The 44,988-nt window shown below is 60.6% G+C and carries 43 protein-coding genes (1 of these 43 only partly in view); 26 read left to right on the top strand and 17 right to left on the bottom strand.

The window, feature by feature from the left end:
- Nucleotides 1–235: 235 nt before the first annotated feature.
- The 7 genes from FBY02_RS28155 to FBY02_RS20360 form a co-directional block, all read right to left on the bottom strand.
- Nucleotides 236–415: a hypothetical protein gene (locus FBY02_RS28155; protein WP_178115774.1), complete on the bottom strand. Its 180-nt coding sequence runs from the start codon at nt 413–415 to the stop codon at nt 236–238.
- Between the two features lie 72 nt (nt 416–487).
- Nucleotides 488–1,108: a protein-methionine-sulfoxide reductase heme-binding subunit MsrQ gene (msrQ, locus tag FBY02_RS20385; protein WP_144929987.1), complete on the bottom strand. Its 621-nt coding sequence runs from the start codon at nt 1,106–1,108 to the stop codon at nt 488–490.
- Entirely contained in the window at nt 1,108–2,121 is a 1,014-nt protein-coding gene (gene msrP, locus FBY02_RS20380) for a protein-methionine-sulfoxide reductase catalytic subunit MsrP (protein ID WP_144929986.1), read from the bottom strand. Before msrP ends, msrQ begins: the two co-directional genes overlap by 1 nt.
- A gap of 63 nt (nt 2,122–2,184) precedes the next feature.
- On the bottom strand, nt 2,185–3,042 hold the full coding sequence (pssA, locus tag FBY02_RS20375) for a CDP-diacylglycerol--serine O-phosphatidyltransferase (RefSeq protein WP_041020669.1): 858 nt from the start codon (nt 3,040–3,042) through the stop codon (nt 2,185–2,187).
- Nucleotides 3,043–3,186: 144 nt separating this feature from the next.
- A complete protein-coding gene (gene ilvC, locus FBY02_RS20370) occupies nt 3,187–4,203 on the bottom strand; it encodes a ketol-acid reductoisomerase (RefSeq protein ID WP_024779611.1) in 1,017 nt (338 codons plus the stop codon).
- Between the two features lie 45 nt (nt 4,204–4,248).
- Nucleotides 4,249–4,740 carry an acetolactate synthase small subunit gene (ilvN, locus tag FBY02_RS20365; RefSeq protein WP_003205610.1) on the bottom strand — a complete coding sequence of 164 codons (492 nt, stop codon included), beginning with the start codon at nt 4,738–4,740 and terminating at the stop codon, nt 4,249–4,251.
- Between the two features lie 2 nt (nt 4,741–4,742).
- Nucleotides 4,743–6,467, bottom strand: coding sequence for an acetolactate synthase 3 large subunit (locus FBY02_RS20360; RefSeq protein ID WP_144929985.1), 1,725 nt, complete (start codon nt 6,465–6,467; stop codon nt 4,743–4,745).
- A 400-nt stretch (nt 6,468–6,867) separates the two neighbouring features.
- Between FBY02_RS20360 and FBY02_RS20355 the strand changes: the two genes are divergently transcribed.
- On the top strand, nt 6,868–7,290 hold the full coding sequence (locus FBY02_RS20355; RefSeq protein ID WP_178115385.1) for a DUF4124 domain-containing protein: 423 nt from the start codon (nt 6,868–6,870) through the stop codon (nt 7,288–7,290).
- 6 nt (nt 7,291–7,296) lie between these two features.
- On the opposite strand, the gene FBY02_RS20350 is transcribed toward FBY02_RS20355, so the two are convergent.
- Genes FBY02_RS20350 through mrcB form a run of 3 tightly spaced genes read right to left on the bottom strand, consistent with a single transcriptional unit; the run spans nt 7,297 to nt 10,680 of the window.
- Nucleotides 7,297–7,626, bottom strand: a complete 330-nt coding sequence (locus tag FBY02_RS20350) for a YqcC family protein (RefSeq protein ID WP_144929984.1) — start codon at nt 7,624–7,626, stop codon at nt 7,297–7,299.
- On the bottom strand, nt 7,626–8,345 hold the full coding sequence (locus FBY02_RS20345; protein ID WP_144929983.1) for a M48 family metallopeptidase: 720 nt from the start codon (nt 8,343–8,345) through the stop codon (nt 7,626–7,628). Before FBY02_RS20345 ends, FBY02_RS20350 begins: the two co-directional genes overlap by 1 nt.
- A 16-nt stretch (nt 8,346–8,361) precedes the next feature.
- Nucleotides 8,362–10,680, bottom strand: a complete 2,319-nt coding sequence (gene mrcB, locus FBY02_RS20340) for a penicillin-binding protein 1B (protein WP_041020673.1) — start codon at nt 10,678–10,680, stop codon at nt 8,362–8,364.
- A gap of 139 nt (nt 10,681–10,819) precedes the next feature.
- Here mrcB and FBY02_RS20335 point away from each other — a divergent pair, with 139 nt between their 5' ends.
- The 3 genes from FBY02_RS20335 to FBY02_RS20325 all read left to right on the top strand — a co-directional run bounded on the left by FBY02_RS20335 (nt 10,820) and on the right by FBY02_RS20325 (nt 13,285).
- Nucleotides 10,820–12,376 (top strand): bifunctional aminoglycoside phosphotransferase/ATP-binding protein, encoded by a 1,557-nt coding sequence (locus FBY02_RS20335; protein ID WP_144929982.1) that lies wholly within the window; start codon nt 10,820–10,822, stop codon nt 12,374–12,376.
- Between the two features lie 91 nt (nt 12,377–12,467).
- Entirely contained in the window at nt 12,468–12,809 is a 342-nt protein-coding gene (locus FBY02_RS20330) for a pentapeptide repeat-containing protein (protein WP_047698266.1), read from the top strand.
- A gap of 203 nt (nt 12,810–13,012) precedes the next feature.
- Complete coding sequence (locus tag FBY02_RS20325) at nt 13,013–13,285, top strand: TfoX/Sxy family protein (RefSeq protein ID WP_039593847.1); 273 nt, start codon at nt 13,013–13,015, stop codon at nt 13,283–13,285.
- Nucleotides 13,286–13,501: 216 nt separating this feature from the next.
- On the opposite strand, the gene FBY02_RS20320 is transcribed toward FBY02_RS20325, so the two are convergent.
- Entirely contained in the window at nt 13,502–14,344 is an 843-nt protein-coding gene (locus tag FBY02_RS20320) for a ChaN family lipoprotein (protein WP_144929990.1), read from the bottom strand.
- A 150-nt stretch (nt 14,345–14,494) separates the two neighbouring features.
- Between FBY02_RS20320 and FBY02_RS20315 the strand changes: the two genes are divergently transcribed.
- Nucleotides 14,495–14,812 carry a Rieske (2Fe-2S) protein gene (locus FBY02_RS20315; RefSeq protein WP_144929981.1) on the top strand — a complete coding sequence of 106 codons (318 nt, stop codon included), beginning with the start codon at nt 14,495–14,497 and terminating at the stop codon, nt 14,810–14,812.
- On the opposite strand, the gene sfsA is transcribed toward FBY02_RS20315, so the two are convergent.
- On the bottom strand, nt 14,768–15,523 hold the full coding sequence (sfsA, locus tag FBY02_RS20310; RefSeq protein ID WP_144929980.1) for a DNA/RNA nuclease SfsA: 756 nt from the start codon (nt 15,521–15,523) through the stop codon (nt 14,768–14,770). The two genes, FBY02_RS20315 and sfsA, sit on opposite strands and share 45 nt — an antisense overlap.
- Entirely contained in the window at nt 15,523–16,695 is a 1,173-nt protein-coding gene (locus FBY02_RS20305; RefSeq protein WP_144929979.1) for a pyridoxal phosphate-dependent aminotransferase, read from the bottom strand. Before FBY02_RS20305 ends, sfsA begins: the two co-directional genes overlap by 1 nt.
- 351 nt (nt 16,696–17,046) lie before the next feature.
- Here FBY02_RS20305 and dksA point away from each other — a divergent pair, with 351 nt between their 5' ends.
- The 15 genes from dksA (at nt 17,047) to FBY02_RS20230 (ending at nt 37,118) form a co-directional block, all read left to right on the top strand.
- The gene (dksA, locus tag FBY02_RS20300) at nt 17,047–17,490 is read left to right on the top strand and encodes an RNA polymerase-binding protein DksA (protein ID WP_047698275.1); all 444 of its coding nucleotides are present in this window, start codon (nt 17,047–17,049) and stop codon (nt 17,488–17,490) included.
- A gap of 124 nt (nt 17,491–17,614) precedes the next feature.
- Nucleotides 17,615–18,505, top strand: a complete 891-nt coding sequence (gene gluQRS / locus FBY02_RS20295; RefSeq protein WP_144929978.1) for a tRNA glutamyl-Q(34) synthetase GluQRS — start codon at nt 17,615–17,617, stop codon at nt 18,503–18,505.
- A 76-nt stretch (nt 18,506–18,581) separates the two neighbouring features.
- Nucleotides 18,582–18,758: a hypothetical protein gene (locus FBY02_RS20290; protein ID WP_003176118.1), complete on the top strand. Its 177-nt coding sequence runs from the start codon at nt 18,582–18,584 to the stop codon at nt 18,756–18,758.
- Complete coding sequence (locus tag FBY02_RS20285) at nt 18,742–21,696, top strand: sensor histidine kinase (protein ID WP_177329297.1); 2,955 nt, start codon at nt 18,742–18,744, stop codon at nt 21,694–21,696. The genes FBY02_RS20290 and FBY02_RS20285 overlap by 17 nt, the downstream gene beginning before the upstream one ends.
- Nucleotides 21,697–21,718: 22 nt before the next feature.
- Nucleotides 21,719–23,152, top strand: coding sequence for a sigma-54 dependent transcriptional regulator (locus FBY02_RS20280; RefSeq protein WP_144929977.1), 1,434 nt, complete (start codon nt 21,719–21,721; stop codon nt 23,150–23,152).
- An 813-nt stretch (nt 23,153–23,965) separates the two neighbouring features.
- Nucleotides 23,966–25,363 carry a polynucleotide adenylyltransferase PcnB gene (locus tag FBY02_RS20275; protein ID WP_139649759.1) on the top strand — a complete coding sequence of 466 codons (1,398 nt, stop codon included), beginning with the start codon at nt 23,966–23,968 and terminating at the stop codon, nt 25,361–25,363.
- 3 nt (nt 25,364–25,366) lie between these two features.
- Nucleotides 25,367–25,852 carry a 2-amino-4-hydroxy-6-hydroxymethyldihydropteridine diphosphokinase gene (folK, locus tag FBY02_RS20270; protein ID WP_144929976.1) on the top strand — a complete coding sequence of 162 codons (486 nt, stop codon included), beginning with the start codon at nt 25,367–25,369 and terminating at the stop codon, nt 25,850–25,852.
- Between the two features lie 365 nt (nt 25,853–26,217).
- Nucleotides 26,218–27,018 carry a 3-methyl-2-oxobutanoate hydroxymethyltransferase gene (panB, locus tag FBY02_RS20265; protein WP_144929975.1) on the top strand — a complete coding sequence of 267 codons (801 nt, stop codon included), beginning with the start codon at nt 26,218–26,220 and terminating at the stop codon, nt 27,016–27,018.
- Nucleotides 27,015–27,875: a pantoate--beta-alanine ligase gene (gene panC / locus FBY02_RS20260; RefSeq protein ID WP_144929974.1), complete on the top strand. Its 861-nt coding sequence runs from the start codon at nt 27,015–27,017 to the stop codon at nt 27,873–27,875. Before panB ends, panC begins: the two co-directional genes overlap by 4 nt.
- Nucleotides 27,876–28,057: 182 nt before the next feature.
- Nucleotides 28,058–28,438, top strand: coding sequence for an aspartate 1-decarboxylase (panD, locus tag FBY02_RS20255; protein ID WP_007963888.1), 381 nt, complete (start codon nt 28,058–28,060; stop codon nt 28,436–28,438).
- Nucleotides 28,439–28,786: 348 nt separating this feature from the next.
- Nucleotides 28,787–30,451 carry a glucose-6-phosphate isomerase gene (gene pgi, locus FBY02_RS20250; protein ID WP_144929973.1) on the top strand — a complete coding sequence of 555 codons (1,665 nt, stop codon included), beginning with the start codon at nt 28,787–28,789 and terminating at the stop codon, nt 30,449–30,451.
- A 188-nt stretch (nt 30,452–30,639) separates the two neighbouring features.
- Nucleotides 30,640–32,577: an acetate--CoA ligase gene (acs, locus tag FBY02_RS20245; RefSeq protein ID WP_144929972.1), complete on the top strand. Its 1,938-nt coding sequence runs from the start codon at nt 30,640–30,642 to the stop codon at nt 32,575–32,577.
- 175 nt (nt 32,578–32,752) lie between these two features.
- Nucleotides 32,753–33,769 (top strand): class I SAM-dependent rRNA methyltransferase, encoded by a 1,017-nt coding sequence (locus FBY02_RS20240; protein WP_144929971.1) that lies wholly within the window; start codon nt 32,753–32,755, stop codon nt 33,767–33,769.
- Nucleotides 33,770–33,886: 117 nt separating this feature from the next.
- Nucleotides 33,887–36,820, top strand: a complete 2,934-nt coding sequence (locus FBY02_RS20235; protein ID WP_144929970.1) for a DUF748 domain-containing protein — start codon at nt 33,887–33,889, stop codon at nt 36,818–36,820.
- A gap of 1 nt (nt 36,821) precedes the next feature.
- Nucleotides 36,822–37,118 carry a DUF2845 domain-containing protein gene (locus tag FBY02_RS20230; protein ID WP_144929969.1) on the top strand — a complete coding sequence of 99 codons (297 nt, stop codon included), beginning with the start codon at nt 36,822–36,824 and terminating at the stop codon, nt 37,116–37,118.
- Nucleotides 37,119–37,418: 300 nt separating this feature from the next.
- On the opposite strand, the gene FBY02_RS20225 is transcribed toward FBY02_RS20230, so the two are convergent.
- Both FBY02_RS20225 and FBY02_RS20220 read right to left on the bottom strand, forming a co-directional pair.
- Nucleotides 37,419–37,772 carry a BON domain-containing protein gene (locus FBY02_RS20225; RefSeq protein WP_144929968.1) on the bottom strand — a complete coding sequence of 118 codons (354 nt, stop codon included), beginning with the start codon at nt 37,770–37,772 and terminating at the stop codon, nt 37,419–37,421.
- Nucleotides 37,773–38,065: 293 nt separating this feature from the next.
- Nucleotides 38,066–38,488: a pilin gene (locus FBY02_RS20220; protein ID WP_144929967.1), complete on the bottom strand. Its 423-nt coding sequence runs from the start codon at nt 38,486–38,488 to the stop codon at nt 38,066–38,068.
- A gap of 223 nt (nt 38,489–38,711) precedes the next feature.
- On the opposite strand from FBY02_RS20220, the gene pilB reads away from it, so the two are divergent.
- The 5 genes from pilB to yacG are packed head-to-tail and all read left to right on the top strand — an operon-like array spanning nt 38,712 to nt 43,340.
- Nucleotides 38,712–40,412 (top strand): type IV-A pilus assembly ATPase PilB, encoded by a 1,701-nt coding sequence (pilB, locus tag FBY02_RS20215; protein ID WP_144929966.1) that lies wholly within the window; start codon nt 38,712–38,714, stop codon nt 40,410–40,412.
- A gap of 2 nt (nt 40,413–40,414) precedes the next feature.
- Nucleotides 40,415–41,632, top strand: a complete 1,218-nt coding sequence (locus FBY02_RS20210) for a type II secretion system F family protein (protein ID WP_144929965.1) — start codon at nt 40,415–40,417, stop codon at nt 41,630–41,632.
- Nucleotide 41,633: 1 nt separating this feature from the next.
- Nucleotides 41,634–42,503: an A24 family peptidase gene (locus FBY02_RS20205; RefSeq protein ID WP_144929964.1), complete on the top strand. Its 870-nt coding sequence runs from the start codon at nt 41,634–41,636 to the stop codon at nt 42,501–42,503.
- 10 nt (nt 42,504–42,513) lie between these two features.
- Nucleotides 42,514–43,137, top strand: coding sequence for a dephospho-CoA kinase (coaE, locus tag FBY02_RS20200; protein WP_144929963.1), 624 nt, complete (start codon nt 42,514–42,516; stop codon nt 43,135–43,137).
- The gene (yacG, locus tag FBY02_RS20195; RefSeq protein ID WP_047698308.1) at nt 43,134–43,340 is read left to right on the top strand and encodes a DNA gyrase inhibitor YacG; all 207 of its coding nucleotides are present in this window, start codon (nt 43,134–43,136) and stop codon (nt 43,338–43,340) included. Before coaE ends, yacG begins: the two co-directional genes overlap by 4 nt.
- Here yacG and FBY02_RS20190 read toward each other — a convergent pair.
- Together FBY02_RS20190 and FBY02_RS20185 are read right to left on the bottom strand one after the other, a co-directional pair.
- Nucleotides 43,337–43,552 carry a hypothetical protein gene (locus tag FBY02_RS20190; protein ID WP_144929962.1) on the bottom strand — a complete coding sequence of 72 codons (216 nt, stop codon included), beginning with the start codon at nt 43,550–43,552 and terminating at the stop codon, nt 43,337–43,339. The genes yacG and FBY02_RS20190 overlap by 4 nt on opposite strands.
- A gap of 63 nt (nt 43,553–43,615) precedes the next feature.
- Nucleotides 43,616–44,302, bottom strand: coding sequence for an energy-coupling factor ABC transporter permease (locus tag FBY02_RS20185; protein ID WP_144929961.1), 687 nt, complete (start codon nt 44,300–44,302; stop codon nt 43,616–43,618).
- A gap of 284 nt (nt 44,303–44,586) precedes the next feature.
- Between FBY02_RS20185 and FBY02_RS20180 the strand changes: the two genes are divergently transcribed.
- A protein-coding gene (locus FBY02_RS20180; RefSeq protein ID WP_003185538.1) for a DUF1780 domain-containing protein crosses the window boundary here: on the top strand, nt 44,587–44,988 show its 5' portion. 225 nt of this gene lie beyond the right edge of the window; 402 of the gene's 627 nt are visible here — the first part of the coding sequence; its start codon is at nt 44,587–44,589; the stop codon falls past the right edge of the window.

Genomic DNA, 44,988 nt, shown 5'->3' with positions numbered 1-44,988 from the left:
CTCGCGGAGTAACTTGTGATGCTGATAATCTGTTGACTAGCAGTCTGACTCCACAAGCACCCACACGAATTGCTTGATTCAGTTGTTAAAGAGCGGTGGGTTGAGCCTTTCGTCTCAACCGAGGCGCGCATTCTACAGCGCCCCGTGTATCTGTCAAGCGGTTATTTTCAGAAATTTTCAAAGTTTCGCTTCGGAAACCTCAACAACTTCAACCACTTGCGCTTTCGATCTCTCGTTAGCGGGAGGCGAATTCTACAGCGTTACTCGCTGCTGTCAACACCTCTTTTTTACCGCTTTCGACCGAGAAGATCGAACCGTCAAACCGGGCCAAACCACCTGCCCTGCCGACTTCTTCCGGACTTCGATGAACTGAAGCCCTGCGCTGCCAGAAAACATCTAACTCATTGAAACTCAAAGAGTTTTCCGTTTCGACTGCGCCGGAAGTGGGGCGAATTATAGAGACTCAGAATCTGCCGTCAACCCTTAATTACGCTTTTGTTGCAGAAGATACTCTCTTGCCCACCAAACGCGGAATCCGGCGCGTAATCGAGGGAATCCTCAGCACCATCAGGACACCTCCGATGAAGGCATAGATTGCCCATTCCTTCAGATCCGCCCGCACGATCCACAGCATATGCAACAACCCAAGTCCGAGAATGAGGTAAACCAGGCGATGCAGCTTCTTCCAACGCACACCCAGGCGTCGCTGGCTATAACGGTTGGACGTGACGGCCAGGACCAACAAACCGAGAAACCCAAGCACCCCGACGATGATGTATGGCCGCTTGCTCAATTCGACGCCCAACTGCGACCAATCGAATCCCAAGATGAAGGCCAAGTAGCTACTCAAGTGCAACACCACATAAGTGAAGCACCAGAGTCCGAGCTGGCGCCTGACCGCGATCCACCCCGCCCACCCCGTCAACCTCTGCAAAGGGGTCATGCTCAAGGTGATGAGGAGCAGGATCAGCGTACCCAATCCCAACCGGTCCACCAGTACTTTGCCGGGATCGGGGCCCAACGCATTCATCAACGCCTCGTAGAGCCAGAGCAACGGCCAGATCGCCGCCGCGACGAAGACGCCAACCCGCCACATTGGAAAACGCATCAGTAGTCCTTCCTCAGGTCCATCCCTGCATATAAAGAAGCAACTTCATCCTGATAGCCGTTGAACATCAATGTATCGCGCACATTGGGACTGAACAGTCCGCTCGGCAGACGACGCTCATGCGCCTGGGTCCAGCGCGGGTGATCGACCGTCGGGTTGACGTTGGCATAGAAGCCGTACTCGTCCGACGCAATGCTTTGCCAGGTCGTCTTGGGTTGTTCGCTGACCAGACTGATACGCACAATGGATTTCACACTTTTAAAGCCATACTTCCATGGCACCACCAACCGCAGTGGTGCGCCGTTCTGGTTCGGCAACTCCCGCCCATACATGCCAACCGCGAGGATGGCCAGTGGATTCATCGCCTCATCCAGTCGCAAGCCCTCTACATAAGGCCAGTCGATCAAGGCGAAGCCCGAGCGCTGGCCGGGCATGGTCTTCGGATCCTGCAACGTTTCAAAACGGATGAACTTGGCCTTGGAGGTCGGTTCAACCTGCTTGAGCAGCGCAGAGACAGGGAAGCCGATCCACGGAATGACCATCGACCAGGCCTCCACGCAGCGCAGTCGATAGATCCGCTCCTCCAACTGATAGGGCTTCATGAAGTCTTCCAGAGCATAGCGCCCTGGCTTGCCCACCTCTCCATCCACCACCACGCTCCAGGGCTCGGTTTTCAAAGACCCGGCATTGGCCGCTGGATCGCCTTTGTCGGTTCCGAACTCATAGAAGTTGTTGTAATGGGTCGCATCCTTGAACGGCGTGATCGGTTCATTCTTGGCCGTCACCGCGCCCCATTGGGTTGAGGGTAGTTTCTCGGCAAACCAGGACGGCGCCTTGCCCGGCTCCACGTCGGGATAGCGCGCCGCATCGGCAGCGCTCGCCCAGCGCGGCAAGCTGCTCACGGCAAGGCCAGCCATGGTTGCTCCCAGCATCTGACGACGGGATAAATAGAGGGATTCGGGGGTGACGTCCGATTCACGACAGTCGGACGATCTGGAGATCTTGATCAACATGACAACTCCGCAGTATTGGAGGGCAGATGCACCAATAGACTGCGGAGTATGGGGGAAATTACATCACTCGGCGCTTTTGTGACGACGCAGGCGCAACAGGTACTGAACCGGGCCGGACGCAGCGTAAGCAAGGAATACCAGCAGCAGGATACGCGGCGGATCGCTGAAGACCACTGCGAACACCAGCACCACCGCCAGGATTGCCACGAACGGCACACGCCCCTTCAGATCCAGCTCCTTGAAGCTGTTGTACTTGATATTGCTGACCATCAGCATACCGGCCGCCGCCACCAGCAGCGCCACCAGGAAGGACATCTTCGAACCCTGGATGCCATAGTCGCTGAACGCCCAGACCACACCCGCCACGACACCTGCCGCAGCCGGACTCGCCAGGCCGATGAAATAGCGTTTGTCAGCCTTGCCGACCTGGGTGTTGAAACGCGCCAGACGCAACGCGGCGCCCGCCACATAAATGAAGGCGACCATCCAGCCCACCTTACCCATGTCTCCCAGCGCCCAACCGAACGCCAGCAAGGCTGGAGCCACGCCGAAAGCGACCATGTCCGACAGGGAATCGTACTCGGCACCAAATGCGCTCTGGGTATTGGTCATACGAGCCACCCGCCCGTCCAGGCCATCGAGCACCATGGCGACAAAGATCGCGATGGCGGCGAAAGCAAAATAGCGGCTCGCCCCCGCGCTATCGCCGGCGCTCAGGGCGGCCTGGGCGCTCATGGAACTGATGATGGAATAGAAACCGGCAAACAGATTGGCGGTGGTGAACAGGTTCGGCAGCAGATAGATGCCACGATGCCGGACCTTACGGCCTTCAGCGTCATGACCTTCTTCGACGTGTTCATCGATGGGCAGCATGCTTTCGGCGTCAGGAGCCTGGTTTGGCTCGTCGGGACGTTCGCTCATGGACAGTACCTTGCAACGGTGTGAAAAAATTCGACAGGCGTCTGGGACGACGGTTCGGCCGCAAACGATGCAGCTTTATACCAGAAGCCATCGTCCAAACGAAAAAACGCGGCCGAGGCCGCGTTTTTCGATCAAGTCCGCGACTCAGTTCTTGGCTTTGTCGACGATCTTGTTGGCGCTGATCCAAGGCATCATCGAGCGCAGTTGCTCGCCGATGATCTCGATGCCGTGGGCAGCGTTGTTGCGACGCTTGGCGGTCATCGAAGGATAGCCGGTGGCGCCTTCGCTGATGAACATCTTGGCGTATTCGCCATCCTGAATACGTTTCAGGGCGTTGCGCATGGCCTGACGAGACTCGGCGTTGATCACTTCCGGACCGGTCACGTACTCGCCGTATTCGGCGTTGTTGGAGATCGAGTAGTTCATGTTGGCGATGCCGCCTTCGTACATGAGGTCAACGATCAACTTCAGTTCGTGCAGGCACTCGAAGTAGGCCATTTCCGGCGCGTAGCCAGCTTCGACCAGGGTTTCGAAACCGGCTTTCACCAGCTCGACGGTACCGCCGCACAGAACGGCCTGCTCGCCGAACAGGTCGGTTTCAGTTTCGTCCTTGAAGGTGGTTTCGATGATGCCGGTACGACCGCCGCCAACACCGGCGGCGTAGGACAGGGCTACGTTCTTGGCGTTGCCCGATGCGTCCTGGTAGATCGCGATCAGGTCAGGGATACCGCCGCCCTTGACGAATTCGGAACGCACGGTGTGGCCCGGAGCCTTCGGCGCGATCATGATCACGTCGAGGTCAGCGCGCGGCACGACCTGGTTGTAATGGATCGAGAAACCATGGGAGAAGGCCAGGGTAGCGCCCTTCTTGATGTTCGGCTCGATTTCATCGCGGTACAGCGCGCCCTGGAACTCGTCCGGGGTCAGGATCATGACCAGGTCGGCGGCGGCAACGGCGGAAGCCACGTCAGCCACTTTCAGGCCATGGGCTTCTGCCTTGGCAACGGTGGCCGAGCCCTTGCGCAGGCCAACAGTCACGTCAACGCCGGAGTCCTTCAGGTTGCACGCCTGGGCGTGACCCTGGGAACCGTAGCCGATGATGGCGACTTTCTTGCCCTGGATGATCGACAGGTCGCAATCTTTATCGTAGAAAACTTTCATGAATTTCCCCTATATCCGGCCATTCAGGCCATTCGCTAATTTGATTTAGATGCTCAGTACTTTGTCGCCACGGGCAATCCCGGTGACGCCACTGCGTACGGTTTCCAGAATCGAGGCAGTGCCGATCGATTGGATGAAGCTGTCGAGCTTGTCGCTGGTACCGGTCAACTGAACGGTATAGACGCTGGCGCTGACATCGACGATCTGCCCACGATAAATATCGGTAGTGCGTTTGATCTCGGCGCGCTGGGCACCGGTGGCCTTGACCTTGACCAGCATCAGTTCGCGCTCGATGTGAGCACTTTCCGACAGGTCCACGAGCTTGACCACCTCGATCAGCTTGTTTAGGTTCTTGGTGATCTGCTCGATGATTTCATCGTGGCCTACGGTGGTCAGCGTCAGACGCGACAGGGTCGGGTCCTCGGTTGGCGCCACCGTCAGGCTTTCGATGTTGTAGTTGCGCTGCGAGAACAGGCCCACTACGCGAGACAGAGCACCCGGTTCGTTTTCCAGAAGCAGGGAAATAATATGCCGCATGATTAGGTACGCTCCGTCTTGCTCAGCCACATATCGCGCATGGAACCGTCTTTGATCTGCATCGGGTAGACGTGTTCGCTGGTGTCGACCGCAATATCGATGAGCACCAGGCGATCCTTCATGGCGAACGCCTCCTCCATCTTCGACTTCAGGTCCTTCGATTCGGTGATGCGCACACCGACGTGACCATAGGCCTCGGCCAACTTGACGAAATCAGGCAACGATTCCATGTAGGAGTGCGAGTGACGGCTGCCGTAGCTCATGTCCTGCCATTGGCGGACCATACCCAGCACACCGTTGTTCAGGATCACGATCTTCACCGGCAAACCGTATTGCAGGCAGGTGGACAGTTCCTGGATGTTCATCTGGATGCTGCCCTCACCGGTAACGCAGGCGACGTCGACATCCGGGAAGCTCAACTTGATACCCATGGCCGCCGGGAAACCGAAGCCCATGGTGCCCAGGCCACCGGAGTTGATCCAGCGGTTGGGCTTGTTGAACTTGTAGTATTGCGCGGCGAACATCTGGTGCTGGCCCACGTCGGAGGTCACGAAGGCATCGCCTTTGGTCACTTCGCAGAGGGTTTCGATCACGGTCTGCGGCTTGATCACGCTGCCGTCGCCCTTGTCGTAGGGAAACAGGCCACGATCGCCACGCCACTCATCGACCTGCTTCCACCAATTGGCCACGGCCTCCTTGTTCGGGGTCTCGCCGATTTCCTTGAGGATCGCGACCATTTCGGTCAGGACGCTCTCCACGGGACCGACAATCGGCACGTCTGCCTTGATGGTCTTGGAAATGGACGCAGGATCGATGTCGATGTGGATGATCTTGGCGTTCGGGCAGAACTTCGCCGCACCGTTGATGACCCGGTCATCGAAACGTGCGCCGACGGCCAGGATCACATCGGCATGGTGCATCGCCAGGTTGGCGGTGTAGCTGCCGTGCATGCCGAGCATACCGATGAACTGACGGTCGGTGCCCGGGAAGGCGCCCAGGCCCATCAGCGTATTGGTGACCGGTAGGTTGAGCATCTTCGCCAATTCGGTCAGCGGCGCGGAGCCACCTCCGAGGATCACGCCACCACCCGAATACAGCACGGGACGCTTGGCCGCCAGGAGCATTTCGGCTGCCTTGCGGATCTGCCCGGAGTGACCGCGTACGGCCGGGCTGTACGAGCGCAGCTTGGCTTTCTTCGGGAAAATGTATTCGAATTTCTCGGCCGGATTGGTCATGTCTTTCGGGACATCGACCACCACCGGGCCCGGACGACCGGACTCGGCCAGGTAGAAGGCTTTCTTCATGACTTCCGGGATTTCCGACGGATGCTTGATCATGAAGCTGTGCTTCACGATCGGTCGGGAGATACCGATCATGTCGGTTTCCTGGAACGCATCGGTGCCGACCATGGTGCTGGGCACCTGGCCGGAGATGATCACCATCGGGATGGAGTCCATGTAGGCCGTGGCGATGCCGGTGATGGCGTTCGTGGCGCCAGGACCGGAAGTCACCAACACCACGCCGGCCTTGCCGGTGGCGCGGGCGTAGCCGTCAGCCATGTGGGTTGCCGCCTGCTCGTGACGAACCAGGATGTGGGTCACTTCCGGTTCTTTGAACAGGGCATCATAGACATGAAGAAGAGCACCACCCGGGTACCCGTAGATATATTTGACGCCTTCGTCACGCAAGAAGCGGACGAGCATCTCACCGCCAGATAAAAGCTCCACGTTGTTCACCTCTAAAACGCCAGAATACCGCCCCTCAAAAGGGGACGGGTCTTAATAGGTTTACTTCTCGGCAGAGCATGAGCGACGGTGGTCGCCGACTACGTCAGCACTGACTGAGCAAGTATTGGGATCGTCCCAAGTGTTGCGGGCCTTTCCCACCCAGCGCGAGGTAACGCGTTGCGGGTGTAACAGGTCGACGCGGATATGCGCCTCATGATCTGCCGAGTGGGCCTGCTTCTGGCAGTCCCTCTACAGCGGACTTTGGATTCTTCTGTTTCGCCCTCTGCAAGTCAAGTCGTCTATGTGGTTTATTCGAAGTAAGCGCATGAGAACGCAAGAAAAAACCTTTAAACGACAACTGTGTTAGCTTCAATTGCGCAATCCATGACAAGGAAACAGCATGCGAATGTTCCTACTGACGGCCAGCCTGCTGGTTGGCCTGAGCCCGATATGCATGGCCGGTCAGATCTACAAATGGGTAGACGCCCAAGGGGTGACCCATTTCAGCGCCCAGCCGCCCGAAGGCACAGGGGCCGCGACCGTTATCCAATCCTCACCGCCTGTCGGCAAACCGCCCGCGCGCGCGCCCGCCGGCATCATTGGCGACCAAAAGGCCATTGACGAACAGGTCAAGCAGCAAGTGGCTGACCAGGAAGCCCAGCTCAAGGTGTTCTGCGAGCAGGCCCGGACGAACCTCGCGCAATTGAAGAACAACCCGCGGGTTCGTGAAGACGTGGAAGGGGAAATGCGCCGCCTTACTGACGAGGAACGACGCCAGCGAATCGACGAGACGAGCAAACAGATCGAGGAGCACTGCCAGTGACGGCAGTCAGCTAGCGTCGCTGATCAACCGGTCGAACTGCGACAGCAGTCGCTGCAACTCGATGCCCTGCCCCGGTCGCTGGGCATAGACCATTTCCGCCATGGCAAGGATGCCCGAGGCGTTGGGCAGCGGCAGGTCATTTTCCAGGATGGCTTTCATCCGCGGCAGGAAAATCCACTGCAGCCATTGCTCGAAGTCCAGGGTGTCGACCGCAAACGGCTCGACACTGGCCAGCGCTTCGACCGAAGGCGAAACGCTGCTCCACCAGCCCTGGACCCGCAACTCCCGCTCGATCAGCAGCAGCTGATCGGCGATCTGGGGAAAACGCGTATCCATCAGAGCGAAACCTTGGCCTTCTGACGGGCCAGCGCCGCGCCGGCCGAATCACCTTGTTTCTCACGCGCCTGGGCTATCAGCTCCCACAGGCTGGCCTGAAGGGCCGGACGACCGCTGGTGAACGTCAGGCCACGACGGGCCAGTTGCTCGGCTTGCGGCGCGTCGCCCTGGGCCATGCGCACCTGGGCCAGGCGATAAAGAACCTGGGGTTCACGCGGGGCTACGCGCTGGGCGCGCTCCAGACTGGAGGAGGCACCATTGAGGTCGCCGCCAGCCTGTTGCTGTTGGGCGGTGGTCAGCAGCGCTAGCACCGGGCCATCCAGTTGCTCATCGGCGGACAGGCCACCGGAGCTGGCCGAAGGAATGCTGCCGGGCGACGTCGGCATGCTGTAGCTGCCCTGATTGATCGGCGCGGTCTCGATAGGACCCGGCGTGATGGGGCCGGGCGTGATCGGCGTGGTACTGATCGGTGCCGAGGTCGTGGCACCGCCACCGGGCACCATCACGACCACACCGGTGTCGCCTTGCGGAATCGCCTGGACCTGGCCTTGCACCGGCCGTTTCACCGTCGTTTGACGGAAACCGCCGTTGGCCGACACCCGCTCACTATTGGAGACAGCAGTGCCGGAGTCGACAACCGGAATCGAACCGCGCTGTACGGTCGAGCAACCACTGAGCAAAGCCACGGCAGTTACCGCTGGAATCAACCACTTGTTCACGTGAAACCCTCTTTGCTTAATTCATCCAGTCCTTGACCCAATCCATCACCGACTCGGCTGGATTCTGTCCGCCGCAGGCGGCACCGGGTGGTGGTTCGCTACCGCGAATATACGGCATCTGCACCGCACCCGGGCAATTGGCATCGGAGCCTTGGCCAGTGCGCGAATCGACCCAGGCCTGAACGACGTTGTCCGGCTGCGGCATGTCCAGCGGCAACGGGTCGGCCTTGCGCATGAAGCTGGTCCAGACCTGCAACGCACCGGTGGCGCCGGTGAACGGCGTCTTGCCATTGTCATCACGACCGAGCCAGACCACAGCCAGCAGGTCCTGGCTGAAACCGGCGAACCAGCTGTCACGGGAATCGTTACTGGTACCGGTCTTGCCCGCCAGCGTCAGGGTCCGGGGCAGCACGTTATAGACCGAGCTACCGGTACCCTCACGCATAACTCGTTGCATGGCGCTCTGGATCAGGTAGATGGAACCCGGATCGAAACGTTGCTGGATCTGGAACGGATAACGCTTGAGTGGCTCGCCGTCGGCGGTGAGCACGCTGCGGATCCCGCGCATCGGTGTATTGAAGCCGCCGTTGGCCAGGGTCTGGTACATCGCCGCGACTTCGATCGGTGTGAGACCACCGGCCCCCAGCAGCATTGACGGGAACGCCGGCAACTCGCGGCTGACGCCCAGGCGCGCCAGCGTCTTGAGCACGTTCGGCACACCGACTTCCAGCCCCAGGCGAGCCGTGGACAAGTTGTAGGAATGCGCCAGCCCCTGATACAGGAAAACCGTACCGTGGGAACGCCGGTCATAGTTCTGCGGCTTCCACACCTGGCCATCCGCGCCCTTGACCGAGAACACCTCGTCCGACAGCCAACTGGTCAGCGTGTACTGGCTTGGTTTTTCCAGGGCGGTAAGGTAAACCGCCGGCTTGATCAGCGAGCCGATCGGGCGCACGGCATCCAGGGCCCGGTTGAAACCGGCAAAACTGGCCTGGCGACTGCCGATCATGGCCTGGACTTCACCGGTTTCCGGGTTGGTCACCACCATGGCGGCCTCCACGTCCTCGGCGCCCTTGCGCGCGCCCAGGCGCTTGAAGGTGTCCTCGACCGACGCTTCGGCTTTCATCTGCAGGATCGGGTCGAAACTGGTGAAAATCCGCAGGCCTTCTTCGGTCAAGTCTTCGTCGCGATAGTCTTCACGCAGTTGCCGCTTGACCAGGTCGAGGAAACCGGGGAACGAGCTGTCCGCCAGGCTGCCGCGCTTGGTCACGCCCAATGGCATCTTCTTCGCCGCTTCGACCTGCTCGGCCGTCGCCACGCCTTGTTGTTGCAGCAAGTCGAGCACCAGATTGCGACGCTCGAGGGCCCGCTCCGGATTACGCCGCGGATTGTAGGAAGACGGCCCCTTGACCATGCCTACCAGCAGCGCCACCTGATGCAGCTTGAGCTCGGACAATGGCTGGCTGAAAAAGAACTGGCTGGCGAGGCCGAAACCGTGCACCGCCCGCTGGCCGTCCTGGCCAATGAAGACCTCGTTGAGGTACGCCTCGAGAATCTCCTGCTTGTCGTAATGCAACTCCAGCAACAGCGCCATCATGGCTTCGGTGAGCTTGCGGGTGAGGCTGCGCTCGTTGGTCAGGTAGAAGTTCTTGACCAGCTGTTGGGTCAGGGTGCTACCGCCCTGGCGCATATGCCCCGAGGAGGTGTTGACCCAGACGGCCCGGGCAATCGACTTGGGCGAGACGCCGAAGTGATGATAGAAATCCCGGTCTTCAACGGCGACCAGCGTATCGATCAGGAACGGCGGAACCTGGTCGATCTTGATCAGGATCCGGTCTTCGAGGTTCTTAGGATACAGGCCGCCGATAAGCAACGGCTCGAGGCGTACCACCGACAGACTGGCATTGTTGGCCCCCGTCAGCGCAGCCACGTAATCGCCGGAAAACCGCACGCGCACCGCTTGCGCCTGTTCCATGCCTTCATAGAACTGGAAGCCACGGGTATTGAGATCGACAGTGTTGCCATTGACGGAAGCTTCGCCCGGACCGTTGGCCACGCTTTCACGGCGATAGCCCAGGGCATCGAGCTCAGTGAGGAAGTCGTCTTTGCTCAGCTTCTGTCCGACGAACAGTTCCAGCGGCCGCGCGTAGACCTTGGCCGGGATTGTCCAGCGCTTGCCGGAGAATTTTTCCTGGACCACCGCGTCGAGATAGACGGCAAAGCCGGCAAGCACGACGAGGCCTACCAGGCCGAGTTTAAGGGCCCAGCCCAACCAGGGCCGCAGGCGGCTGGCGGGTGGTTTCTTGGGGGTACGAGGGGATCGGGTACGAGTCATGGCGGCGGATTATACGCACTTTGCGAGGGTTCAACATGAGCCCGATAAGCTGCGTGATGTACAGGCCATCCGGTTTGCGTTAACTCAGCTTGCCGCCATAATGACGGCCTTGAATTTTCCAGACTCTGAAGGATCGCCTGTGAGCCAGTCACTGATCGCTGCCCTGCAAAACCCGGCCCTCTACCCACACCCCGTCGAAGGGTTCCAGGTTATCGAAACCCACATTTCCTGGGTCTTGCTCACCGGTCCTTATGCCTACAAGTTCAAGAAACCGGTCAATTTCGGCTTCCTCGACTTCACTGACCTGAACGCTCGCAAGCACTTCTGTGGCGAAGAGCTGCGCCTGAACCAGCGCTTGACCCGGGACCTGTACCTGGAAGTGCTGCCGATCACCGGCAGCGCCGAAGCGCCACAGCTGAACGGTGACGGGCCGGCGATCGAATACGCCCTGAAGATGCGTCAGTTCCCGCAAAGCCAACTGCTCAGCACGTTGCAAGCCAACGGCGAATTGACCACCGCCCACGTCGACGAAATGGCTGAACAGATCGCCCGGTTCCACCTCTCCACGCCCAAGGTCCCCGCCGAAAACCCGGCCGGCACTCCAGATAGCGTAATGGCACCGGTGCGGCAGAACTTCGAACAGATCCGCCCGTTCCTCAGCGACAAGGCTGACCTGGCGCAGCTCGAAGCCTTGCAAGCCTGGGCTGAAAGCAGTTTCGAACGCCTCAAGCCACTATTCATCCAGCGCAAGGCCGAAGGCTTCATCCGCGAATGCCACGGCGACATTCACCTGGGAAATGCCACCGTGATCGATGGCAACGTGGTGATTTTCGACTGCATCGAGTTCAACGAACCGTTCCGTTTCACCGACGTCTACGCCGACACCGGCTTCCTCGCGATGGACCTCGAGGACCGTGGTCTCAAGTCCCTGGCGCGCCGTTTCGTCAGCCAGTACCTGGAATTGACCGGCGACTACCAGGGACTGGAACTGCTGAACTTCTACAAAGCCTACCGGGCCCTGGTTCGGGCCAAGATCGCACTGTTCAGCATGCCGGCCGAAGCCGACCCGGTGCAACGCGCCACCACCCTGCGCCAATACCGTAACTACGCCAACCTGGCTGAAAGCTACAGCACCATTCCATCGCCGTTCCTGGCCATTACCCATGGTGTTTCGGCGGTGGGCAAAAGCCACGTCGCGATGCGCCTGGTGGAAGCGCTGGGGGCCATTCGCCTGCGTTCGGACGTGGAGCGCAAGCGCCTGTTCGGTGAGCAACAGGTGCCGAACGATCCCCAGGCCGGCATCTATAGCAGCGATGCCAGCAGCACCACATATGCCCGCCTGCATGAAATCGCCGATGGGATCCTGCGCGCCGGGTTCCCGGTGGTCATCGATGCGACTTACCTCAAGCGCGATCAGCGTGAAGCCGCAGCGAAAATCGCCGAATCAACGGGCACGCCGTTCCTGATCCTCGATTGCAATGCACCGCAAGCGGTCGTCGAAAGCAGGCTCGCGCAGCGTCAGGCCGATCAGAAAGACCCTTCCGACGCGACGCTGGCCGTCATCGCCGCACAGCAGGCCAATCGCGAAGCCCTGACGCCGGAAGAAATTCTCTGCAGCAAACCGGTCCAGACCAATGAAAGCGGCACGCTCGACAACGTGGTCGCGCAGATCCGCCAGCGCCTGCCAGGCCTGTAGGCAACTATTTCGACCGTGAAGCGACACCCGGCTTCACGGCCGCCAAGTAGTGGCACTATACTGGCGCCATAAAACCAACAGGTGACCCGACATGAACCGCCCGAAGATCCTCAACACTCCGCTGTACGCCTTGCTGCGCAAAGATGACATCGCAGGCTTCAACAAGGAACGCCCCCAAGGCCCGGTCGATCTTTGCGGTGGTGACTTCCGCGGGCTCGACCTGCGCGAACTGAACGTGGACGACGTCGACTTCACGGACGCTTACTTCCGTTCCGCCGATCTGCGTGGCGTCGATTTCCGCAAGTCGAAGCTGGAAGGCGCGAGCCTGGCCCATGCGCAAATTTCCGGCGCCTATTTCCCTCCCGAGCTGTCGGCTGACGAAATTCTGATGTCGATGAACTTCGGCACCCGGTTGCGCTACCGCACCCGCTGATTCACCAGACACAGGCAAGCCCACACGACCTCCAGCGCCCCTGCCCGCGCTGGATGGGCATGCGGTGCCACGGCTGCCTTCATCGTGCGTTATGCCTTAGAAGTTTTTGCGACAATCCTGCCAAAGAATCACGCTTTTCCTACTGAGCGCTACACTCCTGAGAAACTTGCCCACTGAACAGTCGGCCGTCGCAAGGAGGCTCGATGAATGATGAACTGCAGCACCTGAAAAATCTGGGCAAGACGTCGGCCCAATGGCTACACGCCGTGGGGATCCACAGCGCCTCGGATCTGCGTCGACTCGGAGCGGTCGATGCCTATCGTGCTGTGCGCACCCGTGGTTTTCGAGCCTCCAAGGTGCTTCTGTATGCGATTGAAGGCGCGCTGATGGACATGCACTGGAACGACATCCCGGCCGAGCGCAAGGAAGCGTTGAACAAGCAGTTGGACGCCATTTCCGCACGCCACAAGGCCTGATGCTATTCGCCACGGTCATGCCCACAGCAGTTATTTGGACTGATTGGAAAACAACGTTTGACATGGTAATGAGAATCGCTATGATTACCACATCCGGTCGCGAGACTGGTCGATATTTGAAAAGCCCTTGGTTCGGACTCTCAGATATCTCCTCATCAGGCTAATCACGGTTATTTGACCCGGCTTTTGCCGGGTCTTTTTTTGTCCGCGAAATGCCTAAGGCTGTCCGCGCATTTGCGCGCAATAGTCCACGGGCGGCGTGGCCGGTGTGTACCAGACGTAATCCGCCATCGCCGAGGTGACCTCGCTGCCTTCCTCGGCCAGCATCAGAACCACCGGCGCCTCTGCGGTCCCGAGGTCCAACGTATGCAGCGGCACGCCGACATCCTTGCGTCCGTGCCAAGCGCCTGCAAACAAAAGTGCGGGGGTTGGCGCAGTCAATAATCGCTCGGCCATGCGCCGATCCCGCTGTTGCTGGACGGCCACCATTGCCGGCAACTGCGATTCCGGTAGCAAGCCGCAGTGGGAGTCGCGAATCTGCCCCAGCAATTCGTTCTTTACCGCCGCCCTATTGGAGCGAACACCGCTCAAGTCTGGCGCTCGCCGGTAGAAGCGCTGAATCTCGACAGCGTCCAGATTGGCGGACAACAACGGGTAATGTTGCGCCAAGGCGTATTCGACGACAGGCCCATACAGTCTCCAATCCCAACCCGCTGACCAATCCAGCGCGCCGGGCAGGTTTTCCGGCATGGCCGGTAACTGGCGAACCCCATCGACCCGTGACTGCTGGCCGGGCGTAAGCATTTCCAGCAGCAGGCTGCCTTGCGCCCGCTGCTCGGCCAGGGCCTGGAGCAGCCATAATTCCAGCGCGTGGTGATCCGGATTGTCATGCTGCTCACCCACGATGACCCGAGGTGCCTTCGCCAGCCGTTCGATCAGCGCCCCGGGCGCAACGGCCTCCCCGTTGTGCAGGTCACGGACCCGCCCGTTGATGGGTGGCGGTGCGATGCTCTGGCAAGCGACCAGGGCACTCAAGACCAGAATCAGAATCAGGCGCATCGGGCGGCGTTCTCGATAAAGGTATTCACGAATGGGCATGGAGTCGTCAGGCCGAGTACTCTCGACCCGACATTTGATGAATACTTTGTCCGGACCGTCAACTGTGGAATCCCCCACGGGGAGGCATTCAACATCAGCATCGAGACACACATGAAATTTCTGTGCAGCAACGCCGAACTGGCCGACAACGACAGTCGCGGTTTCGACATCGAGGGGCACAAGGTGCTGGCGGTACGGCGTGCCGGTAAGGTCCATGTGTATCTCAACCGCTGTCCGCACCGCGGCGTACCGCTGGAGTGGCAACCCGACCAATTTCTCGACACCAGCGCCAGCCTGATCCAGTGCGCCACCCACGGCGCGCTGTTTCTGATCGAAAGCGGTGAATGCGTGGCCGGTCCTTGTGCCGGTCAATTCCTGGTGGCGCTAGACAGCCGGGAGGACGCGCATGGCATCTGGGTCAAGCTGTAACGGCTCAAGGAGCACCGGCAACGCACGATCCACCCACATCTGTTCGGGCGTCAGCGTGACCCCATAAGCCAGTACCTGCACCCCCGCCGCTGCCGCTTCGCGCAAGGCTGCCGCGTACCCCGGGTCGATTTCCACGGCCGGACGCACTGCGTCGATGCCGCTCAGATTCACGCAATACAGCTGCACCGCACGCACACCTTCGCGTGCCAGGCAAGCCAGTTCCCTCAGGTGTTTGGCACCGCGCTGGGTCACGGCGTCGGGAAATGCAGCGACGTTCGTGCCATCGAAACCCAGCGTAACGCTCTTGACTTCGACCCAGGCCGAGCCGTGCTCGTAATCCAGGCGAAAGTCGATACGACTGTTCTCCACGCCGTAGGCCACTTCCCGCTTCAACCCGATGAAGCCATTGAGCTCGCTGATCACCCCAGCCCGCAACGCCTCCTCGATCAGGCCGTTGGCCCGCGCGGTATTGATGCAGGCCAGCCGCCCCTGCGGGGTTTCGCCAACTTCCCAGGTCCCGGGCAGCTTGCGCTTGGGATCGCTGGAACGACTGAACCAGACCCGTGCGCCTTCGGCCATGCAATTGAGCATCGAACCGGTATTGGGACAGTGGATGGTCAGCTGTTCACCATCGAGGGTTTCGATATCGGCAAGGAAACGCTTGTAGCGCCGGATCAGTCGGCCCTCTTCCAGCGCAGGAGAAAAGCGCATCAGCCTTGCCAGCTCCGCAGTCCGCGCGCTATTCGCTCCACCGCTTCCTGTAGCCGCGGCAGGCTCTGGGTATAGGCGAAGCGCACATGGTGTCCGGCCTGGTGGCGGCCGAAGTCCAGCCCGGGGGTGAACGCCACGTGTTCGGTTTCCAGGAAGTGCTGGCAAAAAGCAAAGGCATCGCCACCGAATGCACGGATATCGGCATAGAGGTAGAACGCGCCCTCCGGCTCGACCGCAATGCCGAAACCCAGCTCGCGCAAGGCCGGCAGCAGAAAATCGCGACGTAGCGCGAATTCGGCCCGACGCTGCTCGAAAATCTCGATGGTCGCCGGCTCGAAACAGGCCAGGGCCGCGTACTGGGCCATGCTCGGCGCACTGATGTAGAGGTTCTGCGCAAGTTTTTCCAACTCGCTGACGGCGGCCGAAGGCGCCACCAGCCAGCCCAGTCGCCAACCGGTCATGCCGAAATACTTGGAAAAACTATTCAGGACGAAGGCATCGTCGTCGACTTCCAGCACGCTGGCGGCCTCGGTGCCATAGGTCAGGCCGTGATAGATCTCATCCACCACCAGATGGCCATTGCGGGCCTTGATCGCTTTCGACAGGCCAGCCAGCTCGTCCCGGGAGAGCAGCGTCCCGGTCGGGTTGGCCGGCGACGCCACCAGTGCACCGACGCTGTCCTGGTCCCAATGCCGGTTCACCAGCTCGGGGGTCAACTGGTAACGCACCTCCGGCCCCACCGGCACCAGTTGCGCCGCGCCCTCCACCAAGCGCAGGAAGTGACGGTTGCAGGGGTAGCCTGGGTCAGCCAGCAACCAGTGTTTACCTGGATCTACCAGCAACGCGCTGGCCAGCAGCAATGCACCGGACCCGCCCGGCGTAATAAGGATACGTCGAGGATCGATGCTCACGCCGTAACGTTGCCCATAGAAGCCAGCGATGGCCTCACGCAGCTCGGGGATGCCGCGAGCCGCGGTGTAACGGGTCTTGCCCGCCGCGAGCGCGGCCTGGCCGGCCTGGATGATCGGCTCGGCCGTGGTGAAATCCGGCTCGCCGATCTCCAGATGGATGACGTCGTGTCCGGCGGCCTGCAGTTCATTGGCACGGGCCAGCAACGCCATCACGTGGAAAGGTTCGATGGCGCGACTGCGCGCACTGTAGGGCTGAGCCATTAGCCTTCCTTCGCATGAAAAAGAACCGATTCTACCCAACTCTCTGCCCAAGTCAGAAACAACTGCGGGAACGAGCGCAAGCCTGAAGGGGTCATAGCCCCCGGATCGCAGGAAATGACTCCGGCGATTGGCCCAGGCTTGACTAGAATCAAGCATTGAGCAGGATGACCTCTTCACCGGACCGAACCCGGCCATGCTTTGCGAAGCCCCGCCCGCCGCAGGCTCGACAACCGGGAGTGGCGCGGCCCGATTCGATCTGGTAAGTTCGCCCGCTTGCAGCCGCAGGGCCGGCAGGTGTCGGTGATGGAGCAATCCTGCGTAGTGGATTACAAGAGTAGAGGCGGTCCATTCATGCCCACCCAAGCAAAGCAAAATCAAAATCAGTCGCTCAGCGGGTTTGAGCCTTATGTCCCCAAAGAGGGCGAAGAGTACATGGGCGCCCCCATGCGCGCGCACTTCACCAAGATCCTGAACAAGTGGAAACAGGACTTGATGCAGGAAGTCGACCGCACCGTGGACCACATGAAAGACGAAGCGGCCAACTTCCCCGACCCGGCCGACCGTGCCAGTCAGGAAGAAGAATTCAGCCTGGAACTGCGTGCACGTGACCGTGAGCGCAAGCTGATCAAGAAAATCGACAAGACGTTGCAACTGATCGAAGACGAAGAGTATGGCTGGTGTGAGTCCTGCGGCATCGAGATCGGCATCCGCCGCCTGGAAGCCCGCCCTACTGCCGACTTGTGCATCGACTGCAAGACCCTGGCGGAAATCAAGGAAAAACAGGTCGGCAAGTAATTTGCCTGAGCTGTTACCGAAAACGGAGCGTTCATACGCTCCGTTTTTTGTTTGCATAAGCTCATTTAGCCCATGAACCCCTTGTGGGCGCGAGCCTGCTCGCTCCCTCCACTATTATTTCCCTATGACTGCCACCTCCTCTTACATCGGCCGCTTCGCCCCCACCCCCAGCGGCCATCTGCATTTCGGCTCGCTGGTCGCTGCCCTGGCGTCGTACCTGGATGCCCGGGCCGTCGGTGGGCGCTGGCTGCTGCGCATGGAAGACCTCGATCCACCCCGGGAAGAACCTGGCGCGCAAATGGCGATCCTCAAGGCCTTGGAAAGCTACGGTTTCGAATGGGACGGCGAGATGGTCCGCCAGAGCGAGCGCCATGCGGCCTACGATCAGGTCATCAACCGCCTGTTCAGCCAAGGCCTGGCTTATGCCTGCACCTGTTCACGCAAGCAACTGGAGGCGTACCAGGGTATTTATCCGGGGTTGTGCCGCAACGCCGGGCACGGTACCAAAGACGCCGCCATTCGTCTGCGCGTCCCCGAGCTCGAATATCACTTCATCGACCGGGTACAAGGCGAGTTCCGCCAGCATCTGGGCCGCGAGGCCGGCGATTTCGTCATCCGTCGCCGCGATGGGCTTTATGCCTATCAACTGGCCGTGGTGCTGGATGACGCCTGGCAAGGGGTGACCGATATCGTGCGCGGCGCCGACCTGCTGGACTCCACGCCGCGCCAACTCTATCTGCAAGAGCTGCTCGGATTGCCACAACCGCGTTACCTGCATGTACCGTTGATCACCCAACCGGACGGACACAAGCTGGGCAAATCCTACCGTTCGCCGCCGTTGGCGGCCGACCAGGCCACGCCGTTGCTGTGCAGGGCCCTGCGGGCGCTGGGCCAGGAGCCGGGTGTCGAACTGGTCGATGCCACCCCTCGGGAGCTGCTGGCCTGGGGCGTTCGCCACTGGGATGCGGCAAGGATCCCGCGCACAATGACCCTGCCCGAGGCGCAAATACGTTGACGGCCCTTGCAGCTTGGCGCCCATCCGTTACCATCGCCGCACGTTTTCGGGCACGCGCGTAAAAAGAGAGGCCGGGATGTACATCTATCGCTTGGTCCTGCTCCTGGTAGTGGGGATTTATCTGTTCTCCCCGGCCATCATGGATTGGTGGATCGATGCCACGGGTGCCTGGTATCGGCCGTATCTGCTCTGGCTGATCCTGATTGTCGTGACCTTCATCCTGCAGAGCCAAAAAGATGCCGATGAGCTTTAGCCTGACCCAGATGATCCTGATCAGCGCCGCCTACCTGGCAGTGCTGTTCGGCGTGGCCTGGATCAGCGAACGGGGCATGATTCCCCGGGCGATCATCCGCCACCCGCTGACCTACACCCTGTCGCTGGGCGTCTATGCCAGTGCGTGGGCGTTCTACGGCACGGTCGGGCTGGCCTACCAGTATGGCTATGGCTTCCTGTCCAGTTACCTGGGTGTGTCGGGGGCCTTCCTGCTGGCCCCGGTGTTGCTCTACCCGATCCTGAAAATCACCCGCACCTACCAGCTGTCATCCCTGGCCGACCTGTTCGCCTTTCGTTTCCGCAGCACGTGGGCCGGCGCCCTGACCACGATCTTCATGCTGGTCGGGGTGTTACCGCTCCTGGCCCTGCAAATGCAGGCCGTGGCCGACTCCATCAGCATCCTGACCCACGAGCCGGTGCAGCACCGGGTGGCCCTGAGTTTCTGCGTCCTGATCATCCTGTTCACGATTTTCTTCGGTTCCCGGCACATCGCCACCCGGGAAAAACACGAAGGCCTGGTGTTCGCCATCGCCTTCGAGTCGGTGATCAAGCTGATCGCCATCGGTGGCGTCGGCCTCTATGCACTCTATGGCGTATTCAACGGCCCGCAACAGCTTGAACTATGGCTGCTGCAGAACCAGACCGCCCTCGCAGCCCTGCACACACCATTGCAGGAAGGCCCGTGGCGTACGCTGCTGCTGGTGTTCTTCGCTTCGGCGATCGTGATGCCACACATGTACCACATGACTTTTACCGAGAACCTCAACCCGCGCTCGCTGGTGAGCGCGAGCTGGGGCCTGCCGCTGTTTCTGCTGCTGATGAGCCTGGCCGTGCCGCTGATCCTGTGGGCCGGGTTGAAGCTGGGGGCAAGTACCAATCCGGAATACTTCACCCTCGGCATCGGTATCGCCGCCAACAACCAGGCCTTGGCGCTGCTGGCCTATATCGGTGGCCTGTCGGCGGCCAGCGGCCTGATCATCGTCACCACTCTGGCGCTGTCGGGCATGGCCCTCAACCACCTGGTGCTGCCGCTCTACCAGCCACCGGCCGAAGGCAACATCTACCGCTGGCTGAAATGGACCCGGCGGGCACTGATCGTCGCAATCATCATGGCCGGCTACGGTTTCTACCTGATGCTGGGCGACGGGCAGGACCTGGCCAACCTGGGTATCGTCGCCTTCGTCGCCACTTTGCAGTTCCTGCCCGGCGTGCTGTCGGTGCTGTACTGGCCGACCGCCAACCGCCGTGGCTTCATCGCCGGCCTGCTGGCGGGTATCCTGGTCTGGCTGGTTGCGATGCTGCTGCCACTGTTGGGCAACCTGCAGGGCTTCTATATCCCGTTGCTGAACATGATCTATGTGCTCGACGACACCAGTTGGCACATGGCCGCCATCGCCTCCCTGGCGGCGAACGTGCTGATGTTTACCCTGATATCGCTGTTCACCAATGCCAGCAGCGAAGAAGCCAGCGCCGCCGAAGCCTGTGCCGTAGACAATGTTCGCCGCCCGCAACGCCGTGAATTGCACGCGGCCTCGCCCCAGGAGTTCGCTACGCAACTGGCCAAGCCCCTGGGTGCGAAGGCCGCGCAAAAGGAAGTCGAACAGGCCCTGCGGGACCTTTACCTGCCTTTCGATGAGCGCCGCCCCTATGCCTTGCGTCGCCTGCGGGACCGGATCGAAGCCAACCTGTCCGGGCTGATGGGCCCCAGCGTGGCCCAGGACATGGTCGAGACATTCCTGCCCTACAAGGCCGGCGGCGAAAACTACGTCACCGAGGACATCCATTTCATTGAAAGCCGCCTCGAGGATTACCACTCGCGCCTCACCGGCCTGGCTGCCGAGCTGGATGCCCTGCGCCGCTATCACCGCCAGACCCTGCAGGAACTGCCAATGGGCGTGTGTTCCCTGGCCAAGGACCAGGAAATCCTGATGTGGAACAAGGCCATGGAAGAACTGACCGGAATCGCCGCCCAGCGCGTGGTCGGTTCACGCCTGAGCACCCTGGGCGAGCCATGGAAAGGCTTGTTGCAAGGCTTCATCGACCTGCCGGACGAGCATTTGCACAAGCAGCACCTGGCCCTCGATGGCCAGACCCGCTGGCTGAACCTGCACAAGGCAGCTATCGACGAGCCGCTCGCACCGGGCAACAGCGGCCTGGTGCTGCTGGTGGAAGACCTGACCGACACCCAGATGCTCGAAGACAAGCTGGTCCACTCCGAGCGCCTGGCAAGCATCGGCCGGCTGGCAGCCGGGGTGGCCCACGAGATCGGCAACCCGATCACCGGTATCGCCTGCCTGGCGCAGAACCTTCGCGAAGAGCGCGAGGAGGATGGCGAACTGACGGAGATCAGCAGCCAGATTCTCGAGCAGACCCGACGCGTGTCGCGTATCGTGCAGTCACTGATGAGCTTCGCCCATGCCGGCGGGCACCAGCATAACGACGAGCCCGTCTGCCTGGCCGAAGTGGCCCAGGATGCCATTGGTCTGCTGGCCCTTAACCGGCGCAATTTCGAAGTGCAATTCTTCAACCTGTGCGATCCGGACCATTGGGTCGACGGAGATCCCCAGCGGCTCGCCCAGGTGCTGATCAACCTGCTCTCAAATGCCCGCGACGCCTCACCGGCCGGCAGCGCCGTGCGGGTCAAGAGCGAAGCCAGCGAACACACGATCGATCTGATCGTCGAAGACGAAGGCAGCGGTATTCCACAGAACATCATGGATCGGTTGTTCGAACCCTTCTTCACCACCAAGGATCCTGGCGAAGGCACCGGACTGGGCCTTGCACTGGTCTATTCCATCGTTGAAGAGCATTATGGACAAATCACCATCGACAGCCCGGCCGATGTACAAGGCCAACGCGGCACCCGTATACGGGTGACCTTGCCGCGTCATGTCGAAGCGACGTCCGCTGTGAACTGAGACCGTCGAGAGAATCGAATCAATGCCGCACATTTTGATCGTCGAAGACGAAACAATTATCCGCTCCGCCTTGCGCCGCCTGCTGGAACGCAACCAGTACCAGGTCAGCGAAGCCGGTTCCGTGCAGGAAGCACAAGAGCGATTCAGCATCCCAACATTTGACCTCATCGTGAGCGACTTGCGCCTGCCCGGCGCGCCCGGTACCGAGCTGATCAAGCTCGGCCAGGGCACGCCGGTGCTGATCATGACCAGCTACGCCAGCCTGCGCTCGGCGGTCGACTCCATGAAAATGGGCGCCGTGGACTACATTGCCAAGCCGTTCGACCACGACGAGATGCTCCAGGCCGTGGCCCGTATCCTGCGTGACCGACAGACGGCGACCGGTAATCCGGCAGAGCCGACGAACGGTAAAGCTACCGCTACGAAAGGCGCTGCCGGCAACAATAACGGCGAAATCGGCATCATCGGCTCCTGTCCTCCCATGCAGGATCTGTACGTCAAGATCCGCAAGGTGGCGCCAACCGACTCCAACGTGCTGATCCAGGGCGAATCCGGGACCGGCAAGGAACTGGTAGCCCGAGCCCTGCACAACCTGTCCCGTCGGGCCAAGGCGCCGATGATCTCGGTGAACTGCGCGGCAATTCCGGAAAGCCTGATCGAATCCGAGCTGTTCGGTCACGAGAAAGGCGCCTTCACCGGGGCCAGCGCCGGGCGCGCCGGGCTGGTAGAAGCCGCGGACGGTGGCACGCTGTTCCTCGACGAAATCGGCGAACTGCCGCTGGAGGCCCAGGCACGGCTGCTGCGGGTTCTTCAGGAAGGCGAAATCCGTCGGGTCGGGTCGGTGCAGTCGCAGAAAGTCGACGTACGTCTGATCGCCGCGACCCACCGCGACCTCAAGAGCCTGGCGAAAATCGGCCAGTTCCGTGAAGACCTGTATTACCGTCTGCACGTCACTGCACTGAAACTGCCTGCCCTGCGCGAACGGGGTGCGGACGTCAACGAAATCGCCAATGCCTTCCTCGCCCGCCAGAGCGCGCGGGTCAACCGCACCGACCTGAAGTTTGCCCCCGACGCAGAACAGGCCATTCGTCATTACGCCTGGCCGGGTAACGTCCGGGAGTTGGAAAACGCAGTGGAGCGGGCGGTGATCCTGTGCGAGAGCCCGGAAATCTCCGCCGACCTGCTGGGAATCGACGTCGAGCTCAGTGATCTGGACGATGAAGAATTCATCGGCCTGGCCCCTCAACAAGGGGGCGCCGCCAACAACACCAGCCACGAGCCTACCGAGGATCTGTCCCTGGAAGACTACTTCCAGCATTTCGTCCTGGAACACCAGGACCACATGACCGAGACCGAACTGGCACGCAAGCTGGGGGTGAGCCGCAAGTGCCTGTGGGAACGTCGCCAGCGCCTGGGGATTCCGCGTCGCAAGACCGGGGTAGCCAGCGAAAGCTGAGATCAAGGTGGGAGCGAGCCTGCTCGCGATGACGGTGCATCAGCTTGCATTCAGGCGACTGGCACACCGCAATCGCGAGCAGGCTCGCTCCCACAGGGGTACAAGGTCGTAACGCAATAAATGTGAAAAAACTGTTACCCCAGCTTTTTCACGTAACAGAAGCCGGGGTTTACGGTAACGAAATCCCGGCTTTTTTTCGCTTCAAGAAAAACGGCATAACCTTAGAACCCCCGATTTTTCTGGGTCTCGCAAAAGTTGGCACGCACCCTGCTATAGCTTTGGTACAAGAACAATAACAAGCAATGCACAAGACAATAAAAATAAGACGAATCGACTCACGCACAATAAAAACAAGACGGCGAGAGGCGCAGCTAACTGATTCTTTTGGAGAGGCGTTGTATTTGGGGCTTGCCCCACAACCAGGCCGAGAACAATAAAAACTGTCTCAAGACAGATGCCTGAACTGGTTGGATCGATCGATCACTGCAACACAGCGACCAAAGCAATCCGTTTGCTCTTGGCTCCCGATTGGGAGGGTCACGCAGGGAAAACCTCGTGGCGCGGGCACTCAACAAAAACAAGAAGCCCGAAACCAATAATAAAAACAGAGCACGCAACTAATTCTGGGGGAGCTTCGGCTCCCCTTGTGGTTTCTGTCGTTCCCATTTCCAACAGCCTACAAGGCTCGTCGCTTTAAGCTTGCAGCGCAAATCTGCTGCGTCCTACACGATCCCCTGACTAAATGCTAGAATCCCCGCCCATCATGCGGTCATTCTTCGTTTTGGCCGAACATTCCTTCAAACAGTGCATCCCATGCTGAAGAAGCTGTTCCAGTCACTCCGTTCTCCCTTGCGTCGTACGCAACACATCCGCAGCACGCCTGAAGTGCTCAACAGCGGTCAGCACTCATTGCAGAAGGCCCAGTTCAGCCGTTATGCGGTGAATATCGTCGAACGGCTGCAGAACGCCGGCTACCAGGCTTACCTGGTCGGTGGTTGCGTGCGCGACATGCTGCTCAACATCACTCCCAAGGATTTCGACGTGGCCACCAGCGCTACGCCGGAACAGGTCCGGGCCGAGTTCCGTAACGCGCGGATCATTGGCCGGCGCTTCAAGCTCGTCCACATCCACTTCGGCCGCGAAATCATCGAAGTGGCGACGTTCCGCGCCAACCATCCGCAAAACGATGAAGAAGAGGACAGCAACCAGTCTTCTCGCAACGAGAGCGGGCGCATCCTGCGGGATAACGTCTACGGCACGCTGGAAGAAGACGCGCAACGTCGCGACTTCACCATCAACGCCCTGTATTACGATCCGGTCAGCGAACGTATCCTCGATTACGCCAACGGCGTACACGACATCCGCAATCACCTGATCCGCTTGATCGGCGATCCCAAGCAGCGTTATCAGGAAGACCCGGTACGGATGCTGCGAGCCGTGCGTTTCGCCGCCAAGCTGAACTTCGGCATCGAAAAACACAGCGCCGCGCCAATCCGCGACCTGGCACCGATGCTGCGGGAAATCCCTTCGGCGCGGCTGTTCGAGGAAGTGCTCAAGCTGTTCCTGTCGGGCAACGCGGCGGACACCTTCGAAATGCTGGTGGACCTGCAACTGTTCGATCCGCTGTTCCCGGCCAGTGCCGAGGCGCTGGAGCATAACCCGACCTACACCCACACCCTGATCAGTGAAGCGCTGATCAACACGGACCTGCGCATCAAGCAGAACAAGCCGGTGACCCCGGCCTTCCTGTTTGCCGCCCTGCTCTGGCCGGCCCTGCCAGCCCGGGTACTGCGCCTCCAGGACCGCGGCATGCCGCCGATCCCGGCCATGCAGGAAGCCGCCCACGAGTTGATCGCCGAACAGTGCCAGCGCATCGCGATTCCGAAGCGCTTCACGATGCCGATCCGCGAGATCTGGGATATGCAGGAACGCCTGCCCCGTCGCAGCGGCAAGCGCGCCGACCTGCTGCTGGACAACCCGCGTTTCCGCGCCGGCTACGACTTCCTGCTGCTGCGTGAAAGCGCCGGAGAGCAGACCGATGGCCTGGGTGAATGGTGGACCGACTACCAGGATGCCAATGACAGCGAGCGCCGCGAAATGATTCGCGAGCTCAGCGGCAAGGAAGACGGCGCCAGTGGCCCACGCAAGCGTCGTCGCAGCAGCGGCGCCAAGCGTAAGCGTGCCGGTGTACCGAGCGCGTCGGGCGAGTAAGCGATGGAACGCATCTACATCGGCATGGGTAGCAACCTGGCTGAACCCGCGGCACAACTGCGCAACGCTCTGCAGGCGCTGGCAAACCTGCCTGACAGCCGATTCGTCGACGTCTCGGCGTTCTATCAAAGCGATTCACTGCTGCCCGGCCAACCGCGCTACACCAATGCAGTGGCGGCGCTGGATAGTCAGCTGGCGCCACTGGACCTGCTCGATGCGCTGCAAGCCATCGAAACCGGCCAGGGCCGCGAACGCTTGGAACGCTGGGGCCCGCGCACCCTGGACCTGGATATTCTGCTATACGGCGATCGGCTGATCGACGAGCCTCGGCTCAAGGTTCCTCATTACCACATGCACGCCCGGGCTTTCGTGCTGTACCCACTGGCGGAACTGGCCCCTGCCGACCTGCGCCTGGCCGACGGGCGCCTGCTTCAGGACCTGCTGGCCGCCTGTCCATTCGTCGGCCTGGAACGCGTGCCCTCCACCTGACGAAGACCATCCCCTGTGGGAGCGAGCCTGCTCGCGATAGCGGTGGCCAATCAATGTAGATGTTGACTGACACACCGCTATCGCGAGCAGGCTCGCTCCCACAGGGATCCGGTACGAGGCAGTCAGATCCGATACGCTCCCCACGGCTGAAACGCATCAGTAACCTCGGTAACACCCGCCGGTAACACATCCAATTGACTTCCCCGGTGCTCCTCACGACTATAGGCGTCCCGTTGCCGCCAACGCGGCATTGAAGGGCGCAATCCAGGCCTTATAAGCACCACGCATAGAAGGTGCGCCTGTATATATGACGAATCATGCGCGTTACTCGCAGTAGTTCACGAGCGCCTAATGAGGACTTTTTCATGCCAGCTATTACCCTGACCACGCTGCAAGGTCTCAAGCAGAAAGGCGAAAAGATCGCCATGCTGACCTGCTATGACGCAACCTTCGCTCACGCCTGCAACGAGGCCGGTGTCGAAGTGTTGCTGGTGGGCGATTCCCTCGGCATGGTGTTGCAAGGCCATGACAGCACGCTGCCGGCGACCACTGCTGAGATGGCCTACCACGTAGCCTGCGTCAAACGCGGTAACACCGATGCGCTGATCCTCGCCGACCTACCGTTCATGGCCTACGCCACCCTCGAACAGGCCATGACCAACAGCGCCGTGCTGATGCAGGCCGGTGCCCACATGGTAAAAGTCGAAGGTGCGTTGTGGCTGGCCGAGTCGATCCACTTGTTGGCCGAGCGTGGCATCCCGGTGTGCGCACACCTGGGCCTGACACCCCAGGCGGTCAACGTGCTCGGCGGCTACAAGGTCCAGGGCCGCAATGAAAACCAGGCGCGGCAGATGCGCGCCGATGCCATCGCGCTGGAGCAGGCCGGGGCGGCGATGCTGTTGCTCGAATGCGTGCCCAGCGAACTGGCCGAAGAAATCACCCAGGCGGTGAAGATTCCGGTCATCGGGATTGGCGCCGGCAATGCCACCGATGGTCAGGTACTGGTACTGCACGACATGCTCGGGCTATCGCTCACGGGGCGCGCGCCGAAGTTCGTGAAGAACTTCATGACCGGACAACCCAGCATCCAGGCCGCCCTGAGCGCCTACGTGGCTGAAGTCAAAGCGGCCAGCTTTCCTGGCGCCGAACACGGATTCTCCGCATGAACACCGTCAAGACCGTACGTGAACTGCGGGCCGCCGTGGCCCGCGCCCGCAGCGAAGGCAAACGCATCGCCTTCGTGCCGACCATGGGCAACCTGCACAGCGGCCACGTGGCACTGGTCACCAAAGCGGCGCAACGAGCCGACTTCGTGGTGACGAGTATTTTCGTCAACCCGCTGCAGTTCGGCGCCGGCGAAGACCTGGACAAGTATCCGCGCACCCTCGCGGCGGACCAGGAAAAACTGCTCCAGGCCGGCTGCCATCTGCTGTTCGCCCCGTCCGTCGAGGAAATGTACCCCGATGGCATGGCCGGGCAAACCCGGGTCAGTGTGCCGCAATTGTCCGAAGGCCTGTGCGGCGCGAGCCGGCCCGGGCATTTCGAGGGCGTGGCGACGGTGGTCAGCAAGTTGTTCAATATGGTCCAGCCCGACCTGGCGGTGTTCGGCCAGAAAGACTTCCAGCAACTGGCGGTGATCCGCGCGCTGGTCCACGACCTGAACATGCCGATCCAGATCATTGGCGAACCGACCGTCCGTGCCGAAGACGGCCTGGCGCTGTCGTCGCGCAACGGTTTCCTCAGCCCTGAACAACGCGCCGTGGCACCGCAGGTCTACCGCAGCCTCAGCAGCATTGCCGAGGCGATCCGACAAGGACAGCGGGACTTCCCGGCCCTGATTGCCGAGCAGCTCAAGCAACTCGAAGCCGCCGGTATGCGCCCCGATTACCTGGAGATTCGCCACGCCCGGACCTTGCGCCCGGCCATGCCTGAAGACCGCGACCTGGTGATCCTGGTCGCCGCGTTCCTCGGCTCCACGCGGCTGATCGACAATCTGCACCTTGACCTCGACGCCCCCGCCTGAACACCATGATTCCCTGTGGGAGCGGGCTTGCTCGCGAAGGCGGTGTGTCAGTAACCATTGATGTTTCTGGCACATCGCCTTCGCGAGCAAGCCCGCTCCCACGGAGGGCGGAGGCGTTATTGCCGCCCTGGCAGCCTTCGGGCAAACTGCCCGCCGTTCGGACCCGACCAGAGGAGAAACCCATGCACGCCATCATGCTCAAGGCCAAGCTGCACCGCGCCGAAGTCACTCACGCCGTGCTCGACTACGAAGGCTCCTGTGCCATTGATGGTGAGTGGCTGGACCTGTCGGGGATCCGTGAATACGAGCAGATCCAGATCTACAACGTCGACAACGGCGAGCGCTTCACCACCTATGCCATCCGCGGCGAAGAAGGTTCGCGGATGATCTCGGTCAACGGTGCCGCGGCCCACAAGGCCAAGGTGGGTGACCGCGTCATCATTTGCGCTTACGCCCACTACAGCGAAGCCGAGCTGGTCAATTTCAAGCCCCGCATGCTGTACATGGCGCCGGGCAACGAACTGAGCCACACCAGCAATGCCATTCCGGTGCAGGTCGCCTGATCTGTGCCATGCCCTTGTGGGAGCGGGCTTGCTCGCGAAGGCGTCGGCACATTAAACATTGATGTGACGGATACCCCCGCCTTCGCGAGCAAGCCCGCTCCCACAGTGAGTAATTCTTGTCCAAAAGAATGCTTCGCCCTCCCGTCTGTCGGCCCCTTCCCAGCCCCGTTGTATAAAAAAGTACCGGGAACCGGTCTGACAAAGCCAAGACAGATCGCAACGCGAGGTTTACTGTAGTCGCCCTGCGCCCGCAGATCGTGTCGACGCAGGTGTCCGGACGCCCTCTACGGGCCATGCCGGAATTTTTAGTGTACAAAAGGTCGTTCAAGTAAAAGGAAACCCGCAGCGATGGCGTACTACCGAAACCCTCATGATGTGACCGCCCTGCCCGCCTGGCAGGCGCTGAATGACCACCGCAAGGCCATGCAGGATTTCAGCATGCGCGAAGCGTTCAATGCCGATCCGCAGCGTTTCAACCAATTCACCCTGTCGAGCTGCGGCCTGTTTCTCGATTATTCAAAGAACCTGATCACCGCCCAGACCCGCGACCTGCTGGTGGGCCTGGCCAATGAAGTCGACCTCAAGGGCGCGATCAAGGCGCTGTTCGAAGGCGAAATCATCAACGCCTCGGAAAACCGCCCGGCCCTGCACACTGCCCTGCGTCGGCCAGTGGGCGACCGGTTGCTGGTAAACGGCGTCAACGTGATGCCGGATGTGCACAAGGTGCTGAACCAGATCACCGACCTGGTGGGCCGAATCCACGACGGTCTGTGGCGCGGCTACACCGAGAAGCCGATCACCGACGTGGTGAACATCGGTATCGGTGGCTCGTTCCTCGGCCCGGAACTGGTGTCCGAAGCCCTGTTGTCCTACGCGCAAAAAGGCGTTCGCTGCCACTACCTGGCGAACATCGACGGCAGCGAGTTCCACGAGCTGACCATGAAGCTGCGCGCCGAGACCACGTTGTTCATCGTCTCGTCGAAATCCTTCAACACCCTCGAAACCCTGAAGAACGCCCAGGCCGCCCGCGCCTGGTACCTCGCCCAGGGCGGCTCCGAAGCGGAACTGTATCGCCACTTCATCGCCGTATCGAGCAACAACGCGGCGGCCGTGGCCTTCGGCATCCGCGAAGAAAACATCTTCCCGATGTGGGACTGGGTCGGCGGGCGCTACTCGCTGTGGTCGGCCATCGGCCTGCCAATCGCCCTCGCCATCGGCATGTCGAACTTCAAGGAACTGCTGTCCGGTGCCTATTCCATGGACCAGCATTTCCAGAGCGCGCCGTTCGAACAGAACATGCCGGTGCTGCTGGCCCTGCTGGGCGTGTGGTACGGCAATTTCTGGGGCGCGCAAAGCCACGCGATCCTGCCGTACGACCATTACCTGCGCAACATCACCAAGCACTTGCAGCAACTGGACATGGAGTCCAACGGCAAGAGCGTGCGCCAGGACGGCACACCGGTGTCCACTGACACCGGTCCGGTGATCTGGGGCGGCGTCGGCTGCAACGGCCAGCACGCCTATCATCAGTTGCTGCACCAGGGCACCCAATTGATCCCGGCCGACTTCATCGTGCCGGTCGTCAGCTTCAACCCGGTTTCCGATCATCACCAGTGGCTGTACGCCAACTGCCTGTCACAAAGCCAGGCCCTGATGCTCGGCAAGACCCGCGCCGAGGCCGAAGCCGAGCTACGGGACAAGGGCGCCAGCGAAGCGGACGTGCAGAAACTCGCCTCTCACAAGGTCATCCCGGGCAACCGCCCGAGCAACACCCTGGTGGTTGAACGCATCAGCCCACGGCGTCTTGGCGCATTGGTGGCGCTGTACGAACATAAAGTGTTCGTACAAAGCGTGGTCTGGGGCATCAACGCTTTCGACCAGTGGGGCGTGGAACTGGGCAAGGAGCTGGGCAAGGGTGTCTACAACCGTCTGGTGGGCAGCGAAGAAAGCGCCGCCGAAGACGCGTCGACCCAGGGCCTGATCAACTACTTCCGTGGACGTCATCGCGGCTGATCAAACGCACACAGACCTGTGGGAGCGGGCTTGCTCGCGAAGACGGAGTGTCAGTCAACATCCATGTTGCTGACCCGACGCCTTCGCGAGCAAGCCCGCTCCCACATTGGCTCCATGTACAACTTGAACTCGATATTCACTGGGCGCATCTTTATGACTTGTCGCAAAAACAAGAATAAGGAACCGTCATGTTCGATATCAGCCAGTACCCCCAAGCCGATGCCGTCCGCCGGGCTGCGCAACTGAGTCAGGACGAATACCAGCGCCTCTACAAAGAATCCATAGAACACCCCAGCACCTTCTGGGCGGAACAGGCCACCCGGTTTCTCGATTGGATGACGCCCTGGCAAACGGTCCAGCGCTATGACCTCAAGAACGGCGACGCCACCTGGTTCGCGGGCGGCAAACTGAACGTCAGCGCCAATTGCATCGACCGCCATCTCGAAAAACGCGGCGACCAGACGGCAATCATCTGGGAAGGCGACGACCCCGCCGAATCGGCGCAAATCACCTATAGAAAACTCCACCACCATGTGTGCCGCCTGGCCAACGTGCTGAAAAGCCGTGGCGTGAAGAAAGGTGACCGGGTGTGCATCTACATGCCGATGATTCCTGAAGCGGCCTACGCCATGCTCGCCTGCACCCGTATTGGCGCGGTGCATTCGGTGGTGTTCGGCGGGTTTTCGCCGGACTCGCTGCGTGACCGAATCCTCGATGCCGACTGCCGCACCGTGATCACCGCCGACGAAGGCGTGCGCGGCGGGCGCTTTGTCCCGCTCAAGCGTAACGTCGACAAAGCCCTGGAAAGCTGTCCGAACGTCAGCACGGTCCTGGTGGTCGAGCGTACCCAGGCCGAAGTGAGCTGGGTCGAAGGCCGCGACCTCTGGTACCACCAGGCCATGCACGACGCCAGCGATGACTGCCCGCCTGAACCGATGGACGCCGAAGATCCGCTGTTCATCCTCTACACCTCCGGCAGCACCGGCAAACCCAAAGGCGTGCTGCACACCACCGGCGGCTATCTACTGCAGGCGGCCATGACGTTCAAGTACGTGCTGGACTATCGCGACAACGAAGTGTTCTGGTGCACCGCCGATGTCGGCTGGGTCACCGGCCACAGCTACATCGTCTACGGCCCGTTGGCCAATGGCGCTACCACGCTGATTTTCGAAGGCGTCCCCAGCCATCCCGACAGCTCGCGGTTCTGGCGGGTGATCGACAAGCACCAGGTCAACATCTTCTATACCGCCCCCACCGCCCTGCGCGCATTGATGCGCGAAGGGGCCGGGCCATTGCAGGCCACCTCGCGCAAAAGCCTGCGCTTGCTCGGCAGCGTCGGTGAGCCGATCAACCCGGAAGCCTGGGAATGGTATTTCAACGCAGTGGGCGAGCAGCGCTGCCCGATTGTCGATACCTGGTGGCAGACCGAAACCGGCGGCATCATGCTCAGCCCGCTGGTGAGTGCCCCGCGACTCAAGCCGGGCTGCGCCACCCGCCCGATGTTCGGCGTGCAACCGGTCCTGCTGGATGAAACGGGCAAGGAAATCAATGGCCCCGGCAGCGGCGTATTGGCAATCAAATCCAGCTGGCCGGGACAGATCCGCAGTGTCTATGGCGATCATCAACGCATGGTCGACACTTACTTCAAGCCCTACCCCGGCTATTACTTCACCGGCGACGGCGCCCGCCGTGACGAGGACGGCGATTACTGGATCACCGGGCGCATCGATGACGTGATCAACGTCTCCGGTCACCGCATCGGCACCGCCGAGGTGGAAAGCGCCCTGGTGTTGCACGACAGCATCGCTGAAGCTGCGGTGGTCGGTTATCCCCATGACCTCAAGGGCCAGGGCATCTATGCGTTTGTCACGCCGATGAACGGGGTGGAGGCCAACGATGAATTGAAGAAAGAATTGCTGGCTCATGTCAGCAAGGAAATCGGCAGCTTCGCCAAGCCGGAACTGATCCAGTGGGCCCCGGCGCTGCCCAAGACCCGCTCGGGCAAGATCATGCGGCGCATCCTGCGCAAGATCGCCTGCAACGAACTCGACAGCCTCGGCGACACTTCGACCCTGGCCGATCCAAGCGTGGTGGAGGGGCTGATCGACAAGCGCCTGAATCGCTAAACAACCACCGTACTGATCGTTCCCACGCTCTGCGTGGGAATGCAGCCAGGGAGGCTCCGCGTCCCCAAAAGCCGAACGCGGAGCGTCCGTTGCGGCGTTCCCACGCCGAGCGTGGGAACGATCCCTCCCGAAGCTGCTAAACTCCCGCGCCTCATTTCCTTAAGGCGCGCTTGGCATGTCTTCCTTGAATCAGGCGCTGCGCGCCGCCCTCGACCAGCGTCAAGACCTGCTCAGCCAATTGCACCAGCAAGGCACCGATTGCTATCGCCTGTTCCATGGCAGCCAGGAAGGCGCACCCGGCCTGACCGTCGACCGCTACGGCCCGCAGTTGCTGGTGCAGAGCTTTCATCAGTCGCTGGAACGCGATGCCTTGTTGCAACTGCACGGCATCGTCAACGAAACCTTGGGCCTCGACACTCTGCTGGTCTACAACGACCGTGCCCGGGGCAACTCGCGGATCGATCGCCAGGACACGGTCTATCAGGCCGAAGAAGCTGCTCTGCAAGACTTGGTCGGCCATGAATGGGGCCTGAACTATCGAGTGCGTGGACGCCATGCCGGGCAGGATCCGCTACTGTTTCTCGACTTGCGCAATGCCCGGGGCTGGGTCAAGGCGCACAGCCTCGGCAAAAGCGTGCTGAACCTGTTCGCCTATACCTGCGGCGTTGGTCTGAGTGCCGCGGCCGGGGGCGCGCGGGAGGTGTGTAACCTGGACTTTGCCGAAGGCAACCTGGCGGTGGGTCGCGAGAACGGCCTGCTCAACCCCGCGTTACTGCCCATGGAGTTCGTACAGTCGGACTACTTCCCGGCGATCCGCCAGCTGGCAGGCTTGCCCATCAGCCAACGGCGCGGACAGAAACTCCCTAATTATGTCCGCCTGGAACAACGCCAGTACGACCTGGTACTGCTCGACCCGCCGGCCTGGGCCAAGAGTGCCTTCGGCACCGTGGACCTGCTGCGGGACTACCAGAGCCTGCTCAAGCCGGCACTGCTCGCCACCGCCGATAATGGCGTGCTGATCTGTTGCAACAACCTGGCGAAGGTGTCCATGGACGACTGGCGCGAACAGGTCCTGCGCTGTGCAGACAAGACCGGCCGGCCGGTGCGCGAATGGAGCGTGCTGACGCCCGGTGAGGACTTTCCTTCCATGGACCGTAATCCCCCGCTCAAGACACTGATCCTGCAGTTCTGAGCCAATCTCAGGACTCCTACGGAAAAAACGGACAATTCTCATAAATACCAGTGGCTTCGGAACCGTAAACGCATGCCATACTCCAAGGCACTCCGATTCCACCAGATGAAGCCACACATGCCCAAAGGATTGCTGCGCGCCCTCGGCGCCCTGTTCACCGCACTGGCCCTCTACAGCCTGCTGGGTTTCCTGATACTGCCAGGCATCGCCCTGCGAATCGCCAATCAGCAACTGGCCAATCATGCGACAGTGCCGGCTCAGATCCAGCGCATCGAACTCAATCCTTTCAGCCTTGAAGTTACCGTCTGGGGCCTGAATATCGGTGAGCCGGGCAAGGAGCAGCTGGGCTTCGAAAGGCTGTACGCCAACCTGCAGATCGACAGTCTGTGGTCCGGCGCGCTGCACCTGGCCGACATCGAGCTGGACAAGCCCAGGACCGAGGTGGTGTTCGCCAAGGACGGCCAGTTGAACCTCCTGAGCCTGTTCAAGTTACCACCCAGCGAGCCGACCCCAGCCGATCCCGAGGCCAAGCCGTTTCCCCTGCGGGTCGACCGGATCAAGCTGGCCACCGGTTATATCCATTTCCAGGACCTTCGCCCCAGCGAACCCATTGAATTCCTGTACGACACCCTGGATTTCGAGCTGAAGAACCTCAGCACCCTGCCCGACGACAGTGCCGATATGACCCTGGTGGCTGCCGGCCCCGAAGGTGGGAAGATCGACTGGACCGGTCATTTCAGCCTTTCGCCGATCGCGTCCGAGGGCAAACTCAAGGTCACCGATGGCCAGATGAAATTCTGGTGGCCGTACGTCCGCGATGCGGTACCGCTGGTGCTGGAGAACGGCATCCTCAACCTGAGCACCGATTACAAGCTCAACCTGGCCAAGGGCACCGAGCTGCTGCTCAACAACGTGGCCGTCAGTGTCGCGCCTTTCGCCATCAAGGCCCCCGATGGTCGTCCCCTGGCAAGACTCGAACGCCTGGAGGTCAGCGAAACCACGGTGGACCTGGCGAAACAACAGGTGGTCGTAGGCAAGATCCGCAGCCAGAAGCTCGAAACCTGGGCGGCACGCGAGGCCGATGGCCAACTGGACTGGCAGAAACTCTTCGCCAGCCAGCCGACCAAACCGCAGGTCAAGGTCGAGCCGGCATCCGCCCCGGCAGCGGCCGATTCCCCCAAACCCGAACCAAAGGCACCCGGCAAGCCGTGGCAGGTGCTGTTGAAGGATGTGCAACTGCGCGATTACCGGGTACATCTGGCCGACCGCCAGGCGCAACCTGCCGTGGCACTGGACGTCGGCCCGCTGAACCTCGACCTGCAGAACTACGATACCCTCAACGGCTCGCCTTTTACCCTCAAGCTGGATACCGGGGTGGGTAAACAGGGCAAGCTCCTGGCAGACGGCGAAGTCAACCTGAACCCGATTACCGCCAGGCTCAAGGTCAAGACCCAGGATATCGATCTGCGGGTCGCCCAGGCCTATATCACCCCGTTCATTCGCCTGGAGCTACGCTCAGGGATGCTCGGTAGCGATCTGGCGGTCGACCTCAAGGGCACCGCGCCGCTGGCCTTCGCGGTCACCGGTCGCGCCCAGGTCGACCAACTGCATACCCTCGATACCCTCAAGACCCGTGACTTCGTCAAATGGCAGAGCCTGGTGCTCGAAGGCCTCAACTATCAGCATGGCGACAGCCTGTCCATCGACAAAGTCAGCCTGTTCCAGCCTTATGCCCGCTTCATGATCAACGACGATCGCACCACCAACGTCGATGACTTGCTGGTCCCGCAGCCGCCGGACAGCGGCACGAAGAACGCTTCAGCGAAACCGGCCTCCCAGGAGAAACCTCTGGGTATCCACGTCGGCGCGATTGCCATCAACGACGGTTCGGCCAACTTCGCCGACTTCAGCCTGACGCCGAATTTCGCCACCGCCATCCAGCAGCTCAACGGTCAGATCGGCACCATCGACAGCCGCCAGGCCAAACCGGCCAGCGTGGACGTCAAGGGCAAGGTCGACCGCTATGCGCCGGTAACGATCAAGGGCGCACTCAACCCTTTCAACCCGATGGAAAGCCTCGATATCGCCACCAGCTTCAAGCGGGTCGAGCTGACGACGCTGACGCCCTATTCCGGTAAATTCGCCGGTTATCGCATCCGCAAGGGTCGGCTCAATCTCGACCTGCATTACCGGATCACCAAGGGTCAGCTCCAGGCCGAAAACAAGGTGGTGGTCGAGCAACTGCAACTGGGGGAAAAGGTCGACAGCCCGGACGCCGTGAGCCTGCCGTTGAAATTGGCCGTCGCGCTGCTGAAGGATTCCGAGGGCAGGATCTCCATCGAACTGCCGGTGTCCGGCAACCTCAACGACCCGCAGTTCAGCGTGATGCCGATTGTCTGGCAGACCCTGCGCAACCTGGTGGTGCGAGCGGCCCAGGCGCCGTTCAAACTTATCGGCGGACTGGTAGCCGGCGGTGGCTCGGAAGACCTGGGCAGTGTCGCCTTCGCACCAGGCTCCAGCGACCTGAGCCCGGAGAACGAAGGCGTACTGCTCAAGCTTTCCGAGGCACTGGCCAAGCGTCCGGAATTGCGCCTGGAAATCGAAGGCACCGCCGCCGAAAGCAGCGACGGGCCGCTGCTTGCCGGCCAGCGCCTGGAACGCGAATACCAGTACAACTATTACAAGATGCTGCAACGCCGAGGCGACAAGGTTCCAGCCAAGGCTGCGCTGCTGCAGGTACCGGAAGATGAAAAGGCCCCGTTGCTGGAAGGCATCTACCGAACCCGTCTCAAGACCCAGCCACCAGCCGAATGGGCCCAACTGGATAAAAAGGCCCGCATCGAGAAACTGCGTGAAGGCGTCATCAAGTTCTGGAGCGGCAGCGACGTATTGCTCCGCGAGCTGGGCCAGGAACGGGCCAGCAGCATCAAGGACTTCCTGGTGGACAAGGGTCAGTTGGCCGATGACCGTGTCTATTTCATCGACGCCAGCCTCGGCCAGGCCGAAAGCGACGGGCGCGTGATCACTCCTCTGCATCTGGATGCCGAATAGGATGAAGCGTCTCTACTGGCTCGGCCTGGGCTTACTGCTCATCACCCCTTACGCATCGGCTGCCGACACATTGCGTTGCGGCAGCCAGTTGATCAGCGTTGGCGATCGCTCCAGTGAAGTGCTGCAAAAGTGCGGGCAACCGGTTGCGCGGGACGATCTGGGCTACAAACGCAGTGTCAATCGCCGGGAGGAATACCCGGTGGAAGAATGGACATACGGTCCCAACAGCGGCATGTACCAGTTCCTGCGCTTCGAGGGTAATCGGCTGGTGCAGATCACCAGTCGGCGTGGGCATTGAGGCTGGCAATGACACCACTATCGCGAGCAGGCTCGCTCCCACAGGGGATCGGTGCCGAGCGTACTTTTTTGGAACAACCCAGTACCAATGTGGGAGCGAGCCTGCTCGCGATGGCGGTAGACGGGCCAACACAAGTGTCGGCTGACTTACATCCAAAATAGAACAGGCCCCCGGCAAAATGCCGAGGGCCTGTGGCGGCCACGTCCCTGTGGCCTTTCGCATGAACTCCAAAGCAACGGCAAACGTATGACACAGCCCGTTTGCCGCGCCCTCTCCCAGTCCAGGCGAGAAGTCTTGGCCTTATTCGGCCTTCAAGCCATCAGCCGATACGGCCTTGACGCCTTTGATTTTCTTGGCAATCGCGATGGCAGAGTCTTTCTGAGTTTTGGTTAAGGCAACGGTCGAAGACAGGGATACAACACCTTTGTTGGTTTCAACCTTGATGTCGGAGCCTGGAATACCTTTTTCGGTAACCAGATCGGCCTTGACCTTGGTGGTGATCCAGGTGTCCTTGGTTTCTTCCTTGGCTTTAGTCACTTCACCAGCAGCCAACATCATCGGAGCCTGGGTCGCTTGAGCAGTCTCGGCAAATGCATTAGCCATGGTCAAGGTCAGCGCGGCAGCAGTAGCGGCAGTGATAGCGAACTTCTTCATACGAGTTACTCCTGTTTTTCTCAGAAACTGCCGGAGGTAACTCCCGGCAGGGTTATCAGGAGTAGTGCGAAGGGTGTGCCAGTTTTGACGAACAAAATAACTTCTTATAAATCAACTGGTTAAGCGAAGCGCTGATTTACTGGATCATGCAAAATGCATGAGCGACTGATTCCGTACATGCAAGTTGCGGTTTTTTCCGCTTCTTAAACAACTGAATTAACGAGCTTTTTTCACTGGCAAGAGAACGTAAAAAACCCCGCAGTCAAAGCGGGGTTCTTCGCAAGGCCATGCCCTCAACCACCGGCAGCGGCACCGGTGCATCCAGCCGGCAGGTATTCCTGGGCCGCCGTCGAAGCACAGGTCCAGACACCTGCTGCCGAGCGGGACATTGTAATGGTCTTGCCAAGTACCGGAGAGGGCGCATTCAACAAGGCGCACGATATCGTGCCCGTACCGTCCGAAGCGGTACCTGAAGCACTCATCGTGCAATTACTGGTGGGCGTTGTACCGCCAATGTTGGCTAACGTAGGGTTGGTCCCCTGATTCATGACGTCTTCGAACGGCACTTTTAATGCGGATACTTCCGCCAACCCTGCCGTTGCCTTTGCCCGCGCCTGGTACTTGGAATATTGCGGCAACGCAAACGTCGCCAGAATGCCGATGATCGCCACGACGATCAGCAGCTCGATCAAGGTAAAACCATTCTGCTTGCTCATAGACCTCTCCATTTGCATGAGGCGAAATCTCATGGTTGAGAGGGTATTGCACGGCACATGCCAACCCTTGCGACCCTGCTCGCAAAGGGTTCCAGGCGACGAAATGGCAACGTCCTACCCCAACAACCGCACTATCTGACGTTTTTTGTCACCCAGCCCCGCTGGTTTGGCGTCGATGCTTGACTAGGCTATAAGTCATGAACTGTCAGCAGTCGGTATTTCCATGAATGACATCGCCCTCAGCGGCCTGACCAAGCAACTGGTGCTGGCCGAGCTGATCACCGAGCAGAGCGCGCAGCAGGCGCAGCAACAAGCCCAACGCAACCGCATGCCCCTGGTCAGCTACCTGGTGCAGAACAAACTGGTCCAGAGTCGCCAGGTTGCGGAAATCGCTTCGGAGCATTTCGGCGTTGCACTGCTGGACCTCAACAGCCTGGACAAGGAAAGCCAGCCCACCGGGCTTGTCAGTGAAAAACTGGTCCGGCAACACCATGCCCTGCCGCTGTGGCGGCGCGGCAACAAGCTGTTCGTGGGGATCTCCGATCCTACCAACCACCAGGCCATCAACGACATCCAGTTCAGTACCGGCCTGACCACCGAAGCCATCCTGGTGGAAGACGACAAACTCAGCGACGCCATCGAGAAATTTTTCGAATCCAGCACTACGGGCCTGGAAGGCATGGGTGATGTTGATCTCGATGGCCTGGACATCGAATCGGATGACGATCGCAAGCAGGACGCCATCACCGGCCAGGACGCCGACGACGCGCCGGTGGTGCGGTTCGTCAACAAGATGCTGCTGGACGCGATCAAGGGCGGCTCTTCCGACCTGCACTTCGAACCCTATGAAAAATCCTACCGGGTGCGGGTGCGCACCGACGGCATGTTGCGGGAAGTGGCCAGGCCGCCGACCCAACTGGCCAGCCGCATCGCCGCGCGCCTGAAAGTCATGGCCAGCCTGGATATTTCCGAGCGACGCAAGCCGCAGGACGGCCGGCTGAAAATGCGCCTGTCGAAAAGCAAGTCCATCGACTTCCGGGTCAATACCCTGCCCACGCTCTGGGGCGAAAAAGTGGTGATCCGGATCCTCGACCCGTCCAGTGCGCAAATGGGTATCGATGCCCTGGGCTACGAACCGGATCAGAAGGAGCTCTACCTCGCAGCCCTCAAGCAACCCCAAGGGCTGATCCTGGTCACCGGGCCGACCGGCTCGGGCAAGACTGTCTCGCTCTACACCGGCTTGAATATCCTAAATACCGTGGACATCAACATTTCCACCGCCGAAGACCCGGTGGAAATCAACATGGAAGGCATCAACCAGGTCAACGTGAACCCACGCCAGGGGCTGGATTTTGCCCAGGCCCTGCGCTCCTTCCTGCGCCAGGATCCGGACGTGATCATGGTGGGTGAGATCCGCGACCTGGAAACGGCCGAAATCGCCATCAAGGCCGCCCAGACCGGGCACATGGTGCTCTCTACCCTGCACACCAACAGCGCCGCCGAAACCCTGATCCGCTTGCAGAACATGGGCATTCCCGGCTTTAACATCGCCACGGCGGTCCACCTGATCATCGCCCAGCGCCTGGCGCGAAAACTGTGCAACCAATGCAAGAAAGCCACGGAGATTCCCGAAGAAACCCTGCTCAAGGAAGGTTTCCCCAAGGAACGCATCGGCTCATTCACGATCTATGAGCCGGTCGGTTGCGAACAGTGCAACAACGGCTACAAGGGGCGCGTGGGGGTTTACGAAGTAGTGAAAAATACGCCCGAGCTGCAACGGTTGATCATGGCCGAGGGAAATTCCCTGGAAATCGACCTGCAAATGCGCAAGAACGGTTTCAATGACCTGCGCACTTCGGGGCTGCTCAAAGTGATGCAAGGCGTGACCAGCCTAGAAGAAATCAACCGGGTCACCAAGGACTGAACATGGCGGTCAAGGCAGTAAAAACCGATACCTACACCTGGGAAGGCAAAGACCGCAAAGGCACCAGGATGTCCGGAGAGCTGACCGGCCAGAGCCCGGCCCTGGTCAAGGCGCAATTGCGCAAACAAGGCATCAACCCGGAAAAGGTACGCAAGAAATCCACTTCGATATTCAGCAAGGGCAAACGCATCAAGCCACTGGATATCGCCCTCTTCACCCGCCAGATGGCGACGATGCTCAAGGCCGGTGTCCCGCTGCTGCAAGCCTTCGACATCATTGGCGAAGGTTTCGACAATGCCAACATGCGCAAGCTGGTGGACGAGGTGAAACAGGAGGTCGCCGCCGGCAACAGTTTCGCCGCGTCGTTGCGCAAGTGCCCGCAATACTTCGATGAGTTGTATTGCAACCTGGTGGACGCCGGTGAACAGGCCGGCGCCCTGGACACCCTGCTGGACCGGGTCGCGACCTACAAGGAAAAGAGCGAGGCCCTCAAGGCCAAGATCAAGAAAGCCATGACCTATCCGGCAGCTGTTGTGGTCGTCGCGGCAGTGGTCACCGGCATTCTGCTGGTCAAGGTGGTGCCGCAATTCGAATCGGTGTTCGCCGGGTTCGGCGCGAAACTGCCTGCGTTCACCGTGATGGTCATCGGCCTGTCGGAGTTCATGCAAGACTCATGGTGGCTGCTGCTGGGCGGGGCGGTGGGCGCGTTTTTTGGCGTGAGGTATGCGCTCAGGCGCTCCCAGGGCTTTCGTGACTGGCGCGATAAATGGCTGCTCAAGCTGCCGCTGGTGGGCGCCCTGATGTACAAATCCGCAGTAGCCCGCTACGCCCGGACACTGTCCACCACCTTCGCCGCCGGCGTGCCACTGGTAGAGGCGTTGGACTCGGTCTCCGGCGCCACCGGCAACGTGGTGTTCAAACGTGCGGTCCAGCGCATCCGGCAGGATGTCTCGACCGGCATGCAGTTGAATTTTTCCATGCGCGCCTCAGGCATATTCCCGAACCTGGCGATTCAGATGACCGCCATCGGCGAGGAATCCGGGGCGCTGGACGACATGCTCGACAAGGTGGCAAGTTTCTATGAGGCCGAGGTCGACAACCTGGTGGACAACCTCACCAGCCTGATGGAACCGTTCATCATGGTGGTCCTGGGGGTGGTCGTCGGCGGTCTGGTGGTTGCCATGTACCTGCCCATCTTTCAACTCGGCTCTGCGATCTGACATGCCCCTGAGCGAATTTTTCGTGCTTTATCCCATGGCCTTCGTGCTGACAGCGCTTTTGCTCGGGCTGATCGTCGGCAGCTTCCTCAATGTCCTGGTGTGGCGCCTGCCCAAGATGCTCACCCGGGAATGGCGGCTGCAGGCCCACGATCTGCTGGGCCTGCCTGCCGAAACACCCGGCCCGGTCTACAATCTGATGCTGCCCCACTCCCAATGCCCCCACTGCGGCCACCGTATCCGGGCCTGGGAAAATATCCCGTTGTTCAGCTACCTCGCATTGCATGGCCGCTGTTCCAGTTGCACCACCCCCATTGGGCGCCGCTACCCTCTTACCGAGCTGGCCTGCGGTGCACTGTCGGCGTTCGTCGCCTGGCATTTCGGCTTCGGTTGGCAAGCCGCGCTGGTGATGGTCTTGAGCTGGGGCCTGCTGGGCATGAGCCTGATCGATGCCGAGCATCAATTGCTGCCCGATACACTGGTGCTGCCGTTATTGTGGCTGGGGCTGATCGTCAACAGCTTCGGGCTGTTCGTCTCGCTGAACCAGGCGATGTGGGGCGCGGTGGCCGGCTACCTGGCATTGTGGTCGGTGTTCTGGATCTTCAAGTTGATCACCGGCAAGGAAGGCATGGGCTATGGCGACTTCAAGCTGCTGGCGATGCTCGGGGCCTGGGGTGGCTGGCAGATCCTGCCGCTGACCTTGCTGCTGTCGTCGCTGGTGGGCGCCGTGGTCGGGGTCATCGTGCTGCGCATGCGCAATGCCCCGGCTTCGACACAGATCCCCTTCGGGCCCTATTTGGCCATTGCTGGCTGGATTGCCTTGCTCTGGGGTGGTCAAATAACCGACTTCTATTGGCACTCTGTCGGTTTCTAACGATTTCCTTATGAACAATCCCGTGGAAAAACCCTGGATTCTCGGCCTGACCGGCGGCATCGGCAGCGGCAAAAGCGCCGCGGCCCAGCATTTCATCGACCTGGGCGTGCATGTGATCGACGCCGATCATGCGGCGCGCTGGGTGGTCGAACCGGGACGTCCGGCGCTGGCGAAAATTGCCGAACACTTCGGCCCGGGCGTGCTTCAGGCCGACGGCACACTGGACCGCGCAGCCCTGCGCAAGCTGATTTTCGAGAACGCCGATGAGCGCCGCTGGCTCGAGGCGCTGCTGCATCCGTTGATCGCCGACGAAATTGCCCATCACCTGGCCCAGGCCCGGTCAACATACGCAATCCTGGTGTCACCTCTGTTGATCGAGTCAGGGCAGTACGCGATGACCCAACGCATCCTGGTGATCGACGCGCCTGAACAACTTCAGATTGAACGGACCTTGCAACGCGACCGGATCAGCGAGCAACAGGTTCAGGCGATCCTCCAGGCACAATCCAGCCGTCAGGATCGCCTGGCCCATGCCGACGACGTGGTGGTCAACGACCGCGACCTCGCCTGGCTGCACAGCGAGGTCGAACGCTTGCATCATTTTTACCTTACATTACGTGGAGGCCAAACATGAGCCAGATCCCAACCGTTGATTGCCCGACCTGCGGCGCCCCTGTCGAATGGACTCCGGAGAGCAAGTTCCGGCCATTCTGTTCCGATCGCTGCAAACTCATCGACCTCGGTGCCTGGGCGTCGGAAGAACACAAGATCCCCGTCAGCCCCGATGCCGAGGACGAGCTGTTCAGCGAAGACTTCAACCCCCGCTCACACCACTAAGGCCGCATGAAACCGTAGTCCTGTTTATCGTCGAGATTTTCCGCCAGGAAGTTCAACTCATCGGCCAGGTCCTCGGCGCTGCGCACTGTCTTGCTCTGCTGCACGATCGCACTGAGCAAGGCTCGCAGACTCAGGCCTGGATCAAAACCGATTTCCATGGCGGCATCGTGGCTACGCCTGATCTCTTGTCTGGCCCATTCATAAACACTCATCGCTGTGCTCCTGGAAGTTTTCCAGAGCATGAGCGGAACCAGCCTGCAAGACCTTGATATGCATCAAGATTTATCGTCATCCTTCCAGGGTGCCGACAGATAGCGCGTGCGGTTGAAAGTCTCCAGCCATTCAGGGCTGAACACCACCAGTGCACTGATCACCATGCCGTTGATGAACGCTTCGGGAAAAATGATCAACCAGAGGTAGCCGATGAAATCGCTCAGCCAGTAAGGCATGGCGAACACCCCGTCGTACCACAACAGCCCCAGCCCCAGCAGCAGGCACAGCAATGCCGACAGCGCCGCGGCGAGGAACCCCGAGCAGAATATATACACGAACAGATTACGCGGCTGGGCACGCTCCACGAGGATCGCACAGCATTCGGTAACCAGCACCGGCAGCAGGACCAATAGCACCCCATTGACGCCCAGCGCCACCATGTCCTGGCGCCCCAGCAGCACCAGTGCAAGCTGGGCGATGAGGCCGCCAAGCATCGCCAGCGGCCAGTCCAGCAGCAGTGTCACAGCGGTCATGCCGATGAAGTGATAGGACACACCGGTGTCGAAATCCCGGCGCACCAGCCACAGCATGAACAGCGCCAGCACCGTGCCGAACAGCAGGTGCTGGCGACGGCTGTCGGTAAACAGCTCCACCCACGGCGCCCGCCACGCCGCCCAGGCCAGCACCGGCACATAAATCAGCCAGCCGACCACGAGGGTCTGTGGTGAGAGCAGTTCGGCTCCGATCATGGGATTACACCTTACCAACAGCCGCCCAGACTCTGTGGCGAAGGGATTTATCCTCGTTGGGCTGCAGTGCAGCCCCAAGAATCAGCGACCGCGATATATCAGACAGGCCAGGCGCGGCCACTATGGGCGTGCTGCGCACGCCAACGGGGATAAACCCCCTCGCCACAAGGGTTTGTGCAAAGCTTTTTTTCTTTGATTGGGTGACAGAGTCTACACCCCAACCAAGCTCCATTAATCAACGCAACGCTTCCAGCTTGTCGCAATTGAACGCTAAGCTTGAGCTCATGGATGATTCCGATTACTTACGCCTGCTGACCATCGCGGCCGAGCAAGCCAACGCGTTTCTCTCCAATGCCCGCAAATGGGAGCGTGAGCGTTGGGTCTGCCAGCGACTGCTGCAAGGGCTGAACGTGCCCTACCGCGCCGACGAATTCGCCCCCGCCGGGGAGCCACCGGACGTGTTGTTCCGTGATGCCAACTTCGAGGTGTTCTTCGTCCTCGACGAGGGCCGGCGGCTCAATGATGAATGGCGTGACGAACTGCAACGCCGCCGCAGTGCATTCTCCCTGAGCCAACTGGTGCGCCGTGAAGCCAAGCCCAGGCGGATTCCGGCCAATGAATTCCTGCTGAGGCTGGCGCCGACCCTGCGCAAGAAAGCCCACAACTACACCGAACGCGGCATGGAC

It is taken from the genome of Pseudomonas sp. SJZ078, from assembly GCF_007828255.1.
Classification (GTDB): Bacteria; Pseudomonadota; Gammaproteobacteria; order Pseudomonadales; family Pseudomonadaceae; genus Aquipseudomonas.
Note: the sequence above shows the minus strand (reverse complement) of the source record. Positions and strands in the feature narration are given on the sequence as shown.

Bases quoted from the DNA above. Each gene is read 5' to 3' on its own strand.
- msrQ (WP_144929987.1), bottom strand. From the start codon at position 1,108: ATGCGTTTTCCAATGTGGCGGGTTGGCGTCTTCGTCGCGGCGGCGATC.
- msrP (WP_144929986.1), bottom strand. From the start codon at position 2,121: ATGTTGATCAAGATCTCCAGATCGTCCGACTGTCGTGAATCGGACGTC.
- pssA (WP_041020669.1), bottom strand. From the start codon at position 3,042: ATGAGCGAACGTCCCGACGAGCCAAACCAGGCTCCTGACGCCGAAAGC.
- ilvC (WP_024779611.1), bottom strand. From the start codon at position 4,203: ATGAAAGTTTTCTACGATAAAGATTGCGACCTGTCGATCATCCAGGGC.
- ilvN (WP_003205610.1), bottom strand. From the start codon at position 4,740: ATGCGGCATATTATTTCCCTGCTTCTGGAAAACGAACCGGGTGCTCTG.
- FBY02_RS20355 (WP_178115385.1), top strand. From the start codon at position 6,868: ATGCGAATGTTCCTACTGACGGCCAGCCTGCTGGTTGGCCTGAGCCCG.
- FBY02_RS20350 (WP_144929984.1), bottom strand. From the start codon at position 7,626: ATGGATACGCGTTTTCCCCAGATCGCCGATCAGCTGCTGCTGATCGAG.
- mrcB (WP_041020673.1), bottom strand. From the start codon at position 10,680: ATGACTCGTACCCGATCCCCTCGTACCCCCAAGAAACCACCCGCCAGC.
- FBY02_RS20330 (WP_047698266.1), top strand. From the start codon at position 12,468: ATGAACCGCCCGAAGATCCTCAACACTCCGCTGTACGCCTTGCTGCGC.
- FBY02_RS20325 (WP_039593847.1), top strand. From the start codon at position 13,013: ATGAATGATGAACTGCAGCACCTGAAAAATCTGGGCAAGACGTCGGCC.
- FBY02_RS20320 (WP_144929990.1), bottom strand. From the start codon at position 14,344: ATGCGCCTGATTCTGATTCTGGTCTTGAGTGCCCTGGTCGCTTGCCAG.
- FBY02_RS20315 (WP_144929981.1), top strand. From the start codon at position 14,495: ATGAAATTTCTGTGCAGCAACGCCGAACTGGCCGACAACGACAGTCGC.
- sfsA (WP_144929980.1), bottom strand. From the start codon at position 15,523: ATGCGCTTTTCTCCTGCGCTGGAAGAGGGCCGACTGATCCGGCGCTAC.
- FBY02_RS20305 (WP_144929979.1), bottom strand. From the start codon at position 16,695: ATGGCTCAGCCCTACAGTGCGCGCAGTCGCGCCATCGAACCTTTCCAC.
- dksA (WP_047698275.1), top strand. From the start codon at position 17,047: ATGCCCACCCAAGCAAAGCAAAATCAAAATCAGTCGCTCAGCGGGTTT.
- gluQRS (WP_144929978.1), top strand. From the start codon at position 17,615: ATGACTGCCACCTCCTCTTACATCGGCCGCTTCGCCCCCACCCCCAGC.
- FBY02_RS20290 (WP_003176118.1), top strand. From the start codon at position 18,582: ATGTACATCTATCGCTTGGTCCTGCTCCTGGTAGTGGGGATTTATCTG.
- FBY02_RS20285 (WP_177329297.1), top strand. From the start codon at position 18,742: ATGCCGATGAGCTTTAGCCTGACCCAGATGATCCTGATCAGCGCCGCC.
- FBY02_RS20280 (WP_144929977.1), top strand. From the start codon at position 21,719: ATGCCGCACATTTTGATCGTCGAAGACGAAACAATTATCCGCTCCGCC.
- FBY02_RS20275 (WP_139649759.1), top strand. From the start codon at position 23,966: ATGCTGAAGAAGCTGTTCCAGTCACTCCGTTCTCCCTTGCGTCGTACG.
- folK (WP_144929976.1), top strand. From the start codon at position 25,367: ATGGAACGCATCTACATCGGCATGGGTAGCAACCTGGCTGAACCCGCG.
- panB (WP_144929975.1), top strand. From the start codon at position 26,218: ATGCCAGCTATTACCCTGACCACGCTGCAAGGTCTCAAGCAGAAAGGC.
- panC (WP_144929974.1), top strand. From the start codon at position 27,015: ATGAACACCGTCAAGACCGTACGTGAACTGCGGGCCGCCGTGGCCCGC.
- panD (WP_007963888.1), top strand. From the start codon at position 28,058: ATGCACGCCATCATGCTCAAGGCCAAGCTGCACCGCGCCGAAGTCACT.
- pgi (WP_144929973.1), top strand. From the start codon at position 28,787: ATGGCGTACTACCGAAACCCTCATGATGTGACCGCCCTGCCCGCCTGG.
- acs (WP_144929972.1), top strand. From the start codon at position 30,640: ATGTTCGATATCAGCCAGTACCCCCAAGCCGATGCCGTCCGCCGGGCT.
- FBY02_RS20240 (WP_144929971.1), top strand. From the start codon at position 32,753: ATGTCTTCCTTGAATCAGGCGCTGCGCGCCGCCCTCGACCAGCGTCAA.
- FBY02_RS20235 (WP_144929970.1), top strand. From the start codon at position 33,887: ATGCCCAAAGGATTGCTGCGCGCCCTCGGCGCCCTGTTCACCGCACTG.
- FBY02_RS20230 (WP_144929969.1), top strand. From the start codon at position 36,822: ATGAAGCGTCTCTACTGGCTCGGCCTGGGCTTACTGCTCATCACCCCT.
- FBY02_RS20225 (WP_144929968.1), bottom strand. From the start codon at position 37,772: ATGAAGAAGTTCGCTATCACTGCCGCTACTGCTGCCGCGCTGACCTTG.
- FBY02_RS20220 (WP_144929967.1), bottom strand. From the start codon at position 38,488: ATGAGCAAGCAGAATGGTTTTACCTTGATCGAGCTGCTGATCGTCGTG.
- pilB (WP_144929966.1), top strand. From the start codon at position 38,712: ATGAATGACATCGCCCTCAGCGGCCTGACCAAGCAACTGGTGCTGGCC.
- FBY02_RS20210 (WP_144929965.1), top strand. From the start codon at position 40,415: ATGGCGGTCAAGGCAGTAAAAACCGATACCTACACCTGGGAAGGCAAA.
- FBY02_RS20205 (WP_144929964.1), top strand. From the start codon at position 41,634: ATGCCCCTGAGCGAATTTTTCGTGCTTTATCCCATGGCCTTCGTGCTG.
- coaE (WP_144929963.1), top strand. From the start codon at position 42,514: ATGAACAATCCCGTGGAAAAACCCTGGATTCTCGGCCTGACCGGCGGC.
- yacG (WP_047698308.1), top strand. From the start codon at position 43,134: ATGAGCCAGATCCCAACCGTTGATTGCCCGACCTGCGGCGCCCCTGTC.
- FBY02_RS20190 (WP_144929962.1), bottom strand. From the start codon at position 43,552: ATGAGTGTTTATGAATGGGCCAGACAAGAGATCAGGCGTAGCCACGAT.
- FBY02_RS20185 (WP_144929961.1), bottom strand. From the start codon at position 44,302: ATGATCGGAGCCGAACTGCTCTCACCACAGACCCTCGTGGTCGGCTGG.